Here is a 57,671-nt window from a genome sequence, read left to right as displayed (position 1 = left end):
CCTTGTGAGCTGTATTGTTGTGATCCTATTTCCACATCAGCTACATCTTTAAGTCTTAAAAATGATCCATCATTATTTGTTCTTAAAATAATGTTTTCAAATTCACTAGGATTTTGTAGTCTTCCTTGCATAGTGATTGAATAAACATAAGGGGATTTTTGGGTTACAGGTTCTTCGCCAATTTTACCAGTTGCGTATTGGGCATTTTGGTCATTAACCGCAGAAATTACATCAGTAGCTGTGATTCCAAATTTATTTAATAAATCAGGCTTGAGCCAAATTCTTAAAGAATAATTACGATTTCCTATAGCGTTTGCATCTCCAACTCCTGGAACCCTTTTTAACTCATCTAAAACATTTAAAGTGATATAGTTATATACATCTACTGCACTCATTGAGCCATCACTTGAATACATAGAAATTGCAGCAAGTGTTGTTGAGGAAGTTTTTCTAACTGTTACTCCAAGTTTTTTAACTGCATCTGGCATTTTTGCAGTTGCGGCTGAAATTCTATTATTAACATCTATGGTGGCTTGATCAGGATCTGTACCGATATCAAAATAAACAGTCAAACTCATAGTTCCTGAAGAACTTGAAGTTGAATCCATGTAAATCATATTATCTGCGCCATTGATTGCATCTTCGATAGGACTTGCAACTGTTGAAGCAATGGTTTGTGCATCAGCTCCTGTGTAAGTTGCACTTACTTTAACTGTAGGAGGGGTTAAAGAAGGATATTGTTCTATAGGTAAATTTGTAAGACCTATAGCTCCAGCTAAAGAAATGATAATTGCAACAACTGAAGCAAAAACAGGTCTTTCGATAAAAAATTTAGAAAACATTATTGTGCTCCAATTTCTTTAACTTCGCTACCAACTTGAATTTTTTTAAAGTTATCTAAAATGATTTTATCGCCATTTTGTAATCCTTTGTCAATAATGGCATATTCATTGTTTTGGTAGCTTATATGTACAGAAGATTTTTCTACTTTTCCATTTTTCACAAGAAGAACATAAACATCATTTTGATTTTGTTTAACAGCTATTTGAGGCACTTTAAAGCCATTTTTTTGTATAAAACCTTCTGAAGTAATTGTTGCAAAAGCACCTGGTAAAAGTGTTGAGTTGTTGTTGTCAAATATAGCTTTGGCTTTTACTGTTCCACTATTAGCATCTATAACAGAATCAATAAAATAAAGTTTGCCTTGAACGGTTTCTCCATTAAGATTTAAATTTGCATGAATGCTGTCTAAATCCCATTTTCCACTTTGAGTATTGCGGACTAAATTTAGTTTATCTGTATCTGAAATAAAGAAATCTGCGTAAATAGGATTTAAATTTGTAACTCTAACTAGTTCAGTTGTTGAAGCACTTACATAATCTCCTATATTAACTAAAGCATCTCCTATAGTACCATCAAAAGGAGCTTTTATTTCGGTATGATCTAGATCAATTCTTGCATTTGCAAGCTGTGCTCTAGCACTTGCTAGGCTAGCTTTTGAATTGTTAAATGTAGCAAGAGAAGAGTCGTATTCCTTTTGAGAGATTGCACTTTTACTAAAAAGAGCTTTAGAACGATTAAAATCCTTGCTTGCATTTTCGAAAGTTGCCTTAGCCATCAAAGCTTGTCCGTAAGCCGAATCAACACTAGCTTTAAATTTATCTTGTTCTATAATAAATAATGTTTGTCCTTTTTTTACTTTATCTCCAGCTTTAAAAAGTTTATTTTCTATTACGCCACTAACTTGAGGTTTTATAATGACATCATAATCACTGACAAGTTTAGCAGGGTAAGTAAAACTAAGTGGTAAATCTTCAGATTTAGCACTCATGGTTGTTACAGGCTGAGGCGGCATTTGTATTTTTGGTGCTTCTTCTTTGCTGCAAGCAGTGAGTAAAAGCACAACACCTAAAGCTAAAATAGTATTTTTTTGAAATAATTTCATGGTTTTGCCTTGAAAAATTAAATTAAAAATTGTAATTTTTATTACAAAAATTTTTGGCTAATTATATCTTAATTTTGGTTAATAAAATTATTTTTTAAGCTTTGGAGCTATTGATTCCATTTAGAAAAACATTTACAACAAATTCAACATGTTCTTTTTGTTCTTTTTTATTTTTCAAAGGAGCGTTAATTAAAACATTAAGATGATGATAAGGTTCTTTTAACATAGTGCAAAAAAGAACAGCAAGTTTTTCTGCATTTTTTTTCATATAAGAATTATTTTGTTGTTTGAAAAAACCCATAAGTATGTTATAGGAAAAATTTTGTTGATTATTTTCTATCCAATTGGCAAGATGTCTATCTTTGTCATAAACTTGAGAATAGATAATTTTACCAAAAGCTACAGCTTCTGGTTGATTGAAAATTTCTATAAAAGCTAAACCAAAAGAAGTTAAAATTTCTTTTAAAGTGCCATTTTCAATTTCTTGTGTTTTGGAATAAATAAGATGAAAGTGTTTTTTACATATGTCATCTAAAATTTCAAAGAATAGCCCTTCTTTACTTTTAAAACCATCATAAATATTAGAATAAGATCCTCCAGATAATTTAATAATATCACTCAAACTTGTTTCTTGGTATCCTTTTGTTAAAAAAAGCTCTAAGGCCACTGCTTTGATTTTTTCTTGTCTGGCTAAAACTTTTTGTGATGGTGTTCTATTTGAGTTCATTTTTATCCTTTATAAGAGTGCTTTTAGGGTATACAAATATACTTTTTCTAAAAACCGAAATTTTTTCATTATCCTTTGCGTAAGCTTTTATATGTAAAGGAAAGATTACGTCTTTTTTATCATTATTTGCTAAATTTTTTGTAGCCCTGATAACAACTATTTTTTTGACTTGTTCTCCTGCTTTTAATTTAAAAGGTTTGTTTGGTCTTATGATTTCAATTCCATCATTTATTCCTTCTAAATTTGCTGTAAAATAATATTCATGAGGTTTAGAATCTGTATTTTGAAACAAAAAGGTATAAGCATTTGAAATGACTAATTCACCTTTAACATTTGAAATATTATATAATTCACTACTACGATTGATATTTAAAAGCATGCTTTCTTTTTTGCTTCCCATGATGATTAAAGCCAGTAAAGCAATTAAAAGAACTATAAAATATGCTATCGTTCTAAATCTTAAATAATGAACTTTAGAACGCGTTTCAATAGCTTTTGCACTTGTCCAATTGATCAAACTTGGACGATTAAATTTGCTTTGCACCTTAGAGCAAGCATCGGCGCATTCAAGACAATTGATACATTCAAGTTGCATTCCTTTGCGTATGTCAATATGAGTTGGACAGATGCTAACACAGGCTTCGCAACCTATGCATTCTCCCTCAGGTGGTTTTTTATGAAGTTTGGTATGTCCATCATAGATCAAGCCCCCGCGTTTTTCATCGTAAATCACTTGCATTGTATCATGATCAAACATTACAGATTGTATTCTTGCATAAGGACAGACATAAACACAAAACTTTTCTTGTAAATAGGTAATATCTAAAGTAAAAAGTAAGCTAGCACAAAATAAAATTCCAAGTAAAAGTAGATGCTCGCCAGGGTTTTGAATATAATTGAAAAAATCTTCAGGAGGAATAAAGTACCAAAGTAAATTACTAACAGCAACTAAAGATATAAAATAAAAAATTATTACTCCAAGAAATTTTTTAAAATATTGTCTCTCATATTCTTTTTGTTTGTTATTGATATTTTTGCGAATTTTAAGAAATTTAGTTTGTATGATATCTCTATATATAACTCTAAAAATCGTTTGTGGACAACTCCAAGCACACCAAATTCTTCCACCTAAAGTTGTAATAAAAAAAATAAATAAAAAAAGAAATATAAGAACAAAAGGCATGAGATAAAATTCTTGTGTTGAGAAAGAAAGAAAAAATAGGTTTAATTTAGAGTGATCAAAACTTAAAAGAAAAAAATGGTTTTCATTAATTTTTATGAAAGGTAGGGCAAATATGATAATACTTGCAATTAAATATACAAAATATCGTTTTTTTGTATAGTTTGTAATGTGTCCTTGCATTTTTAGACCTTAATTATAATTTTTAGCACTTTATAATTAAGGATTATAACCGATAAAAACTAAAACAATTTTTAAATGCTTTCTAAGTTAGAATTAATAAGAAGTGTTTTATAATTATATTTCACAACAAAAATTTACACAGAAAGGTGGTGAGGACTGTGCCAGGAATCAAGGTGCATCCTAACGAGTCTTTTGATGAAGCGTATCGTAAATTCAAAAAACAAGTAGATAGAAATCTAGTTGTGACTGAAGTAAGAGCAAGAAGATTTTTTGAGCCTATGACTGAAATTCGCAAAAAACAAAAAATTTCAGCACGCAAAAAAATGCTTAAAAGACTTTATATGCTTAGACGCTACGAGTCAAGACTCTAACCCAAAAGCCCGAAAGGGCTTTTTTTATATCTACAAACTTCATTTGGTATTAAATTAAAAAGTATTTATTATTTTTTGTTAAAATTTCTAATTTAAATTTTCTGTTTTTAGGATAAACTTATGAAAAAAATCAAAAAAATCATTCAAATTGGTATGATAGGTGGTTTAGCAGCTGTTGCTGGAGGTGCTTTAGCAGGTTGCGGAAGTAATAATGACAATGCAGATACTTTAAATCAAGCAGCTAATGCTCAAGGAGCTTTTGTAATTATCGAAGAAACAGCTCCAGGGCAGTATAAAATCAAAGATCAATATCCAAGTAATGAAACAAGGGTAGTTTTAAAAGATCTTGATGGCACAGAAAGAATTTTATCTAAAGAAGAAATGGATGCTTTGATTAAAGAAGAAGCAGCTAAAATTGATAATGGAACTTCAAATTTAACTAAAGACAATGGACAAATTAGCAGTGGAGGATTGAGTTTAGGAGAAACTTTACTCGCAAGTGCTGCAGGTGCTATTTTAGGAAGTTGGATAGGTTCAAAACTTTTCAATAATCAAAATTTTGCTAACCAACAACGCGGTGCTTTTTCAAATCAAAGTGCTTATCAAAGGAGTGTTAATAGTTTTAATAAAGCAGGCACAACAAGCTCTGCTTCAAGTGCTAAAAAATCAGGTTTTTTTAGTGGAGGCTCTAAAGCTGCAAGTTCTAGTTCCTCTTTTGGCTCTTAAGGATAAATAATGCAATTACTACAAGTGGATAAACTTCAAAAAGATTATTTAGAGAATATAGGTTTTTCTTGGCATACAGATGAAGATGGAAGTGATTATATTAGTGATAAGTTAGTTTGTGTTAAAGAAAGTGAAGCTAATGCTTATTATGAAGCGGTGAATGAGCTTTATGATATGTTTATTGCTGCAGCGCAAGAAGTGATTGATAATAATCGTTTTGATGAGCTTGGAATTCCTTTTAATCTTATTGATGCGATTAAGATGAGTTGGGAAAATGAAGTGCATTGGCATTTATATGGGCGTTTTGATTTAGCGGGTGGGCTTGATGGCAAGCCTATAAAACTTATAGAATTTAATGCTGATACCCCTACTGCTCTTTTTGAAAGTGCGATTTTACAATGGGCGCTTTTAAAACAAAATGGAATGGATGAAAGTGCACAATTTAACAGTATTTATGAAAGTTTGATGGATAATTTTAAAAGACTTATTACTCTTGATGAAAGTGTTGAAGGGTTTGAAGAGCATTATCAAGGATGGAAAATTCTTTTTTCAAGTGTTGCAGGAAGTAAAGAAGAGGAAATCACTACAAAATTGCTTGCACATATTGCAAATGAAGCAGGTTTTCAAACTAATTTTTCCTTTGTAGATGAGGTAGAATTTAGCGAAGAAGGAATTTTTAAAGAGGGTGAAAATTATGAGTATTGGTTTAAGCTTATTCCTTGGGAAGATATAGCTATAGAAGAGGGTGAACTTGCTATGCTTTTAACTCAGATCATGCGTAATCAAAGAGCGATTATTTTAAATCCTGCTTATACGCTTTTATTTCAATCTAAGGGAATTTTAAAAATTTTATGGGAGCTTTATCCAAATCATCCATTACTTTTAGAAACAAAAGATACTCCTTTAGAGGGTAAAAACTATGTTAAAAAACCTGTTTTTGGTAGAGAAGGCGCAAATATAAGTATAATTAAAGATGGAAAAACTTTGCATGAAAATGTAGGCCCTTATGGGAATAATAAGGCTATTTATCAAGAGTATGTAGAGTTAAATTCGTATGAAAATGAATATTATCAAGCAGGTGTTTTCTTTGCCTATGAAGGGTGTGGTTTAGGATTTAGAAAAGGCGGTCTTGTGCTTGATAATTATTCTAAATTTGTCGGACATATTATAAAGGATTGAAAAATGAAAATTGTTTGTTTAGATGCGGCAACTTTAGGGGATTATGATTTAAGTGTTTTTGAAAAATTTGGTTCTTTGCAAATTTATACTACAACAAATAAAGAGCAAACCATAGAGCGTTTAAAAGATGCTAATGTCGCCATGACAAACAAGGTTGTAATCGATAAAGATGTGATTGATGCTTGTAAAAATTTAAAACTCATTTTAGAAACTGCTACAGGGGTTAATAATATCGATATTGAGTATGCTAAAGAAAAAGGTATTATTGTAAAAAATGCTGCTGGGTATTCTACCATGAGTGTTGTACAACATACTTTTGCGTTTATGTTTACTTTTTTAAATCAAGTGCTTTATTATGACAAATGGAGTAAAGAGGGTAAATGGTGTGAAAGTCCTATTTTTACAGATTATAGTAGAGTTTTAAATACCTTAAGTGGTAAAAAACATGGTATTATAGGCTTAGGAACTATAGGTAAAGAAGTGGCAAAAATTTCAAAGGCTTTTGGAGCTGAAATTTATTATTATTCTACGAGTGGAGCTAATAAAAACGCAGATTTTATACATTTGGAATTAAAAGATTTATTAAAAACTTGTGATATTATAAGTATCCACGCACCTTTAAATGAAAAAACTAAAAATTTACTCACCTCTGAAGAATTAAAGCTTTTAAAAGATAATGCGATTTTGATTAATGTAGGAAGAGGTGGGATTATCAATGAAAATGATTTAGCTAAAATCATAGATGAAAAAAATATTCGTGTAGGGCTTGATGTTTTAGAAATTGAACCTATGATGAAAAATCATCCACTTTTAAGCATTAAAAATAAAGAAAATCTTATTATCACTCCTCATGTTGCGTGGGCGAGCAAGGAGGCTTTAAATGCTTTAATGGATATAGTTTATAATAATTTAAAAGAATGGATAGAAAATGGCAAGTGAACATAGTTTTGATATTTCAGCAGCTTTAGATAAACAAGAGTTAAAAAATGCTTTTGAACAAGCTAAAAAAGAACTTGATAGTCGTTATGACTTAAAAGGAATTAAGTGTGAGATTGATTTAAGCGAAAAAGAGAGTATTTTTAAACTCAGTTCTTCTAGTGAAGGAAAACTTGATGTTTTAAAAGATATAGTGATTTCTAAACTTATCAAAAGAGGAATTAATCCTAATGCTATTAAAGAGCTTTCTCGTGAAAGTGGAGCAATGTTTCGTTTAAATTTGAAAGCAAACGATGCTATTGATAGTGAAAATGCTAAAAAAATCAATAAAGTTATTAAAGATAGCAAGCTTAAAGTTAATTCTTCGATTCGTGGTGAAGAAATTCGTGTTACAGCAAAACAAATCGATGATTTACAAGCTGTGATGAAGCTTGTAAAAGAGCTTGATTTAGAGTTAAATATTAGTTTTAAAAATCTCAAATAAGGTCAAATTTGAAACATTGTTTAGCTCTATGTTTTGTTTTTTTTCTTTGTGCTTGTAGTGTGAAAAATCAAAATTTTTCAAGTCAAAGCTTGATGGTTTTGATTGCTTCTCCTATGATAAAAATCAATGATACAGCTTTTTTAAAAAAAGAAAATAATGCTTTAAATTTAGAAGTTTATAAACTAGGGCAAGCTTTTTTTGAACTCAAAATCAAAGATAAAATTTGCATCAATGCAGTGTGTTATGATAAACAAGTGTTTAATCAAAAATTTTTTAAAAATGTATATTATGATGATATTTTAAGTGATATTTTAAAGGCAAATCCTTTATGGCAGGGTAAAAATTTAGAAAAAACTGATTGTGGTTTTGAACAAAATTTAAAAGCAAAAAATTATGAAATTTTTTATCAAGTTTGTGATAATAAAGTAAGTTTTTTTGATAAAATTTCACATACTAAAATTATCTTAACGCATATTCAAAATTGAAGGATAGAGTTTGAAATTTTTTTTACTGGTATTTTGCTTTGTAAATCTAGCTTTAGCGAAAGTTTATAAAGGTGAATTGCATTTTTATCATTTACAGGATAAAGAAATTTTTGCCATAGTTTATGATAATGCACCTATGACTCCACTTTTTGACAGGGATAAAGATCAAACAAGTTCTAGTTTTTTAATTGTTGATGATATAAATGGAAATTTAGAGATTCCACTCGTTAAGATAAATGATTTTTGGCAAGATGAGTGTAAAAAATATAAAATCAATTCTTCTAAAATGCTTACATATGATAATAAAAATTTTCAAGGAGAAAATTTAGGAACAACTACTTTAGAACTTGTCGAAACGCAAGATGGCATTCGTATAAAGCGTAGTCTTGATTTTATAGGTTTTAATGATGATTTTAAAGAATTTCATCCTGTTCATAAGGGTGTATTTAGTTTTGAACAAATTCGCCAAAAACCTATTTTTTTACAAGATGGAAAAATTAGTTTTGAAGAATGGTATTATTTTTATGAAGATGGTATGAGTCGTGCTATTTTAGAGTTGAATAATTTTGTTTATGATATTAATGCTCACGCGTTTGTAAAACTAAATGATTTATATAATACTGAAAATCAAAAATTTCAAAATCTTTTACATGAGAAGCTTAAAAATACATGTGATGAGTGTTTTGAAGATCTGCAAAATTTACAATTTAATAATAATTTTTTGCTTAATAATGGAAAACTAAAAATTTGTTATCTACCTTTTGAAGGTCATTTTTTAGATGAAAATATTTGCGTAGAATTTAATGAAGATGAGCTTAAGGAATTTAAAAAATAATGGAAAAATTAAAAAATTTTTTAAGTTTGAAAAATATAGAAGATACTCAAATTTATAAAGAGCTTAAGTGTGCTAAAAATGAGGCTTTGATTCTTAGGGAGCTTTGTAGAAATTATGTCGTTTCTATTTCTTCTATCAATGCCTTTACTTTATTATCGACAATTTTTGGAAATGATAAGTATCTTTATCTTGATGCTTTGGAGGATTTAAAAAAACTTATTGAAAGAGGTTTTGTAAATCAAAATTCGAGTTTTTTTAAAAGTTTAGAAAATAATAAAACTCAAACATTAACTCTTGCCTTATTGCAAAGCGAGCTTAGTCTAAGTGAATATTTTTTAGAATTTTTAGAAGCAAAACCTCGTTTAAACTTTGAGAAACAAGAGGCTTATGCAGATTATTTAGAATATTTAAAAGATGAATTTGCGCGTATTCAATTATATGAAAGATTAAGTTTTATACAAAAAAGTGCTTATAATAGTGAAGTAAAAAACCAAATTAAACTTTATGAAAGACATATCAAAGAAAGACTAAAAAAAAGTAAATTTTATAATGTATTGGCTGATATTTTTAAAGAATATAATCTTGAACATAAAGAACAAATTATTTTTCTAGCACTTTTAAAAGAGGAATATGCCTTAAGTAATGAAAGTTCGATTTCTAGAGAAATGAATTCTTTACTTTCTTTAATCAGTGAAAATGATTTAGAAAGACATAAAAACAAAAAATTATTACAAGAAAATGCTCCTCTTTTAAACTTAATCGAGTATGATGAATATTTAAATGCTTTTGGAGATATTTCTAAAAGTTTTTTTATTATTGATGAAATTTTACAAAGAATTATAAATTTTGAACCAAAACAAAGTAAAAAAATCAAAATTGAAAGTGTTTTAAAAGATCAAGATATTTTCGAGCTTATAGAACCAAGCGCTGACATCAATGATATTATTATGCCTGAAAATACAAAAGAGCTTTTAGAAAATATTTTAAAACAACAAGATAAAAAAGTCCTAGAAAGACTTCATTCTTGGGGTATAAAGAGTAATAAAAATATAGAAGCTAAAATTATTTTTTATGGTCCTGCTGGTACTGGAAAAACTATGTCAGCTTTAGCTATGGCTAAATCAATGAAAAAACCTGTTCTTAGTTTTGACTGTTCTAAAATTTTGAGCAAATGGGTTGGAGAGAGTGAGCAAAATGTAAGAAAAATTTTTGATACTTATAAAAATATCGTGCAAACTTGCAAACAAAGTCCTATTTTACTTCTCAATGAAGCTGATCAGTTTTTAAGTACGCGTGTAGATGGAAGTAGTGGTAGTGATAAAATGCATAATCAAATGCAAAATATATTCTTAGAGCAAATTGAGCGTTTTAGTGGTGTGATTATCGCTACGACAAATTTTTTAGAAAGCTTAGATAGTGCATTTTCAAGAAGATTTGATTATAAGATAGAATTTAAAAAACCTGATTTTAAAGATAGGCTTAAAATTTGGGAAAAATTTCTACCTAAAAAAGCATTATTTGAAAAAGATTTTAATATAAATATTTTATCAAATTATGAATTAAGCGGAGCACAAATTTTAATGGTGGTGAAGAATACAGCTTTGAAAGTAGCTGTATCACAAGATGGGGTTTTTAAAATGCAAGATTTTATAGAAAGTATACAAAAAGAATTAAATTCAAGTTTTGATAAAAGTAAGATTGTTGGATTTTAACTTTTTAATGTTTTTGTATAGCGAACTATAAAATAAAACAAAGCTATAATTAAAGCACTCCATTCCCAAAACATAGGAATTTTTGGGGTTAAAAAATAATGATAACTTGCCAAAATTAAGCATAAATATCCCAGTTTTCTGATTTTACTAAGTTTTTTAAAGATTTTAAAAGAACTTAAAAGCATTAAAAATATGATTAAAAATGCGATAAATCCACTTGCTTCTAATAAACGATGTGAAATATCATCAAAAAGCCTTAAAATTTGAGCATTTCTATCAAAAATAAAATAATTTAAAAAGTGCAAAATCGCCCAAAAAGCTGCAAAAATACCTAAAATTTTAGGATAATTTTTTGTTTTTTTAAATTTAAGTAAAGAAAATAAAAGACTTAAATTTAAAAAGATTAAAGCAAATATTCCAGTGTAAATATAGGCTTCTTTTATAAAATCAAAGGCTTTTATGATATGATAAAAGCCATAGATTAAACTTATGATAAAGCTAAAATAAGCAAGAAATTTAAAGTATTTTGTCTGCATTAAAAATTCACTTTCAAGTCCATGTTTTTATATAAACTTGCCACTTCTTTTTCATAACCATTAAACATTAAAGTAGGCTTGGTAAAGAAGTCTCCTAAAGCCCTTTCGTTAGCTTGAGACCATCTAGGATGAGAAACATTAGGATTGACATTGGCATAAAAACCATATTCACTTGGAGCGTAACTTTCCCAAGTGGATTTAGGCTGTTCTTTAGTAAATTCTATTTTAACTATAGATTTAATACTTTTAAAGCCATATTTCCAAGGAACAACAAGACGTATTGGAGCGCCATTTTGAGGCTTTAAGGCTTTTTTATACATTCCTACTGCAAGCAAGGTAAGAGGATGCATAGCTTCATCCATGCGAAGTCCTTCTACATAAGGATAGTCTATAGTTGGAAATAAAGCGTCTTGATCGGGAAATTGACTCTTATCTAAAAGAGTGGTGAATTTAACAAATTTTGCCTCGCTTGTAGGTTTTGCCATTTCAATCAAACGACGCAATTCAAAGCCTACCCAAGGTACCACCATAGACCAAGTTTCAACACAGCGAAAACGATAAATTCTTTCTTCTAGTGGAAATTTTAAAATATCTTGCATGCTTAAAGTTAAAGGTTTTTCTATTTCTCCACTGATATTGATTTTCCAATTTTGAGTATTGAAATTTTGTGCCAATGATACAGCCTTTCTTTTATCTGTTGAAAATTCATAAAAATTGACATAATTTGTAGCCAGTTCTTCATCGCTGATTTCAAGTTTGTTTGGATTAGTATCGCTTGTGAAATTTAAAGCAGATAGTTTAGAAGCAAGCATGCTTGAACTTATTAAAGCACCCGCTCCAAGTTTTAAAAAATTTCTCCTTTGTTTATAAAGTTTTTCAGGGGTTATAAGCATAATTTTTCCTTATTAAAAATTTTTATTATTAAACTATAACAATGTTAATACAGGATTAATTTTGTGTGATTTTTTCAAGTTCTATATTGTAGAATATTTCTTCGCAAAATTCTTTATAATGATTAAGTAGTTTAATTTTTGAAGTTTCTTGCATTAGAATTTTAAATTCTAATTTTTTTAATTTTCTAAGTTCATCCTTGAGCTCTTTATCTTTTGAAAACAATAAAAAATATTCTTTAAAGATGAGCTCATAAATTTCAAAAGTTCCATCGACAAGATAATTAATCGCTTTATCAAGGTGCCGATTAGAGTCTTTAAAATTTAAAGGATTTAAAACCATGAAACAAAGATGAATCATGGCGAAGTGAAAATATTTAAGATGTTTTTCAGGTAAGGTGAACAAATCGCTTTTTTGAAAATTTTGAAGATTGTTAAAGTCAGAATTCAAGAAATGATAGCCAAAACAGTCATTGATATTTGAAATCAAATTTTTAATTTTTTGTTCTTCATCAAGTTTTTTTCTAAAGGCTACAAAATAAGCGAGAGCCTTGTAAAATATTTGAAAAAATTCAATATGTTTATTTTCTCTTAGACAAATAAGACTTAAATCTTTTGGAGAAGTGGAGTGCTCTTGCATATAATTATAAACTTTCAGGGAAATTTTATTTCTTACCTCAAGCAAGTAGCTCAAGTCTTTTTGTTTTAAAATTTGATAATAAAAAAATATAAAATCTTTAATTAAACCTTTATGATCTTTTTCAAATAATGAAATTTGAAAATCCACGCTAAGAAACTGATTGTAAAGATTAAAGTAATCGCATTCTAATTGTTGATAATTCAATATTTTATCCCACACTTAGCATAAAATTCTTTTAAAGCATGTTCTTTATCAGGCTGAGTTTTAATCCATTCTTCAAAGTGATTACACATATCCCATTCTTTTTGCTGAATTGCTTCATAATTTTGCTCTATATCGTTTTCGCTTATATTTTTTCTGTGTATTTTGTTTAAAATTTTTTCACATACAGCCCTAGGATTTTCATTTTTATATATAGGCCTTCCCACAACGATATAATCACTCAAATTTTCTCTAGCCATTGCAAGATTAGCAACACGTTTTTGATCATCACTTGTTTCTCCAAAAGGACGAATTCCAGGAGTAAGGGTTAAGAAATTTGAACTTGTGTGCTCTTTAATTTTTTTGCTTTCAAAAACAGAGCATACCATACCATCAAGTCCATTTTCATAGGATATTTTTGAAAAATTAATTACAGCTTCTTCAATTTTTTGTCTATAAATACTAAAGAAATTTTCTTCATCAAAACTCGTAAGAGCAGAAACTGCTAAAACTAAAGGTCTTTTTGAAAATTTGCTAAGCCGTGTCATAACTTCTTGTATGGCTATTTTTCCAGCACTTGCGTGGATATTGATCATATCAACACCAAGTTTTGATACTTCTTCGCAAGCATCTGCCATAGTGTTGGGAATATCATGAATTTTAAGATCAAGAAATATTTTAAAATCATCAACTTTTTTAAGTTCTTCTATGAATTTAAAACCATCTCTTAAATATGCTCTTAAACCTACTTTTAACCATATGTCTAAATTTTTTAATTCTTTGGCAAGTTGTAAGCATTCTTCTTTTGTAGAAAGATCAAGTGCGACACAAAGCTTCATTTTTTAGCCTTTATTAAGGCATCTAAAACTCCATTTATAAATTTTGGAGAATTGTCATTAGCAAGTTCTTTAGCAAGTTCTATAGCCTCATTGATGACAATGGCGCTAGGAGTATCGGTAAAAAGTAACTCATAAGCTCCAAGTCTTAGTATAGCTCTTTCTACATGTCCTAAAGCTGTAATTTGATTATCATTTAGAAATGAATTTAAGGTTTCATCAATATTGTTTAAATTATCTAAAATTCCATTATATAAATTTAAAGTAAAATTTTTTTGTTCATTGCGTATTTTTTTTTCATCTAAAATTTCATCTACAAAAACGTTGTTTTGAGAATTTAATTCAAAAGCATAAAGTAAGGAGATGACGCTTTGGCGAACTTGATGACGCGTTGCCATTAAAGCTCCTTGCTTAAATTTAACATCTCGATTACAGTTGTCATAGCTTCAAAGCCTTTATTGCCTGCCTTGCTTCCAGCTCTTTCTATGGCTTGTTCTATTGTGTCTGTAGTTAAAACACCAAAGCTTACAGGGATATTATGATTTAAACTCACATTGGCTATGCCTTTGGTGGTTTCTGCTGAAACATAGTCAAAATGCGGAGTTGAGCCACGAATTACTGCACCTACGCAACAAATTGCATCAAATTTTTTGCTTTCTATAGCTTTTTTTAACGCATACGGAAGTTCAAAAGCACCAGGAACAAGTATAAGGCTTAGATTTTCCTCTTTGCCTCCGTGTCTTAAAAAAGCATCTTTTGCTCCTTCTACAAGGCGATCTGTGATGATATGATTAAATCTTGCATTAATGATAGCAATTTTTGTATTTGAGTCTAAATTTAATTTTCCTTCAATAATATTCATTTGTTTTCCTTTATGATATTTTGTATTTCTAGTAATGTATTAACGCAATTTTTAAGGCGTGTAAGATTAAGCATATTGGGTCCATCGCATAAAGCCTCGCAAGGATTAATATGTGTTTCAAAGAAAAAGCCATCTATCCCTACGGCTGCTGCCGCTCTTGCTAAAGGTTCTACAAATTCGCTTTTCCCTCCGCTACTTCCACCTGCAGCCCCTGGCATTTGTACGCTATGGGTAGCATCAAAAATAACTGGAGCAAATTCACGCATGATAACTAAAGAACGCATATCTACTACTAAATTTCCATAGCCAAAGCTAGCTCCTCTTTCAGCTACAAAAACACCATTTTTTTGAGCAGCTTCATAGCCTTCATCTTCTATACCACGGGTTTGTAGAACTTTTTTAACGCTGTATTTGATATCGCTTGGGTTTAAAAATTGTCCTTTTTTGATATTAACTTTTGCCTTAGTTTTTGCTGCAGCTACAAGTAAATCGGTTTGACGACATAAAAAAGCAGGAATTTGCAAGACATCAGCTACTTCACTTACAGGGTTTGCTTGATTGCTTTCGTGTATATCGGTTAAGATTTTCATACCAAATTCATCTTTTACGCTTTGTAAAATTTTTAATCCTTCTTCAAGACCAGGACCTCGAAAAGAATTAATACTTGTGCGATTGGCCTTATCAAAACTTGATTTGAAATAAAATTCTATATTTGGATTTTCATTAAAATTTTTTAACTGTTCAGCAACTTTAAAAATCAAATCTTTGCTTTCTATCACGCAAGGACCAGCAATGAGTATCATTTTTTTCATTTTTTTCCTTTGTTCTTAACTAAAATTAATCCACCAAAAATAATGCCTATTATACCTAAAAAAACCATAGTACTTGGTAAATTATCTCCTAAAATTATCCCAACTATCATACTAAATACTACATCAAGATAACTAACTCCGGCAACCACTCCTGCTTGTTTAGCGATACCATAAGCTTTGGTGACATGAATTTGATAAATGGTACCTAAAGTTCCCATAATGGCAATGATAAGCCAAGCTGTAAGACTTGGCATCACAAAAGGCGCTAGAATGAAATCTAAATGTAAAGAATCAAGATGCTGTGGTTCAAAAAATTCAGCACTGATCATAGAAATTAAAGGCATTAAGGTTCCTAAAAGGATAAAAGAAAAGGCAATTTGTTCTGTAGTGTAGGATTTTCTAAGTTCTCTTACACTTGTAAGAGCTAAAGCGGCTAAAAATCCACTCGTGATACCTATAACTGAATTTTTTAAATCAAAGCCTGAATGATTTAAATTATGAGCCCAAGGCTGAGCGATTAAAAGCACTCCACCAAATGCTATTAAAATTCCTATCCAGCCTTTGATGCCAATATTTTCTTTAAAAACAACAAAAGCTATTAAAGTAATAAAAATAGGAGCAGTTTTTTGAAAAGCAAAAGCTCCGCCTAGTGTAATATTTGAAACATTATAGAAAAACATATATAGTGAAAGCGTGCCTACTACTCCACGAAATACCAAGAGCCAAAAATGTCCCCCTTCTTTATGCGCCTTAGATCGTTTTAAAAGATAGACTATGAAAAAAATTCCTATGATATTTCTAAAAAACATAATTTCTATAGAACTCATTTCCTTGCTAAGAATTTTTGCACAAGCTCCCATAAGTGCAAAATCCAAACATGCTAAAATCATGAAATAAATTCCTAAATTATGCTTGATTACTTTTAGCATTTTTTTCCTTGACTAAAATCTGGGTTAATTCTAGTCTTTTTTGCTTAATATTAAGCCAAATTTTATATAATTTTAAAAATATAATTTTCTAGGAAAAAAATGCAAAGCATCATACTTATAGGCAAGCCAAATGTTGGTAAATCAAGTCTTTTTAATAGAATGGCAAGACAAAGAATAGCTATTACAAGCGATATTTCGGGTACAACTAGAGATACAAATAAAACAGAAATTCATATTAATTCAAAAAAAGCCATGCTTATTGATAGTGGAGGGCTTGATGAAAGTGATGAACTTTTTAAAAATGTGAAAAAAAACACTTTAAAAGTAGCCAAAGAAAGCGATATCATACTTTATCTAGTTGATGGAAAATTAGCGCCTGATGATGAGGATAGACAGTTTTTTTATTCTTTAAAAAAACTTGGAAAACCTATAGCCTTAGTGATTAATAAAGTAGATAATAAAAAAGATGAAGAAAGGGCTTGGGAGTTTGCAAATTTTGGCGTAAAGGAAATTTTTAATCTTTCAGTAACCCATAATGTAGGCTTAGATGAACTTTATGAATGGCTTGAAAAATTCTTATATGAAGAGTTTTTAATCCCTGATGAAGAAGAAAATTTAGAAGATTTTTTAGAGCATTATGAAGAAGGAAAAGAATTTCAATTTAAAGAAGTCGATCAAAATCATATAAGAGTGGGTATTGTAGGGCGTGTAAATGTTGGAAAATCAAGTCTTTTAAACGCTTTGGTTAAGCAAGAACGCAGTGTTGTAAGTTCTATCGCAGGAACTACTATAGATCCTGTTAATGAAAGTATAGTTTATAAAGATAAAGTGATAGAATTTGTTGATACTGCAGGTATTAGAAAAAGGGGTAAAATTCAAGGACTCGAACGCTTTGCTCTAAATCGCACGGAAAAAATTTTATCTCATTCTCAAATAGCACTTTTGGTTTTAGATGCGCATGAGGGCTTTAACGAGCTTGATGAACGCATTGCTGGGCTTGTGGCTAAGCATTATTTGGGTGTGATTATTGTTTTAAATAAATGGGATAAAAGTGAGATGGATTTTGATAAGACTGTAAAAGAATTGCGTCTTGATCGTTTTAAATTTCTAGCTTACACACCCGTGATTAGTGTATCAGCTTTAAGTGGAAAAAGGGTGCATGTTTTACTCGATAAAATTTTGCAAATTTTTGAGAATTTCACTCAAAAAATCCAAACTTCTAAGCTTAATACTTTGATAGAAAATGCCACAAGAGCACATCCTTTGCCGCATGATTATGGGAAGTTGGTTAAAATTTATTATGCAGTACAATATGATTTAGCACCGCCAAAAATTGCACTTATTATGAATCGTCCTAAGGCCTTGCATTTTAGCTATAAGCGTTATTTGCAAAATCAAATCAGAAAAGAATTTAATTTCGAAGGTGTGCCTTTAGTGATTGCTTCGCGTAAAAAGGGCAGTAAAGAAAATGATGAAAGTTAAAAATATCGTTTTTATAGGATTTATGGGTTCTGGAAAAAGCACTTTGGCAAGAGCTTTAGCTAAGGATTTAGATCTTGTTTTTTTAGATAGTGATTTTTTAATAGAACAAAAATTTAATCAAAAAGTTAGTGAAATTTTTGAACAAAAAGGGGAGAATTTTTTTAGAGAACAAGAGCAAAAAATGTCTGATTTTTTTAGTTCTTGTGAGAAAGCTTGTATTGCTACGGGTGGAGGGTTTGTTAATGTTTCAAATTTAGAAAAAGTAGGTTTTTGTATTTATTTAAAAGCAGATTTTGAATATTTAAAAAAGCGTTTAGATGAAAATGAAATTTCTAAAAGACCTTTGTTTTATGATGAAATTAAAGCAAAAAAATTATATAATGAGCGTTTAAGCAAGTATGAACAAAAGGCAAATTTTGTTTTAAATATAGAAAATAAAAATATAGACAAACTTTTAAGCGAGATTAAAAAGGTGATAAAATGAGAGTATTAACAGGCCTTCAGCCAAGTGGCGATTTGCATATAGGTAATTATTTTGGTGCGATTAAGCAAATGGTAGATGCACAAGAAAAAAGCCAAATGTTTATGTTTATTGCTAATTATCATGCCATGACTTCTTCTCAAGATGGAGAAAAACTTAAACAAAATTCCTTAAAAGCTGCTGCGGCTTTTTTAAGCCTTGGTATAGATCCGCAAAAGAGCGTTTTTTGGTTGCAAAGTGATGTTAAGGAAGTTATGGAGCTTTATTGGATTTTATCGCAATTTACTCCTATGGGTTTATTAGAGCGTGCGCATAGTTACAAGGATAAAGTTGCTAAGGGGCTTAGTGCTTCACATGGGCTTTTTTCTTATCCTGTTTTAATGGCAGCTGATATTTTACTTTTTGATACACAAATTGTCCCTGTAGGAAAAGATCAAATCCAGCATGTTGAAATCGCACGCGATATTGCTTTAAAAGTTAATAATGAATGGGGTGAAATTTTTACCCTTCCAGAGGCTAAAGTTAATGAAGAAGTAGCTGTAGTTGTAGGCACTGATGGGGCAAAAATGAGTAAATCTTATCAAAATACTATAGATATTTTTAGCAGTGAAAAAATCTTAAAAAAACAAATTTCTTCCATAGTTACAGATAGTACCGCTTTAGAAGATCCAAAAGATCATGAAAACTGCAATATTTTTAAAATCGCAAAGCTTTTTTTAGATGAATCAGGGCAAAAAGAATTACAAATACGCTATGAAAAAGGTGGTGAGGGTTATGGACATTTTAAAATGTATTTAAACGAGCTCGTAAATGCTTATTTTAAAGAAGCAAGAGAAAAATATAATGAGCTTTTAGAAAAGCCTTCGCATTTGAAAGAAATTTTGGATTTTGGTGCGACAAAAGCAAGAAAAATCGCCCAAGAAAAAATGCAAAAAATTTATGAAAAAATCGGACTTTAAGGAGTAGAAAATGCTAGATTTAAAAAATTTGCAAAATAATTTTGATGAAGTGGCTAAAAAGTTAAAAAATAAAAAAGTTGATGAAAATATCTTAAAAAAACTTGCTGAACTTTTTGCAAGTTTAAAAAAAGAAAAAACAACTTTAGAAGAATTTCAAGCTTTTCAAAATAAATTCAGTAAAGAGCTTGCTACAGCCGAAGATAAAGAAAGTTTAAAAGAAAAATTAAGTGAAAATAAAAGCAAAATTAATGAGCAAAGCGCTAAAGTAAATGTTTTAGAAAATGAGCTTGAAGAAATCGCTCATGCCATCCCAAATATCCCTGATGAATGTGTGCCTGTGGGTGAAGATGAAGATGAAAATGTGGAGCTTAAAAAAGTATTAAATCCGCCTAGCTTTGATTTTACTCCAAAAGAACATTTTGAATTAGGTGAGAGTTTAAATTGGCTTGATTTTGTGCGCGGGGTAAAAATTTCACAAAGCCGTTTTTGTGTGCTTAAGAACGAAGGAGCTTTATTAAGTCGTGCTTTGGTAAATTATATGATAGATTTTAATAGAAGTCGTGGATTTGAATTTGTTAATGTACCTTTTTTGGTAAATGGTGCTACTATGTTTGGGACAGGTCAGTTGCCAAAATTTAAAGAAGATATGTATAAGGTAGATGATGAGGATTTGTATTTGATCTCAACTTCTGAAATTCCAGTAACCAATCTTTACAGCGGGGAAATTTTAGCTAGTGAAACTTTACCTATAAAAATGACTTGTTATAGCGCTTGTTTCAGAAAAGAAGCAGGCAGTGCAGGGCGTGATACAAGAGGTATTATAAGACAACACCAGTTTGAAAAAGTAGAGCTTGTAAGTATTGCTAAACCTGAGCAAAGTGATAGCGTGTTTAATGAAATGCTTGAGTGTGCAAGTGATTTACTGAGTTCTTTAGGTTTAGCGCATAGACATTTGATGCTTTGCACCGGAGATTTGGGTTTTAGTGCGGCAAAAACTGTAGATCTTGAAGTGTGGCTTCCAGGACAAAATAAATATCGTGAGATCAGCTCGGTTTCAAATTGTCGTGATTTTCAAGCAAGACGCGCTAAAATTCGCTATAAAAACAAACAAGGAAAAAATGAACTTGTTCACACTCTTAATGGCTCATCTTTGGCGGTAGGAAGAACTTTGGTAGCGATTATGGAAAATTATCAAGATAAAGAAGGAAAAATTCATATTCCTGATGTTTTGAAAAAATATTTTTAAAGAGTATAGATGGCTGAACAAGAAGATATAATACTAGAAAAACCCGAAGATGGCTTAAACCAACCAAGACTTGATGAGAGTTTAGAGGGATTTAAGGGGCAAGAGGGGCAAGCTCCAGAAGATGAAGAATTTGCATCATTGCCAGAAGAATTACCTCAAGAAAATAGTGACAGTGGTTTTAAATTTACAAGAGAAAGTGCGCCTGAAGATGTATCAACTTTTGAAGAAGTTGAAAGTCAAGAGCCTACACCTTGGTATAAAGATCGTAAGTTTATGTCTCTTGTGGGTTTATCTTTGGGGATCGTTTGTATTTTAGTTTTTACACTTTTTTATTTAACTTTTAGCGAAGGAAAAATTAAACCAGATATTATAGCTTCTAAGCCTTTAGAACAACCTGTTGTTATGCCTGATGAATCATATAAATACAATGATATGCAAAGAATTGATGGTATGATCCAAAAAGCAAATGCTTTATATTTAAAGGGTGAGGTTGAACAGGCTTTAAAAGTTTATGAGCAAGTTGCTGTATATAATGAATCTTTATCTAATTATAATTTAGGTGTTTCTCAAATGAATGAGAATAAATTCCAAGAAGCTTTTGAAAGTTTCAAGAAAGCTATAGCCAATGGAGAAAATCAATGTGTAGCTGCTATCAATGCTGCTGTTTGTGCTTTAAAGCTTAATGATAAGGAAAAATTTAGATATTATATTGATTTAGCTCAAGTGTATCTTCCAAAAGAAGGAAAATCAAAATTATATGATTATTATTTAAGCTTGATTAATTATTACAAAGGATATTACCCTGAGGCCTTGCAAATGTTGCAAAGAACAGATGTGGAGCCGTATTCTGATGTTGCAAAGTATTTGTCTGCTAAAATTTATGCAAAAATGGACTTTGATTCCAAGGCTATACAGCAATTAAATTCTCAAGGCAATTTTGAATCCAGTTTATCTTTAGGACTTTTATACGCTAGAATAGGAGAATATGCTAAAGCTAAAGTTGCTTTAAGTACAGCGATGAAAATTGAAAGAGATTTTAATCAGAGTTTGGCGGCTTTAACATTGGTTGATATTAAAACAGGAAATTATCAAGATATGTTAGCGCGCTTGCAAAATTCTTATGATAATGATCAAGATAGATACAAGATTTTAGATACTTATAAAATTCAAGTTCGTTTAAATAAGGATCTTTTTAATATAGCAGTTGCTCAAAATTCTTTTTCAAAAGATTTGTTAAAAAAACAAAAAGATCAATTTGATTTGCTTTTTTATTTTGCACCTTATCAAGTGTTTGATAGTAAGCAGGCTGCTTTATATATTAAAAAAGCTAATGTTACAGATTTCGTAGATGATAGTGCTGATGCGGGAGTTTATCTTAATACAAGTAAAGCTCTTTCATCTACCAATGTAAAAATTGCCAATATTATTAACTATGCATTAAATCAGAAGTTACGCCTTGCTAACCAAGAATTTCAAAAACTTATCAAGGATTATCCAGAACATAGTATTTTACATTATAATTTGGCTTTAACTTATGCCCAAATGCAAAATTATGAACTTGCTTATAAGCATTTTTCAAGTTCATATCATCTTAATCCTAAAAATTACTTAGCGGGTGCTTTTGCTATGTTTTGTGCAAAATTAATTGATATTGATACAACTAAACTTTACAATGAAATTCTTGATAATATAGCTGCTGATTCTAATTTTAAAGCTAATATGCAAAAAAGTATGTTATTTTTAGTTAATAATAATTATATTTCTATGCTTCCTTATTTAGATGAAACAAAAAAAGATACGCCTTTGAGTTTGATTTTTGAAGCTATTGTTGCTAAAAATAATAACCTTAATAATCAAGTAGATGTGAAAATTGCTAAATTGCGTTCAGAGTTGCCTGAAGATATTTTGGCAAATATTTTGTATTTTAATTCTTTAAATTCAAATTTAAATATTAAAGAATATGCTCAAAATGCTCAAATTCATTTTAAAAATTTAAAACTTGATTATCGTAGTGTTTTTGGTGGGCCAAGTATCGCTAGAGAATTTTATGTTAATTTAATGCATATTGCAGGGCTTTTGAATTTAGAAAGACAGAAATTTAAAGAGTTGATTAATGTTTCAGGAGTAAAAGATGAGGGTATTTTACAAACTTTAGCTTATTTGGATATTTTTGCACAGCAATACGAGGAGGCTTATGCGCTTTATAATTCTTTGATTGATGATTATGGAGCTAAAGATACTAAAACTTTATTTTTAGCAGCCGTAGCAGCCGTAGGTGCAAATAATCCAAATTCAGCTATAGCACTTTTGCAGCTTTCTAAACTTACAGATAAAAATAACAAAGAAAGTAAAGCAGCCCTTGGTATGTTGTATCAAGAAGTAAAGAACTATGAAGCTGCGATATCTCAGTATAAAACTTTACCTAATAATTTTAAGAGTGAATTTTTTACTTTTGATATTAATAACAACTAAAAATGCTTAGAAATTTCTAAGCATTTTTAGTTAAGCTTGAAGATCTAGAGTTTTTCCACCTAGTTCATCGATGCGATCGCTAACTTTTTTAAGTGCCGCATCTATTGTATCTTGACTGATTTGAGGAAGTTCTCCACCCCACATTTTTTCTGCTTGCTCAAATCCTTTTTTCATACCTTCAAGACCTTTTTTTAATTTTTCAACATCATCGCCACCGCCTTTAATAACAAAATCCGCGATGCGATTGGCTGTATTTTCCACTCCAAAAAAACCATCTTCACTTACAAGTTGTTGAAGTTCATCTGTATTCATATCAAGTGGATTTTTGCCACTGTAGCCTAAGGATGCAAAATCAATATTTGTAAGTATAGATTTTGCAGTATCTAAATTGGCACCATTTAAAAGACTACCTAGTCCAGTTTGGGCATTGCTCGAACCTATTACAGCATTCATTGTTTGCTGTTGAAACTGAACTAGGTAAATTTGTGTAATGCCCTTTCCACCAAGTGCATTTAATTTTTCAAGGGTATTTTTATCTACATCCTTGCTAGAATTAGCACTTTGAACATTTTTGTCTTTTGTGTTTTCCTTAGCATCATCTGCCTTCTTATTGCTAACTTGTGTTTGTGCCATGCTAGCGACATTTGAAAAAGTATTCACTTGCATATTTGCTCCTTTGTGTGAGGCTTTAATTTATATCGACTTTTGACTTAAAAAATTTATAAGGACATTAAATTCCTTATTTTCAAAGGAATTTAATGTTTTATTGTAGATAATAAGTAATTTGCTCTTTATTGAGAATGCGGATAAGATTGCTAGTACCTTCTACTCCTGTTGGAAAGCCTGCAGTTAGAAGATAGCATTTATCTTCATCCATAAAACCTTTTTCAACACTTGATCTTACAGAGTCTTTTAATAATTCTGTAAGTTTATTACTTTTGTTAACCAAGATCGCAGGATTAACTCCCCAAACTATACTTAAAGAGTTTAAGGTTTTTTCAGAATGCCCTACTGCTATGATTTCTATATTTGGACGATATCTTGCAATCTTAATAGCAGATTTTCCGCTACTTGTTAAAGAAAAAATAGCATCAGCGTTAAGATCTGTTGCAAGATGAGCTGAAGAACGCATGATTTTATCTGTATTGTCTAAATCATTAAAATCATTAAATTTGTTATATGGATAGCGTTTTTCTGTTTCTATTATAGTTTGGCACATTATATCAACAGCGTTTGCAGGATCTATACCAACGGCACTTTCTTCACTTAGCATTACTGCATCTGTTCCATCTAAAACAGCATTTGCAACATCTGAAATTTCAGCTCTTGTGGCGGTTTTGCTTTTGGCTAATGAAAAAAGCATCTGAGTCGCAGTAATAACAGGCTTAGAGGCATTGTTTGCCTTTTGTATAATTTCTTTTTGGATATTAGGAACTTTATAATAAGGTACCTCAATACCTAAGTCTCCTCTTGCAACCATTATACCATCGCTAGATTTAATAATCTCATCAATATTTTCTACTGCATCAAATTTTTCAATTTTTGCAAAAATAGATATTTTTGCGTTATTTTGTGCTAAAATTTCACGAACTTCATCAATATCGTGCGCATTTTGTACGAAAGATATTGCTAAAAAATCTACTTCATTTTTTATACCCCAAAGTAAATCATTTTTATCTTTTTGTGTAATAACATCAATATTGATTTTAGTATTCGGAAAATTAATACCTTTATTTGAGTTTAAAAAACCATCATTTTCTATAATGGTTTCAATTTTTTGATCATCTATGCTTACTACTTTAGCACGAATTGATCCATCATATAGATAAATATATTCATCAATTTTTAACATATCTAAAATGGATTTTTGATTAATACTGATTTTGTAATGATTTTGAGCAATCTTCTCCCCTAAAATTGTTTCACGATAAAAATCAAGTCTATCACCCTTTTTTAATTCAAATGGTTCTTTAAGTTCACCTGTACGAATTTTAGGACCACTAATGTCTTGTAAAATTCCAATACGAATATGCAATTCTTTAGCTACTTTTCTTATGCTATCTAAGTTTTTTTTATGATACTCATGTGTTCCATGGGAAAAGTTTAAACGGAAAACATTTACACCATTGATAATCATTTGGCGTAGAATTTCTTCCTTTTCACTTGCTGGACCTACTGTGGCTACAATTTTTGTTTTTTTAAGCATGGTAAACTCCTTTTGAAATTATTGTAGCTAAAAATAGAAACAAAATGATTACAATAATTCTGAAGAAAATTTATCTTCGTTAAATTCCATTCCTAGGTAATTGCATATAAGCTTTGCATCTCTTTCGGCATTTCCTAAACAACTCGTTGCCCCAGGACTTGGAGTCATATTGAAAATAATACCAGGGGTTTCTGTGATGCTTGCTTCACCTAGCATTAATTCTTCTTTAGTTTTATCAATAACTTGTGGTCTTACGCCTCCAAAACCTTTTGCATAATAAATATCGCTTGCTTTAAGACTTGGGACTATTTTTTTGGCATCTTTAACAAATAAGCTTTTATCAATAAAAGGTAGTTCAAAAAGATAATTATAAAAGATGTAATTTCTAATTGTTGCATCTTTAAACATATTAAAAGTTACTTTTAAAACAGTTTTATCAAGTTTTAGTGCTTCAAAAAATTCTGGAACTGATTTTAGACCATGATAACGTTCTAGTTTTGGAATAACAAGTGCAGTAGGTCCAAAGCGAGTGTTCATATCAGCAAGCAAATCAGGATCTCCATGAAGAGCTGCAAATGGAAGTTTAGGATTTTGCACCATATAAACCTTGCCATTTAAAAGTTTTTGTTTGGTTAAATAAAAACTTCCTGCAACAGGCCAACAAGACTTATCCATACCTAAGTTCATTTTATGTGCTAAATATAAAGAGTGCGCCCCAGCATTGACAACTACGCTTTTGGCATGGTATTCTTGATGATTTGAGGTTTTTAATATAAAAATATCATCTTTTTTTTCTATGTGAATAATTTCTTGATTAAAGGCAACGAAAGTATTTTTATTTTGTTTTTGTGCTTGTTCTATTAGATTTATACTCATTTTCCCAAAATCTACAGTTGTAAAAACCTCGCCACTTTCAACACCCATGGCGCAGATATTTTCAGGTCTATCTTGATTGCAATCTTCTCCTAAAACAACTTTAGGTTCAATTTGTTTGATTTTTGCTTTATCGAAAAATTTTATATAAGGATAAAGTTCTTTAAATTCTTCATAGCGTTTTTTCATATAATCACATTCTATATCTCCAACAGCTAGAGCCATTTTTTGATGAGAAAACATGAAATTATTTTGCGCATTTTGCATGAGTCCATATTTAACTATCATATCAGCTGTTCTTTTTACTTTTCGCGCTTTTTCTAAAGTATAATTGGTTTCAATATCTCCACAATGAATGGTTTGAGAATTACTCGTTCCCTTAGAATTTAATGTTGCAGCTGTATTATATTTTTCTATCAAAGCAATATTTTTAATATTTGTATATCTTGCAAGCTCGTAAAATAATGCTGCTCCTGAAATTCCAGCTCCGATGACAAGCACATCAAATTCTTGTTGGCTCATTGTTTTTCCTTTTTTTATTTTAATAAACTTTTTTCTAAATAGAAGTTTAATTGAATTTGTTTTACAAAAAGTTAAATTTCATTAAGGTTTGATAACAATGAGAATTTTTGTAACATTTTCAATAAAGTAAATTGGGATTTTCTTTTATAATCTTTTTCATTCCTCGAAAGATTAAAAGTTTATCATAAATTGCGTGATCGAAATAATTTGCTAAAAATTGCCCATCTCCACCAGTGAAATAAAGCTTTTTATTTTGAGCGGCATCTTTTATCAGTAGGTAAATTCCTTTAAAAACACCATAACTTAAAGCATCCATGGTTTTTTGCGGGAATGCATCAAGACTAACTTGAGTATTAAATTCACTTTTTAATCGCGGTGAAATATAGCTATAAATTTTTTTATAATTTGCAATACCTGGCAAGATAAAACCACCAAGATGTATAGAATTAGAAATAATATCAATTGTAATAGCACTACCTGCATCTACAACAACCCCATCTTCAATAGTATAACAAGCTGCTATGCGATCGATTCCTAATCCTTGATAAATTGTATCAAATAAAAAATAAGGTTCAAGATTGATAAAATTTTTTTGATTTTTTAAATGTTCTTTAAGATGTTCATTGACATTGATATAAAAAATTTTTTGTTCATTTTTAAATTCTAAAAACTGATCTATACTAAGAGTAAAATATTTGTTATCATCTAGGAAATTAGCATTTGAATTCCCAATATCACAGAGCAGCATAGATATTAAATCCTTTCATTTCTAGATGATTTTTTGCTTTAGAGCAAAGAGAAGTCATGCTAAAAAAATATTTGTTATTTATGTTAATTTGCTGTGCTAGATTTTCTAAAAATAAGGCATCTTTCATTAAAAATTTTGTTTTTCCTGTATACATAAAAAGAATGTTATTTTGATCTTTAGCGCAAATATAACTTTTTTTTCTAGTCAACATACTTAAGTCATAGGGCTTTAAATTTAATTTTAAAGACTTTATTATTTGTTCTAAAATTTTTATCATAGTAAATCTAAAATTTTATCTCCGTAGTAAAATTTACCATTCCCCATGAAAGAAATTTTATCAATAGCTTCTGAAAGTTTAAATACTTGCGCATCATCTAAATTTAGATTCATTTTGATAAGATAGCCTGTTTTTTCAAAAATATATAAATAATTATTGTATATATTACTTTTTACAAAAATAGCAAATTCAAATTTTTTTTCTGCAATTTTTCTTAAGTTATAATCAGTTTTAATAATAGTGCCATCTTTTTCTAGTATAAAAATACCATCATCGCTAAGTGCAACATCTTTTATGTCAGTGTCAAGATAAAGAGTTCTAGCAGGGCTTACAATAATGATTTTTTTAGCTGTTGCTGCTATAAGTTTATCTCCGATTACGCTTAGATGGATTACATTGTTGAAAAAATTTTCTGCCGAAATAACCACGTCTTTAATGACTTGAAGATTGTTTCTTGAAAGAATTAAAATTTTGCCATCTAGCGTTGGATATACGATGATATTGTCTAAAAATATAGGATTAGCGGTACGACTGTCTTGAGCTGGAGCTGAGGTTAGGGTTTGACTAAATTTAATACCCAAAGAACGATTTGCAAGAACTATAGTATTATTTGCAAGTACAAGGGCTAAATCATCTCCATTAGAAGCTACTCCTACAACACTAGCGTCAAATTGAAAATTATAAATTTCATTATAAGAATTGTCAAAAATTTTTAAATTTCCATTATTATCTGCGGTAAAATATTCCCCATCTTGATAAGCTAGAAGTATATAATTTTTAGGAAGTTTAAACTTGTCTATGGAAATATTATTTTTTAAGATAGCTGTATTATTGCTAAGTTTTGCAGAAACTAGATTCCAATCAACGATTTTACTTTTTAAATTGCTATTATGACTTAAATCTCCATCGGTTTGTTTTGGTTCAAAATATTGTCTTTTGGTGCCACAAGCACATAGAAATATTAAACAAAATAGTGTTAAAAATATTTTTTTCATTGTGTAATGCCTTGATAATGTTTGAGATTTTTAGCTATTTGATTTAAACTTGAATTTTCTTTTATCTGAGAAAGTAAAACATTAGCTTCTTCGATTTTATTTTGCTCTAAAAATTTGTAAGCTTCTAATAATTTATCATAATTTTTTAAAAATATCGATTTATCCCCTAAAGATAATGCGATAATATTTTTAAGTAAAGTGTTTGTTTGAGTATTACTGTAAATTTGTTTTAGTTCATTCTGGAGAGCTGTATTATTAAAATCATTAATATTTTCTTTTAGTAAAAAGATAGCGTAAAGATTGGTATTTTTATTTTTAAGTTGTTCTAAAAGATTTTTATTGCTAGGATCTTGTATTAGATTGGCATAAATTTCATTTGCTTCTTTTGTTTTATAATCGTTTATTTTTGAGATTATAAAATTTCCAGCAAACCAAGCAACTAAAATTATCACAACAGCAGATATATAAAATTTATACTTGCGTATAAACCTCTCTCCTTTGATAAAATTTTCTATAAATTGTTCTTCCGTGTTAAGTTCATTTTTAACAGCTTTTAAATTATCTTTTAGTCCCAAAATTTATCCTTGAAAAAATATTTTTATTTTTGTATAGAAAAATTATGATATTGTATCATATAAATTGCAAAATATCCTAAACAATTTAAAGCTTTTTATGATATAATTTTCAAAATTTTAACTTTTTTATTAAGGTTTAAGAAATGCAAATAGATGAGAAATTATTAAGCAAGCTTGAAAAATTAAGTGCTTTACAAATAACAAAAAACAGAAATGAAACCATTGCACAGTTAAGTGAAATTGTGAATTTTGTTGAAAAATTAAACGAACTTGATTTAGATTCCCAAGAGATTGCTGTGAGTACTATAAAAGGTGGCGCTCCTTTGAGGATTGATGAGATAAGAAATAGCAATGTTATTGATGAGGTTTTAGATTGTGCTCCAAAAAAACAAGAACATTTTTTTGTTGTTCCTAAAATCATAGAATGATTAACTTAGCATTTAGTGCTTATTTGTAGAATAAATTTAAAACAAAAAATCAGAGAGTGATTGAAATGAATTTTTATTGGTTTGATGCTTTTATTTTAGGATTTACCTTGCTTTTAGGGCTTAAGGGTATTATCAATGGTTTGATAAAAGAAATTTTTGGACTTTTGGGTATTATTGGCGGTGTTTTTATTGCTTCAAAATATGCAACTCAAGCAGCTGAATTTATACAAAGTACTTTTTATAAGATAGAAAATCAAAGCTTAGCTGGATTTGCTGGATTTTTAGCCATATTAATTATTTTTTGGATAGTTTGTTTATTGGTGGGTAATTTTCTTTCTAGGTTGATTAAATTAAGTGGTCTAGGTTTTTTAGATCGTATTGGTGGCTTTATATTTGGTGGAGCAAAAATCTTTTTAATTTTTGCAATTTTGGTTTTTTGTGTAGCAAGAATTGATTTTTTAAATGATAAATTAGATAATTTTGCTAAAAATAGCTATACTTTAAATTTACTTAAAGAAACGGGATCTTTTATTATGAATCAACCTTTAACAGAAAATAGTCTAGATCATGCTAGTGAAAAGTTGCAAGATATTGTAAGTGATTTAAACAATACTCAAAAAGGGGAGTGATATGCTGATAGAAAATGTGGAATATGATGTTTTACTTGAGAGATTTAAAAAAATATTAAGACAAGGTGGACTTAAATATACCAAGCAAAGAGAAGTACTTTTAAAAACTCTTTATCACAGTGATACTCATTACACACCCGAAAGTTTATATATGGAAATCAAACAAGCTGAACCTGATTTAAATGTAGGAATTGCAACTGTTTATCGTACTTTAAATTTACTTGAAGAAGCAGAAATGGTAACTTCCATTTCTTTTGGTTCAGCAGGTAAAAAATATGAGCTTGCTAATAAACCTCACCATGATCATATGATATGTAAAAATTGCGGAAAAATTATAGAGTTTGAAAATCCTATTATAGAAAGACAGCAAGCCTTGATTGCAAAAGAACATGGTTTTAAACTTACAGGGCATTTGATGCAGCTTTATGGTGTTTGTGGTGATTGTAATAATCAAAAAGCAAAGGTAAAAATATAAATGTTTGATAATATTTTAGAGCAACAAAGAATAGAAAAAGCTAAAGAGTTAAAAAATTTAGGGATTAATCCTTATCCTCATTTTTTAGAAAAGGAAATGTCTTTAAAGACTTTTAAGGATAAATTTTCTTATATTTTAGAGCAAGTTGAAAAAAGAGATGAAAGTGTCAATGCTGTTGTTGCAGGACGTTTGAAACTTTTGCGTATAGCTGGGAAATCAATTTTTGCAAACATTGAAGATGAGGATACAAATTTACAAATTTATTTTAGTAAAGATAGCGTAGGCGAAGAGCTTTATACGATTTTAAAAAAGAATTTAGAGGTGGGTGATATTGTTTTGGTTAAAGGTTTTCCTTTTGTAACTAAAACAGGTGAATTTAGTTTGCATGCAAGCGAAGTAAAACTCGCTACAAAAGCTATTGTTCCTTTACCTGAAAAATATCATGGATTAACAGATATTGAGCAAAGATATCGTAAACGTTATGTTGATATGATAATGAATGTCGAAGTTAGAAAAGATTTTTTAGTGCGTTCTAAAGTGGTGAGTTTAATCCGTCATTTTTTTGAAAATAAAGGTTTTTTAGAAGTAGAAACTCCTATGATGCATCCGATTGCAGGTGGAGCAAACGCTAAGCCTTTTGTAACTTTTCATAATTCTTTAGGCGTAGAAAGATTTTTAAGAATTGCTCCAGAACTTTATCTTAAAAGACTTATAGTAGGTGGTTTTGAGGCGGTTTTTGAAATCAATCGTTGTTTTAGAAACGAAGGTATGGATTTAACTCATAATCCCGAATTTACAACTATAGAATTTTATTGGGCCTATCATAATTATAAAGATTTAATGGATTTAACCGAAGAACTTTTTGCTTTACTTTTGGATAAACTTAATTTAGGAAAAACAATAGAATTTGATGGAAAAATGATAAATTTTTCTAAACCTTTTGAAAGAATAACCTATAAAGACGCACTTTGTAAGTATGGTGGTTTAGATAGGGATTTAATCGAAGATAAGGAAAAAATTCTTACTAAATTAAAAGCAGATGGTTTTGAAGCGAATGAAAAGCTTGAACTTGGACATTTGCAAGCTGAACTTTTTGACAATTATGTGGAAGAAAAATTGATCAATCCTACTTTTGTGATTGATTTTCCTATTTCCATAAGTCCTTTATCAAGACGTAGCGATGAGGATTCTCAGATTGCTGAGAGATTTGAGTTGTTTATTTGCGGAAGAGAATTGGCAAATGGTTTTAATGAGCTTAATGATCCTCTTGATCAATATGAGAGATTTTTAAAACAAATTGAAGCTAAAAATGCAGGCGATGAAGAGGCTTGTGAAATGGATGAAGATTTTGTAAATGCTTTGGGTTATGGAATGCCTCCAACGGCAGGGCAGGGCATAGGTATAGATAGACTTGTTATGCTTTTGACAAATAAAAAATCGATTCGTGATGTGATATTGTTTCCTGCAATGCGTCCATTAAAATCAGAACTAAAGGAGAAAGAATGAGTTTAGAAATGTTTGATAAAGAAATTTTTGATTTAACAAACAAAGAGTTAGAGCGTCAATGTGAAGGTCTTGAAATGATAGCGAGTGAAAATTTCACTTTACCTGAAGTAATGGAAGTTATGGGAAGTATCTTGACAAACAAATACGCAGAAGGTTATCCAGGTAAAAGATATTATGGTGGTTGTGAATTTGTTGATGAGATTGAAACTCTAGCCATTCAAAGATGTAAAAAACTTTTTAATTGTAAATTTGCTAATGTTCAGCCTAATTCAGGTTCTCAAGCTAATCAAGGTGTTTATGCGGCTTTGATTAATCCAGGTGATAAAATTTTAGGAATGGATTTAAGTCATGGTGGACATTTAACTCATGGTGCAAAAGTAAGTTCTTCGGGCAAAATGTATGAAAGCTGTTTTTACGGCGTAGAGCTTGATGGAAGAATTGATTATGAAAAAGTAAGAGAAATTGCTAAAAAAGAAAAACCAAAACTTATAGTTTGTGGAGCTAGTGCTTATGCAAGAGTGATTGATTTTGCTAAATTTAGAGAAATTGCTGATGAAATAGGTGCCTATCTTTTTGCTGATATAGCACATATTGCAGGTCTTGTTGTGGCAGGTGAGCATCCAAGTCCTTTTCCATACGCTCATGTAGTAAGCTCAACTACACATAAAACTTTGCGTGGCCCAAGGGGTGGTATTATTATGACAAATGATGAAGAGTTTGCTAAAAAAATTAATTCTGCGATTTTTCCAGGTATTCAGGGTGGTCCTTTGATGCATGTAATTGCTGCAAAAGCAGTAGGATTTAAATTTAATCTTAGCGATGAGTGGAAAATTTATGCAAAACAAGTAAGAACCAATGCTCAAGTTTTAGCTAATGTTTTAATGGATAGAAAATTTAAACTTGTTAGCGATGGAACGGATAATCACCTTGTTTTAATGAGTTTTTTAGATCGCGAATTTAGCGGAAAAGATGCAGATTTAGCTCTTGGAAATGCAGGTATTACTGCAAATAAAAATACTGTTCCAGGAGAGATTAGAAGTCCTTTTATCACAAGTGGATTAAGACTTGGAACTCCAGCCCTTACTGCCAGAGGTTTTAAGGAAAAAGAAATGGAAATTGTGTCAAATTATATTGCAGATATTTTAGATGATATTAATAATGAAAAATTACAAGAGAATATTAAACAAGAATTAAAAAAACTTGCAAGTAATTTTATTATTTATGAAAGGGCTATGTTTTGATTTCACCAATGGATATGTCGCTAATTAAAATAATTGGCGATCATTATTATATAAGACGCGATAAAATTGTAAATAAAATTACACATAGAGGTCGCTTATTTTTTGATAAATTTGAAAGAGTTGATGCTCCTTTAAATTTAAATGTCATGAGAGAACACGCTGCTAAAAAAATTGTTGTCGCTCATGATTTAATAACAAAAGATAATAAAGTAGAAAATATTGTCTTTGATTATAATGGTTTTAATGCTGAAAGATTTTATCACCGTGCACAACTTATTTTAAGAGAAGAAGGTTTTATAAATTTCACAGCTTATAAAACTAAAACTCCAGGACATTTACATCTTTATATTCATAAAGGACATACGGCGTTAAACGAAGGTTATTCTTTAGCGTCTAAACTTTCAATGATGTTTGCGAGTAAAATGCCAGTAGAATGGAAGGTGTTTCCTAGTATGGATGTACCTAGGGAATTTAATATTTTAATATTGCCTTATGAGGTTTATCAAAAAGAACGAGGAAGTTCTTGGTCTAAGCATATGTAAGAAAGGACAAATTATGGAAAATCAAAAAAATGAATTTGATGATATTATTTTAGAAAAAAGTAATAAAAGTGAAAAAGTAAAAAAAATTCTTTTACGAGTTATTGCTTTAGTTATTTTGTTTTTAGCTATCATGATAGTTATGAAGCTTATTAATGGTAGTGGTGATGAAAATACGCAAAATCAAAGTGTATTGCCAAGTGAACCTATAGCAACTCAAGACAATAACAATGATACTTCTTTTGAAAGTATGCCAATTACAGATAATACTTCAGCAGAAGATCAATTTGAGGCATTAAGAAAACAATTTCAAGATGAACAAAATACAACTCAAAATACAACAGCCTCTAGTTCAAATAACAATGATAGTACAAATTTTGCTATGCCTGATCAAGAAGTTCCAGCAGAACCAACAGCAGCTACTTCGGAAAATACCGCTCCGCAAGCAAGTGCTCCCAAACAAGAAGTAAAACAAACTGTAAAACCTAAGGAAGAAGCAAAAAAACAAACAGCTGTAAAAAAAGAAAAAGAAAGCACAAAACAAACCCCTAAAAAAGAACAAAATGCAAATGATTTATTTAAAAATGTTGATGCTAAACCTGTACATCCAAGTGGTTTAGCATCGGGTATTTATGTACAAATTTTCTCAGTAAGTAATTTGGATCAAAAATCAAAAGAACTTGCTTCTGTAAAACAAAAAGGTTATGATTATAAACTTTATAAAACTACAGTTGGAGGTAAAGAAATTACTAAGGTTTTAATAGGACCATTTGAAAAGGCAGATATTGCAGCAGAACTTGCTAAAATCCGTAAGGATATTGCAAAAGATGCTTTTTCTTTTACTTTAAAATGAAATTTTTAGCAGTTATAGGCGATCCTATTTCTCACTCTAAATCGCCTAGAATGCATAATAATGCTATCAAAGCCTTAGGGCTTGATAGCATTTATACACGCTATCATTTAAGAAATGCTAACTGTTTAAGAGAAGATTTTTTTAAGTTAGGACTTAGCGGAGCTAATATTACTTTGCCTTTTAAGGAAAAAGCTTTAGATATTGCTGATGTGAAGGATGATTTTGCTAGAAATATTGGCTCTGCAAATACTTTATGTTTAAAAGAAGATAAAATTTACGCTTATAATACCGATGCTTTAGGTTTTTTAGAAGTTATTAAGGATTTTGATAATATAAAAAAAGCTTTGATTTTGGGTGCTGGAGGTACAGCTTTGGCACTTGCTTATGTATTAAAACAAAAAGGTGTAGAAGTGCATATAGCTAATCGTAGCAAAGAAAGATTTAAAGATTTTTTAGCTTATCGAGCTTATCTTTATAAAGACTTGCAAGATTTTGATTTTGATTTGGTTGTAAATTCAACTTCTGCTGGATTAAAAGATGAAAATTTACCTTGTGATAGAGAGCTTTTAGATAGAATTTTACCTAAAGCTAAATTTGCTTTTGAGGTAATTTATGGCAGAGAAACGCCTTTTTATAGATTGTGTAAAGAATATCATTTAAAAATTAAAGATGGACTTGATATGCTTTTATGGCAGGGAGTTTTTGCTTTTGAGCTTTTTTTTGAAATACGAGATAAAAGAGAGATGATAAAAAATGCAATGCAACAGGCATTGATTTTAAAGTAGAATGATAGTTATTTTTTTGTATAAGAAAAACTTATTTTTTGTGTGAGAAAGTTTAATTTTCTCACAAGTTTTATCATTCAAATATTTCTACCCCATCTTGATTTTTGCTTTTATTATTTTGATTTATTGAAGATGGATTTGTAGGAATATTTTGTGTAGGTGTGTTTTCAATTGTATTATTTTGATTAGAATTTGTTTGAGGTAAGCTTTCTTCAAAGGTAGCATCGCCATCAAAACTATTAAAACCACTGTTTGTATTAGGTATAGTTTTGCCTATGTCTGTTGCTTTTGGAAGATTGTTATAAAGTGTATTTAATGTGTTTTTATAAAAAGCTAAAAAACTTTTATCAATTTCAAAAGCAGGTTGCTCTAAACCTTTATTGAGTTGAGTTGGTACGGTGGAGATAGTAGTTTTAAACATATTAACCCCATCATCATTTTTAATAGGATAGTTAAGCGCAACTAAAGAATCCAGTTTGGTGCTGCTTGAAAGATTGGTTGAATTTTGTGGATTGTGTGCATCTATAAAATCTATTTTACCTTTAAAATTTATACCTAAATTGGATTTTATATAATCTCCACTCATAAAATTGCTTGTTTTTTGTGCATTTTTTTCTTCTGTATAAATACTGATTGAATTTTTAAGAGTGTAGTCTGGATTAGCAGTAACTATTTTATAGCCTTTTAGTCGAGCGATGGTTTTGATCTGTTCTTCTAAATTTTGTTTTAAAAGATCAATTTCTTTTTCTATGCGAATTTTAAGCACTGAATTTTCAAAATAATCAGAATAATTATTATTTTGCTCTATATTAATAGGCTCAAGAGCAATGCTTACTCCAGAATCAATAGGTTCAACCTTTGTTGAAACTTGTGGTTTAAATTTTGGCATAGAAACATTGACAAAATTACTACTTGTGCCTCCACAAGCTGCTAAAATTAACATACTACTAGCAAGTAAAATATATTTTTTCATTTTTGACCTTTATTTAATGTGTTTGTGTTAATTATAGCAAGTTAAAGTTTTTTTGTTATATTTTTATAAAAGAAAATTAGGAAAGATATATGGAATTTTGGCAGCATATTTATTCAAATTTTAATGTTATAGCTTTTAGCATCTTTGGTTTAAAGGTGCATTGGTATGGCATTATGTATGTTATAGCTTTGCTTTTGGCTTTGCTTTTGGCTAAATTTTTTGTAAAAAAATTTCAACTAGACATTAATGAAAAACATTTAGATAGTTATTTTATATGGGTTGAAATAGGGGTTATTTTAGGTGCAAGACTTGGATATATTTTGATTTATGATGCAAATACTATGTATTATATTACTCATCCTTGGCAAATTTTTAATCCTTATATTAATGGCGAATTTGTAGGTATTCGAGGTATGAGTTATCATGGAGCAATTATAGGATTTTTGATAGCCACTTTATTGTTTTGTAAAAAATACAAAACAAATCCTTGGATTTTTCTTGATTTGGTTGCTTTAAGTGTTCCATTAGCTTATGTTTTTGGTCGTATAGGAAATTTTTTAAATCAAGAACTTTTTGGTCGCATTACAAATGTGCCTTGGGGAATTTATGTTGATGGAATATTGCGCCATCCATCGCAACTTTATGAAGCATTTTTAGAAGGTATTGTTGTTTTTATTATAGTTTATTTAGCAAGATTTAAGCAAAGTTTTCAAGGGGAATTGATTCTTGTTTATGCTGGTGCTTATTCATTAGCAAGATTTATATGTGAATTTTATCGCGAGCCTGATTTTGGCATAGGTTTTGTTTTATGGGGTATGAGTATGGGACAAATTTTAAGTTTTATAATGTTTATAACAGCTTTGTTAGTTTATATTTGTATAAAGTTTAAAAAAGTAAATATTTAATCTATCTTAAAGACTTTTGTAATATAATGAAATGGATTTTTTTTAATTTCTTTTTACAAAGGAGTAAAGATGCGTGAGCTTATCGAAGGTTATTTGGGTAAGAGCATTGAGGGCAAAAAAAGTAAAATGCCTGCGAAATTAGACTTTATCCAAAGTGCCTCAGGGCTTTTTTTAGGTCTTTTTATGTGGGTGCATATGCTTTTTGTTTCTACAATTTTAGTCAGTGAGGATTTTTTTAATTCTGTGGTACATTTTTTAGAATTAAAATTTGTTTACGATAATCCTGTTATGAGTTATCTTACTTCATTTTTAGCCGCCTGTGTTTTAGTGGTTTTTTTCGTTCATGCTTTACTTGCAATGAGAAAATTTCCTATTAATTACCGTCAATATCAAATACTAAGAACACACAGCAAAAAAATGAATCACAGCGATACTTCGTTATGGTGGGTTCAAGCTTTTACAGGTTTTATTATGTTTTTCTTGGGTTCTGCTCATCTTATTTTTATTGTAACCAATGCAGATAAAATCAGCGGCGATATGTCAGGAGATAGGGTTGTAAGTCATTTTATGTGGCTTTTTTATGCTGTTCTTTTAGTCTGTGTTGAACTTCATGGAAGTATAGGGCTTTATAGACTTTGTGTTAAATGGGGTTGGTTTGAAGGAAAAAATGTAAAAGAAAGTCGTAAAAAGCTTAAAACTGCTAAATGGATAATCAGTATTTTCTTCCTAGTGTTAGGTGTGTTAAGTCTTGTAGCATTTATAAAAATAGGTTATGAAAATTACCAAAATCAAACCCAAACTACTGCGATGATAAAAAACTACAATGGAGCAAATTATGAATATACAATATAGTGATGCTTTAGTAATAGGCGGAGGATTAGCAGGTCTTAGAGCGGCTATTGAAGTAGCAAAGAGTGGCCAAAGTGTAACACTTTTAAGTATTTGTCCAGTGAAGCGTTCTCACTCTGCAGCGGTGCAAGGAGGTATGCAGGCAAGTTTAGCAAATGGGGCAAAAGGTGAGGGTGATAATGAAGATCTTCACTTCGCAGATACAGTAAAAGGAAGTGATTGGGGCTGTGATCAAGAAGTAGCAAGAATGTTTGCTCAAACTGCGCCAAAAGCAGTGCGTGAACTTGCGGCTTGGGGTGTGCCTTGGACTAGAGTTACTAAAGGTCCAAGAACTGTTGTAATCAATGCGCAAAAAACTGTGATTGAAGAAAAAGAAGAAGCGCATGGACTTATTAATGCTAGAGATTTTGGCGGAACTAAAAAATGGAGAACTTGCTATATCGCAGATGCAACAGGGCATTGTATGCTTTATGGTGTAGCAAATGAAGCTATTAAACATCAAGTAAAAATTATTGATAGAATGGAAGCGGTAAGAATTATCCATGATGGTAAAAAATGCTTAGGTGTGATCGCTAGAGATTTAACCAATGGACAACTCATTGCTTATATTGCAAGAGGAACTATGATAGCAACAGGGGGCTATGGTAGAATTTATAAACAAACTACAAATGCGGTAATTTGCGAAGGAACAGGTGCGGCTATCGCTCTTGAAACGGGACTTTGTAGACTTTCTAATATGGAAGCAGTGCAATTTCACCCAACTCCTATTGTGCCAAGCGGTATTTTGCTTACTGAGGGTTGTCGTGGCGATGGCGGAATTTTACGTGACGTGGATGGATATCGTTTTATGCCTGATTATGAGCCAGAGAAAAAAGAACTTGCAAGCCGTGATGTGGTAAGTCGTAGAATGATGGAGCATATTCGTAAAGGTAAAGGTGTAAAAAGTCCTTATGGAGATCATTTATGGCTTGATATTTCTATACTAGGTCGTGCGCATGTGGAAAAAAATCTTCGCGATGTGCAAGATATTTGTAAAACTTTTAATGGTATTGATCCAGCAGATGAAGGTCCAAAAGGTTGGGCTCCAGTTCTTCCAATGCAGCATTATTCTATGGGTGGAATTAGAACTAAACCAACGGGTGAAAGTCAATGGTTAAACGGACTTTTTGCTTGTGGAGAAGCAGCTTGCTGGGATATGCACGGATTTAATCGTTTAGGTGGAAATTCATGTGCTGAAACTGTTGTAGCAGGTATGATAGTGGGAGATTATTTTGCAGATTATTGTAAAAATAATGGTGAAGTAATTGACACAAATGTAGTAAAAGACTTCTTAACTAAAGAGTATCAATATTTAAAATCTTTAGTAGATAAAGAGGGTAAACATAATGTTTTTGAAATCAAAAATAGAATGAAAGAAATCATGTGGGATAAGGTAGCCATCTTTAGAACAGGTGAAGGTTTGAAAGAAGCAGTAGATGAACTTGAAAAACTTTATAAAGATTCTCAAGATGTTAAAGTACATTGTAAAGAACTTGATTGTGCAAATCCAGAGCTTGAAGAAGCGTATAGAGTACCAAGAATGTTAAAAATAGCACTTTGTGTAGCTTATGGAGCGCTTTTAAGAACAGAAAGTCGTGGGGCGCATTATAGGGAAGATTATCCAAAAAGAGATGATTTAAATTGGATGAAAAGAACCAATACTTTTTGGGTAGAAGGCGAAACCTTACCACGCATAGAATACGAAGAGCTTGATATTATGAAAATGGAAATTCCACCAGCATTCCGTGGATACGGAGCCAAAGGAAATATTATAGAAAATCCTTTAAGTGAAAAACGCCAAGCTGAAGTGGATGCAATACGTGAAAAAATGGAAGCTGAAGGCAAAGGTCGTTATGAAATTCAAAACGCTTTAATGCCTTATGAATTACAAGCTAAATATAAAGCACCAAACCAAAGAATAGGAGTTGATTATGAGTAGTAGAAAATTGACAATAAAGGCATTTAAATATAATCCTTTAAGCAAAATTTCTAAACCACATTTTGTGACTTACGAGCTTGAAGAAACTCCTTTTATGACGGTTTTTGTATGTTTGACTTTGATTCGTGAAAAAATGGATGCGGATCTGAGTTTTGACTTTGTTTGTCGTGCAGGGATTTGTGGATCTTGTGCGATGATGATTAATGGAGTGCCAAAACTTGCTTGTAAAACTTTGACTAAAGATTATCCTGATGGAGTGATAGAGCTTATGCCTATGCCTGCATTTAGACATATTAAAGATTTAAGCGTGAATACAGGAGAGTGGTTTGAAGACATGTGTAAACGCGTTGAAAGCTGGGTGCATAACGAAAAAGAAACTGATATTTCTAAACTTGAAGAACGTATTGAGCCGGAGGTTGCGGATGAAACTTTTGAACTTGATCGTTGTATAGAGTGTGGAATTTGTGTAGCTTCTTGTGCAACTAAACTTATGCGTCCAAATTTCATAGCTGCTACAGGACTTTTAAGAACAGCTAGATATTTACAAGATCCGCATGACCATAGAAGTGTGGAAGATTTTTATGAATTAGTAGGCGATGATGATGGTGTTTTTGGTTGTATGTCATTGCTTGCTTGTGAAGATAATTGCCCTAAAGAATTACCTTTGCAAAGTAAAATCGCTTATATGAGAAGACAACTTGTCGCTCAAAGAAACAAATAAATCTTTCCCCTTTTTAAGGGGAAGATTATGAAAGAATTATTCCAAAAAATTTGGCAAAATGAACTTCAATTTTTAAATTTTGATGCTAAATTTCAAGATAAAAACAAACTTAATACGGCCGAGTGTGCGATTATTTTAAGTGTCAATAAAGACAATTATGAAAGATATTTTCTCTTAAAAGAATTTCAAGAGCTTTGCAAAAAAATTGATTTAAGAGTGGATATTTTTAGTATACAAAATGCTCAAATTTGTATTTTAAATTTTTTTAAATCAGGTTTTATTTCAAAGCAAGATTTGCTTAAGGCTCTAAAAATTTTAGAAAAAATTTCAAAAAATACTGAAATGCTTGATTTTATTTCACAAGAAAAAGTTCAAAGTATAGATCAAAAAGCTTTATTTCAAAATGATTTTAAAGAATTAAACACCATTAATTTAGAGCTTCAAAAGCTAAGTTTTGATGAAAATTTAAAATCAAGACTTCAAAAAACTTTGGAAAAATTTCAAAATTTAGAGTTTAATATAGCCATCACTGGCGTGATGAATGCAGGAAAATCAAGTCTTTTAAATGCTCTTTTAAAAGAAGATTTTTTAGGGGTTTCAAACATACCTGAAACAGCTAATTTAACAGTATTAAGCTATGGTAAGAGTGAAGAAGCAAAGATATATTTTTGGGATAAAAAAGAATGGCAAAATATACTTGAAAGTTCGCACTTTAATGCAGATTTAAAAGAATTTATTGACAAGCTGGATAAGAGTGTAAATATAGAGGATTTTATCAAGGATAAACCTTTAATACAAAATATCGCACTTTGTGAACTTAAAAATTTCAGTTCAGCTAAAAATAAAATTTCAGCTTTAATTAGAAAAATAGAAATTAAAAGTCATTTAGATTTTTTAAAAAATAATATTTCCATAGTTGATACTCCAGGGCTTGATGATGTTGTAGTTCAAAGAGAAATTGTTACAAATGAGTATCTTAGAGAAAGTGATTTTTTAATTCATTTAATGAATGCTTCTCAAAGCTTGACTCAAAAAGATGCAGACTTTTTGGTGCATTGTCTTTTAAATTCAAGGCTGAGTAAGTTTTTAATTGTTTTAACTAAAGCGGATTTGTTAAGCAAAAAGGATTTAGAAGAAGTCATTGTTTATACCAAGGAAAGCTTAAAATCAAGACTTGTGGATTTAGATGAAAATTTAGTGGAAAAGATTGATTTTTTATGTGTGAGTGCTAAAATGGCAAGTGATTTTTATAAGGGTTTAGCACCTAAGGAAAGTTTGCAAAAAAGTGGTATGCAAGAATTTGAAAACTATCTTTTTAACGAGCTTTATGCAGGAGAAAAAAGCAAGATTGCCTTAAGAGCTTACAAAAAAGAATTACATTTGGAACTTAAAAATATTCTAAGCGAATATGAAATGCAAAATCGTCTTATTAAGGAGAATAAACAAGGTGTAAGTGAAGAAAATCAAAAGCTTTTACTTGAACTTCAAAAGCAAAATATCTTATTAAAAGAAGCACAAGATGAAATTTCAAATTCCGTTGCAAAACTTAAAAATATAGATAGTGGCATAGATAATCTTGTTTTACTTTTGGCTAAAAAATTAAAAGAACGCTTGATAGATGAGTTTAAATATTTGAAAAATAATGCACAAAAGCTTAATCTTTCTCGTATTTTAAATATAGTTGATATTACCACAAAAGATGGGATTAATGATATTTTAAGAGAAATTAAATTTGAAAATATTAAAAAAATCGAGGAGCTTAAAACAAATTTATCTTTAAAATATGATTTTTTAAAAGATGATTTTGATAATGGTTTTGAAGGTTTTAAAGATGGAATTTCAAAAAATATAGATAGTATTTTTCAAAGCGAAAAATTTGCACTTTTAAGATTGAAAATTGAAAAATTAAGCAATCTAAAATCAGATTTATATGAGCTTGAAACGAATTTAGATACGGTTATTTTTGATACTTTTAAAGAATTTAAAATGAGCGAAATTTTAAACTCTTTAAATATCAATGGAGCATTTTTTGAGTTTTTAAATGATAAATTAAAACATTATGAAAAAAATCAAAAATCAAAATTAGAAAGTCTTGAAAAAGTTTTACAGAGTCTGAAAAATCAAGATGCCAATATTTTAAATTCTTTTAAAGAAAATTTAGAAAAAATTGAAAAATTAAAACAACTTGAAATGGGGCTTTTAAATGCAGATTAATCTTTTAAATGATTTTATAAAAGCCTATGAAAATACTTATAGTGTGAGTTTTGATGATAGTTTTAAAGGGCGTATTCAAGAGCTTTGCAAGGAACTTAACGAGCCTTTTATGCACGCAAGTTATGCTTTAGAAAATGAATTAAAAGAGCTTGTGTTTTCTTTGGATAAGAATGTTAATATCGCTATTATAGGGCAGTTTTCAAGTGGTAAATCAAGTTTGCTAAATTTGATCTTAGGGCGTGATTGTTTGCCTACGGGTGTTGTTCCTGTTACTTTTAAACCTACTTTTTTACGCTATGCAAAAGAATATTTTTTAAGAGTAGAATTTGAAGATGGAAGTGATATTATCACAAATATAGAAAAATTAGCCTTTTATACGGATCAAAGAAATGAAGTAAAACAAGCAAAAAGTTTGCATATTTTTGCACCCATTCCTTTGCTTGAAAAAATCACTCTTGTAGATACTCCAGGTTTAAATGCAAATGAAAATGATACTTTAACAACTCTTGATGAGCTTAAAAATATTCATGGAGCGATTTGGTTAAGTTTGATTGATAATGCAGGTAAAAAAAGTGAAGAAGATGCCATAAAAGCAAATTTAGAACTTTTAGGAGAAAATAGCATTTGTGTATTAAATCAAAAAGATAAATTAAGCACAGAAGAGCTAGATAATGTTTTAAATTATGCAAAAAGTGTGTTTTTAAAATATTTTAATGAGCTTATTGCCATTTCTTGCAAAGAGGCTAAAGATGAGCAAAGCTATGAAAAATCTAATTTTCAATCTTTGCTTGATTTTTTAACTCAGCTAGATACAACAGTTTTAAAAGAAAAATTTGTTAAAAGAAAAATTTTAAATTTATGCGAAATTTTAGAAGATGAAAACCAACTTTTTGTAGGTATTTTTGATCGTTTATTAAATCAATTTCAAAGTTATGAAAAGCATTTACTTTTAGCGTATGAATTTTTTTTAAAAGAGATTGAAATTTTAAATCATCAGATTTTAGAACAGCTTAAAAGCATTAGCGAAAGAATTTCTAGTGAAATTTTTGCAAGTGTTAAGGAAAAAGATGCTTATTTTTACAAAGAAAGCAAAGGATTTTTAAAGAAAGATTTATACACAAGATATGATTATAAAGCGCCTTATATTTCAAGCGACGATGCTTTTTTGGCGATGTTTTACAATAGTGATGTAATGAGTAAAGAGTTTAAAAAAATCAAAAATGAACTTTATAAATCTTTTGAAGAAATCAAGATGAAATTAAAAGATTTTATAAACATACTTGAAAGAGAAATTTTGCTTTTTAAAGCAGAATTTTCAAACATACAAAAAGATCACATTTTCCAAAGTGATAAAAATTTTAGTGAATTAAGAGCTTTTTGCAATGCAAGTGATGAGTACTTTTTGAAAGATTTTAAGGAGCTTTTATTTAAAAGTATTTTAGAACTTGATTTATTTTTTGAAAAATTAAATCTTAAGGCTTTTACAAATTATGAAAATGCTACGAAACTAAGCCTCGCATTTTTTAGTCGCAAAATCAATGAAAGCCGTGTTCTTTATGAGCTTGATAGTTCTGAATTTGTACTTTTTTATCCTAAAAAAAGTGAAATTTATGAAAGAGTTTTAAATGAATTAAATGTTTATGAGTTTGAAGCTTTGCTTATTAATAAACCTATTTTGACAAAAATTGCAAAAAATTTTTTAGAACAAAGTCAAATTTTAATCCAAGAAAAAAGTAAATTTTTAGATCTTAAAAAAGCAGAACTTCGAAAAAGAAGAGTACAGATTTTAAATGTTAGAGAAAGTATAAAGGAAGATTGATGAGAATATTTTTAGCTTTATTTTTATTTTTTAATTCATTACTTGCATTAAGTGAACTAGAAGAGGGTTTAAAACTTTACGAGGCAAATAAATTTGATAAAGCTTATGAAATTTTTAAAAGTCTTTGTGAAAAAGATATTTCTAAAGCTTGTTTTTCTTTAGCTTTTATGCATGAAAGTGCTAGGGGTGTGAGTAAGGATTTAAATCAAGCTTATAAATTTTATGATAAAGCTTGTAAATTGGGTTTAGCAAATGCGTGTTCTAATATGGCTTTGCTTTTGCAAAATCAAGGTTATGAAAATGAAGCTCTTTTGGCTTTTAATAAAGCTTGCACTTTAGGAGAATCATTAAGTTGTAATAATATAGCTTTATTTTATGAAAAAGAAAAAGATGGACAAATGGCCTCAAGTTTTTATAAAAGATCTTGTGATTTAAAAAATGCAAGAGCTTGTTATCAGTTAGGATCTTTATATGATAAAGGAGAGCTTGTTAAAGCAAGTGTAAAATCTGCTCTTGCTTTTTATTCTAAATCTTGCACTTTAGGTTTTGGTGAGGCTTGTTATTTGCTAGGACGCTATAATCAACTAGAAAAACAAGATCTAACAAAGGCAAAAAGATATTTTGGTATGGCTTGTGATCAAAAACATCAAGAAGCTTGTGCAGCTTATAAAGAACTTAATTCTAAAGATATAGAGCTTTATTAAAAGTTCTATTTTCATTACTTTCAAAGATATACTTAAATAAAATTAAGAATAACACAAAATTTATCGCTTTTTAAAGTTAAATTTATATTAATAGGACTAATATAGTCTTGTTTAAATTATTATCAAGGAGAAGTAATGCAAGACAATATTATTGATCGCAGAAGCTTTTTTAAACTAGGGCTTTTAGGTGGTTCTGTAGTAGCAGCTAGTACTATAGGTGGCGGTGCTGTTTTAAAGGCAGCAGAACTTACGCATTCGCATCAAGCTTCACAAGGAAAATCAAATAAAGTTAGAGGTAGAATGTTTTTTCAAACTCAAACTGAATTTGATACCTTAAGTGCAGCCTGTGAAAGAATTTATCCTAAAGATGAGCAAGGAGAAGGAGCTATAGGTTTAGGCGTGCCTTATTTTATCGATAATCAGCTAGCTAGTGCTTATGGTTATAATGATAGAGAATATATGCAAGGACCTTTCATTGAGGGTAAAGCTGAACAAGGCTATCAAACTCCTATGCAACGCAAAGATATTTTTTTAGAAGGTGTGCATGCTCTTGAAGAAAATGCTCAAAAGCGTTATAAAAAATCTTTTTCTCTGCTTAAAGGTGGAGATCAGGATAAAATTTTAAGCGATTTTGAAAAAGGAAAAATTCAAACTACGGGTTTTAAATCTTCTTATTTTTTCACTCTTTTAAGAGATATGACAGTAGCTGGAGTTTTAGCTGATCCAATTTATGGCGGAAATGATAATAAAAATGGTTGGAGAATGATGCAATATCCAGGCGCACAAATGAGCTATGTGGATAAAATTGCAAGTGATGAATTTTTTAACATTGAACCTATGAGTTTAGCAGATATGGAGAGTTAAAATGGCTGAAGTATTAAAAAAAGTAGATGTGGTAACAGTTGGAGCAGGATGGACTGGAGGTATAGTGGCTGCAGAGCTTACTAAAGCAGGTTTGAATGTACTTAGTTTAGAACGCGGACATATGCAAAGTACTGAAAATTTTAATTTTATCCATGATGAGTGGAGATATGGGATTAATTATGGTTTGATGCAAGATTGCTCAAAAGACACTGTGACTTTTCGCCATGATCCTAGTGGTTTAGCCTTACCTTATCGTAAAATGGGTTCGTTTTTATTGGGTAATAATGTTGGCGGTGCAGGGGTGCATTGGAATGGTTGGACTTTTAGGTTTATGCCTTATGACTTTGAAATTCAAACCCTAAGCAAACAAAGATATGGTAATAAATTAGGTAATGATTATACCTTGCAAGATTGGGGTGTGACTTATAAGGATATGGAGCCTTATTATGATAGATTTGAAAAAACCTGTGGGGTATCAGGTGAGCCAAATCCTTTAGCAGAAAAAATGGGGGCTTTTAGATCTAGTCCTTATCCACAAGAACCTCTTGAAAATACTAAAATGCTTAAACGATTTGAAAGTGCAGCAAAAAGTTCAAATTTACACACTTATCGTTTGCCAGCTTCAAATTCTAAAGGTGGCTATACAAACCCTGATGGTCAAGATTTAGCTCCTTGTCAATACTGTGCGTATTGTGAGCGTTTTGGTTGTGAGTATGGCGCAAAAGCAAGTCCTTTAAACACAGTAATTCCAAAGGCTATGAGCACAGGTAAATACACTATACGCACTTATAGCAATGTAACGCAAATTCTTAAAAAAGACGGAAAAGTAACAGGGGTAAAATTTGTCGATACTAGAACGATGAAAGAGTATATCCAGCCCGCTGATATAGTTGTACTTACAAGTTATATGTTTAACAATGCTAAGCTTTTAATGGTAAGTAACATAGGTGAGCAATACGATCCAAAAACAGGTAAAGGAACTTTAGGTAGAAATTATTGTTATCAAATGAACATGGGCACAACAGCTTTCTTTGATGAGCAATTTAATACCTTCATGGGTTCAGGTGCTTTAGGAACTACGAGTGATGATTTTAACGGAGATAATTTTGATCATTCTAAGGAAAAATTCCTTCATGGAGCTATGATTTATAGCGTTCAGCTTGGAACTCGCCCTATACAATCAGCCCCACTTCCAGCAGGAGCTCCAACTTGGGGTGCCGAATTTAAAAAAGCATTAAATTATAATTTCACAAGAGCTATTACAGTAGGAGGGCAAGGTGCTTCTTTGCCTCATAAGAATAATTATTTAAGTCTTGATCCAACTTATAAAGATGCTTTTGGTATGCCACTTTTACGCTTAACTTATAATTTCACCGATCAAGATAGAGCTTTGCATAAATTTATCACAGATAAAACAGCTGAGGTAGCAAAAAGAATGCAAGGAGTAAAATCAATCAAAAAAGGTGCTTATCTTAAGGATTATAGCGTTGTGCCTTATCAATCTACTCATAACACAGGTGGAACAACAATGGGCGCAGATAGAGAAACTAGTGTGGTTAATACTTATTTACAACACTGGGATGCGGATAATCTTTTTGTTGTAGGAGCAGGAAATTTCCAACACAATAGTGGATATAATCCAACTGATACTGTGGGAGCTTTGGCTTATCGCTGTGCTGAAGGTATTTTAAAATATCATAAAAGTGGAAAAAGCTTAGCTTGATAATAACTTGAGAGTTTTTGAAAACTCTCAAGATTATAAATTTTTAATTTTCTGCCGATATAGTATAATATCAAGGAAGGCAAAAATGATTAATGGTATAAATTCTTATTTAAACTACAATTATACAAAAGGGCAAATGGAGTCTGCTCTTTGAGGTTGGAATCCAAGATTATTTTAATAAAATATCATAAAAAAAGGGTTTTCTATGGTAAATTTTGATACTCAATATACAAATATTAATTATCTAAGCAATAACACGAACAATAAAAAATCTGTGCTTAAAAACGATGATGATTATTTTAATTCCGTGATAAAAAAATTTAATTTCTCTGAAAAAACCAAAGAGGAACAAGGATATAATGGATCTCCTGATGTAAAAGAAGTAGAAAACTCTTTATAGATATATGGAAGATAGACTAAGCAAGGATGAAATAAAAATACTTAATAAATTTGGCACAGACTATCTTACAGAAGGCGTAGATTTGTCCGCACTTCATAAACGAAAAGTTGATCTTTTAAAAACTCTTACAAGTATGAATGAATTTGAGAAAATATGGGGTGCTGAAAGGGCACAAAGAGAAAAACAATTTTTTAATGAACTTGGTAAGCCACTTACTCAAGAAGATATAGATAGGTTCTTAACTAATAAAAACAATCAAAAAGAAGACAAGGAAACTTTCAAACCTATACAAGCAGAAAGTAAAAACAAAGAAACTTACAAAGATGATAGCACAAGAAACGAGCTTGTAAAAAAACTATTAGAAGGTAAATTTAACACTAGTAAAGAATTAGAAATTCTTTTTGGTATGAAATTTAGTGATGATAACACAGGAGAATTTAACAAAATCCTTTCTTTAAATTCTGCACCAAAAAGTATAGATATTAAGGCTTGAAAATGCAAAAATTTAAATTATAAAAAAGAAAAAATATTAAATATCTTAACATACAAATTCAAGTCATCGTTTTTATAAGGAAATTTTTTATTTAAATTAAGAATTTTAAGATGCGATGCTGAATTTAATGTCGTTATTTTGTAAGTTTTGTTGATAAGTTCTAGCGACAAAATTTTTAAAGTCTTTATCAAAATTTGAATTTTTGTCGTTGTTTTTTGAATCTTTATCTGTTTTTTCTAAGCTATTTTCTGAATTTTTGTCATCTTTTTCTTTATTTTCTTCTTCTTTTTCTTTGGCTTCTTCGGCTTTAAGCTTCATTGCTTCAGCTCTTGCTTCAAATTCCATTTTTGCAGCATTTGCTGCAACTTTATAGTCTTGTGGGCTAGGATCAGCAGGAGCCATAGCTGCCGCTGCGATTTGTCTTGCATTGGCTATAGTTTCTTCTGGTGTGTTTCCTTTTTGCATGCTGATAGGAACTTCGCCCGCTGTAGCATACATTTGATTATCAGGGCCTCTTGTGTAAGTAAAACTTGCAGCACCTGCTAAGCCGCCGCCCGCTGCTTGATGTGCAGCTTCATGAGCCTTTACATTTCTATCGATACTTTGGAGTTCGCGAACTTGAGCTACTTCTTTTTGGCTTAGCTCTACGCCATTAACCATTTGGGTTTGTTCGCCATTTTTTTCTTTATCATCTTTATTTTCGCTAAGATTTTTTTCATCTTTTTGAGTGGAATCAGATTGATTTGTTTTATCAAAAGAAGGTTTGCTAGAGTAGTAATCATAAGAGTTATAACTTGAACTAATTTGCATTTATCCTCCTTTTTGTTTTTTAAATTTTAGGAATTTTAACGCATTTTGACTTAAAAATTTGATAAATTTTGTAAAATAATCATAAATACAATTTCAAAGGAATGTAATGATTTATGAAAATGATTTGATTTATATAGAGAAAGAGGAGGCTCAAGTGCCTTGGCTTAAAATTTTTACTAAAGAAATTTATAAAGAATTTAGCGATTGTCCTTTAGAGTTGCAAAAGGAACTTTTTGAAAAAATTTTACTTTGTGAAAAGGCTATGATAGAATTTTACAAACCTGAAAAAATCAATATCGCCTCTTTTGCAAATTATGTGCCAAGGGTGCATTTTCATGTTATGGCAAGATTTAAAGAAGATGCGTTTTTTCCAGAGTGTATGTGGGGAAAACAGCAAAGAGAAGCAATAAAGCTTGATTTGCCTAAATTTGAAGAATTTGTAAAATTTTTAAATAGTAAAATTTTTTAATTTTTATTAATGATTTGTTATGTTTTATCTAATAAAATTTTTATATTGAAAATTACTATAAAAAAGGAAAAAAATGAAAAAAGTTGTATTGAGTTCATTGGTTGCGGTGTCTTTGTTAAGCACAGGTTTGTTTGCTAAAGAATATACTTTAGATAAAGCACATACAGATGTAGGTTTTAAAATCAAACATTTACAAATTAGCAATGTAAAAGGAAATTTCAAGGATTATTCTGCGGTGATTGATTTTGATCCTGCGAGTGCTGAATTTAAAAAGCTTGATGCAACGATAAAAATCGCATCTGTAAATACAGAAAATCAAACAAGAGATAATCACTTACAACAAGATGATTTTTTCAAAGCAAAAAAATATCCTGATATGACTTTTACAATGAAAAAATATGAAAAAATCGATAATGAAAAAGGCAAAATGACAGGAACTTTAACTATAGCTGGAGTTTCTAAAGATATCGTTTTAGATGCTGAAATCGGCGGTGTAGCTAAAGGCAAAGATGGAAAAGAAAAAATAGGATTTTCTTTAAATGGAAAAATCAAACGCTCTGATTTTAAATTTGCAACAAGTACTTCAACTATTACTTTAAGTGATGATATTAATTTAAATATCGAAGTTGAAGCGAACGAAAAATAATTTTTTAGTCTAAGAGTCTCTTGCTCTTAGACTTTGTAAATTTTTATCCAAATTTTCTTCACTTTCTTGCCAAATCAATTTAAAATCCGGTTTAAAATTTTCATTTTCTAAATTAAATTCCGTGTTTTTCAAGGTGGATTCTAAAAAAGCAAGATGATTTAAAGCTTGATTTTTATCATTAAAAATTAAAATAAAATCATTTTCTACGATAAAAATTTTTGCTCTAAAGCGTTTTAAAATTTTTGCAATTTGTTTTAAAATGAGTTTGGTATAGCTTTCTTTGGTATCTTTTAGTTCATTAAAATGAAGCAAGGCAATGATATAGTTGTTTTTTCCTTTTGTAAAGCGTATAAGGCTTTTTTCATTGGGTAGCTTTGTTAAGGTGTCGAAAAAAGCTAACCTATAAGCGTGATTTAAAAGATAAAAACAAAAAACCAAACTTGCAAATTCAAAATATCTTATTCCTGCTCCTTCTTGGAATAAAAACTGAAAATATGCAGCAAAAAATGCGATAAGAAGATAATATTCTTTAGTTTTAAAAGTTTTGATAAAAATGAGTATTAAGCCGACTAAAAAAAATAAAAATCCTAATTCACTCACAGGCTTAAAAAAATTTAATGTAATAAAATGGAATTCTAAACCAGCGCTATTGAAAGTAGTATTTCTAGGTAAAATGATGCTTAAAACGCCTATAAAAATAAGGGTTGTAATTGAGGTGATATTTTTTTTACTTAAAATTAAAGCATGGTGTTTTCCAAGGCAAAATAGAGTAAAAATCATAGGTAAAAACAAAGCCACAAATAAATTAGTTTGAAAAAAACTTGTATAAAAATAAGGTAACTTAGCTCCTAATAGCACTAAAGTTAAAAAGAAAATTCTTGAATTTTTAAAGTAAAAGGATAGCACAAGTGCTGAAATTTCAAAAATAAAACTCAATGATATTAAAAAATCTAATAAAAACATTTCAAATCCTTGATTTTAATAAAAGTGATAATTGTATAGAAAAAAGCTTAAAAGCGGGTTTTATTTATTTTAATTATGAAATTTTAGACTATCAATCTCAATTATTTTCAAGTCTTTTTTTGATACAATTTCTTAAAAATTTTCATAAGTAAAAAATTTAAGGAAAATCATGGTTGAAGTAAAAAATCTTACTATGCGTTTTGCAAATCAGCTTTTATTTGAAAATGTTAATTTAAAGCTTATTCGAGGACAAAGATATGGACTTATCGGTGCTAATGGTGCGGGAAAATCGACTTTTTTAAAAATTCTTTCAGGAGAAATTGAGTCAAGTAGTGGTGAAATAGTATTTGATGAAGGTTTAAAAATTGCAGTTTTAGGACAAGATCAATTTGCCTTTGAAAACTACACTATCAAAGATGCGGTGATGTGTGCAAATAAGCGTTTGTATGAGGCTTTAAAAGAAAAAGAAAAGCTTTATATGAGCGAGAAATTTACAGATGAAATCAATGAGCGTTTAGGTGAGCTTGAGATAATAACGGCCGAAGAAGATCCAAATTATGATTGTGAAACACGTTGTGAAAAAATTTTAAGTTCTTTAAAGATTAAAGATTTCGATGCTTTAATGAGCACCTTACAAAGTGCGGATAAATTTAAAGTTTTGTTAGCTCAAGTTTTGTTTTTAGGTGCCGATGTGCTTTTTTTAGATGAGCCTACAAATAACCTTGATTTAGAGGCGATTTCTTGGCTTGAAAGTGAACTTTTAAGACATGAAGGAACTTTGGTTGTCATCTCTCATGATAGGCATTTTTTAAATAAAATTTGCACAAGAATTTTAGATGTGGATTTTAAACAAATTCGTGATTTTGCGGGAAATTATGATGATTGGTATATGGCTTCAACGCTTTTGGCAAAACAAGCTGAGCTTAAACGCGATAAAACCTTAAAAGAAAGAGAAGAATTAGAAAATTTCATTCGCCGTTTTAGTGCAAATGCTTCTAAAGCAAAACAAGCCACAAGCCGTGCTAAGGCGCTTGAAAAACTAGAGCTTGAAGAGATTAAAATTTCAAGCCGTAGAGATCCTAGTATAGTATTTAGAACCAATCGTGAAATAGGTAATGAAGTTTTAGAAATTAAAGGTATAGGCAAGGCTTATGATAAACAATTGTTTTCAAATTTGGAGCTAAAAATAGAAAAAAATGATAAAATCGCTTTGATTGGGGCAAATGGTGTGGGTAAAAGTACTTTAGCAAAAATCATCGCCCATGCTATAAGTCCAGATAGTGGATCTATACATCTTGGGGCAACTATAGAACTTGGATATTTTCCTCAAGATACAAGTAATTTAATTTGTGAAAATTTGAAACTTTATGAATGGCTGATGAGTGAAAAATTTAAAGATCTAGATGAAATCCGCAAGTGTTTAGGTAGAATGCTTTTTAGTGGCAGCGATCAAGAAAAAATGGCAGCAAGTTTAAGTGGGGGTGAAAAACATCGTTTAATGCTTTCTCGTTTAATGCTAGAGCGTCCGAATTTCTTGCTTTTAGACGAACCTGATAACCATTTAGATCTTGAAAGTATTATTGCATTAGGTGAAGCTTTGTATAATTTCAAAGGTGTAGTGCTTTGTATCAGCCACGATAGGGAGTTAGTTTCTGCTTTTGCTAATAGAATTTGGCATTTAGAAAATGATAAGCTTACAGATTTTCGTGGAACTTATCAAGAATTTTTAGGAGAAAATGATGGCTAAATTTAGAATTCAATACAGCGCAGGTTTTGGGCATTATACACAAAATCACAAGGGTTTTGGGCCTACGATTTATATAGAAGAAGTCGTAGAGTTTGATAATGGCAAGGATTATTTTGACTATATAGATTTTTATAAAACTTATTCAAAGAGCGATGATACTTATTTTCATATCAGTTTTTTAGAAGATAGACCTCTAAGCGATAAAGAAATCACTATTCGCAATGAATACCGCAAAATGCGTGATGAAAACTGTAAAAAAGCCAAGGAAGAATTTATAGCCAATAATGAGCTTGATGTGGAGCATTTGCCTACTCACCATGATTAAAAAACATTGATTTTTACATAAAAAGGAACGCTTTTTGCTTGTATAGTTTTTGCATATTTTGAAAGGAGAAAACTATGCAGGTAAATTATAGAACGATTAGCTCGTATGAATACGATGCTATTAGTGGTCAGTATAAACAGGTGGATAAACAGATTGAAGATTATTCTTCATCTGGAGATTCTGATTTTATGGATATGTTAAATAAGGCGGATGAGAAGTCAAGCGGAGATGCTTTAAATTCTAGTAGTAGTTTTCAAAGTAATGCGCAAAACTCAAATTCAAATTTAAGTAATTATGCTCAAATGTCAAATGTTTACGCTTATCGTTTTAGACAAAATGAAGGCGAGTTGTCTATGAGAGCTCAAAGTGCTAGTGTTCATAATGATCTTACACAACAAGGTGTAAATGAACAAAGTAAGAATAATACTTTGTTAAATGATTTATTGAACGCAATTTAATCAAAAGCTCCATTTTGGAGCTTTTGTATTTACTTGCAAGAATTTATAATTTCTCTATTTCAAAAGGTGCAAAATTTTTACAAAAAATTTCAAATTCTTGCTCCTCTTTTTCATCTAATTTGATATGTAATATAGCTTTGCAATCCTTAAAATCTTTTGTGAAATTAAAAGAATAAGTTTTTAAAAAATGTTCAAAACGATTTAAATTTTTTAAATCAATAGCAATGGTTATATTTTTTTTCAATTCGAATGAAAGTAAAGAAGAATTATTTATCACAGCGTTTGCTGCATCGCTATAAGCTCTTACAAGTCCCCCTGTGCCAAGTTTTATACCGCCAAAATATCTTACAGTGATTAAAGCCGCATTGATAAGATCATAGCCCCTTAGAACATTTAAAGTTGGCATTCCAGAAGTTCCTTTAGGCTCTCCATCATCACTTTTATCTTCTGCAATTTGATTAAAATCATTTAAAACACGATAAGCATAGACAAAATGAACGGCTTTTGGATGTTCTTTTTTTAGTGTTTCTATTAAAAATTTAAAATCTTCAAAAGGGCAAAGAAAAGATAAGAAAGTAGATTTTTTAATATCGATTTGTGTTTGAAAAATTTGATCAATAGTTTGCATTTTTGCCTTCTTTTATTTAAAATTATACTTATAAAAACTAAAATCAATTTGATGTTAATTTTTAAGATATTTGATATTTGTATGATTTGCATTGATATTTTAAGTTTAATTTTGTAAAATTTTCATTATGGAAAAAATCAAAAATTATAAACTTATCATCATTTTACTTAGTCTTGATTTGTTGGCTTTGCTTTATGGAACTTCAACACTGAGTATTAGTGCTGATGAAGCTGATATTTATTTCGGCGAGCAGGGTAAATCGCTTATTTTTTCCTATAGTTTGCTTTATTATATATCTCATTTTGGAACTTTTATTTTTGGGCAAAATGATTTTGGTTTAAGGCTTCCTTTTTTATTTTTTCATTTTTTAAGTTGTTTGCTTTTGTACTTACTAGCTTTAAAATATACTAAAACTAAAATCGATGCTTTCTTTTCTTTATTGTTATTTGTTTTATTGCCGGGTACTGTTGCAAGTGCTTTACTGATTAATGCCGCATCTTTGGTGATTTTTTTAACCCTTGCTATATTATGTGCTTACGAATATGAAAAAAAATGGCTTTTTTATATATTATTGATTATGGTGTTATTTGTTGATAAATCTTTTAATATTTTATTTTTAACTTTTTTCTTTTTTGGGATTTATAAAAGAAATGCTATTTTATTTACCTTATCTCTTGTTTTGTTTGGAGTGAGTATCAGTTTTTATGGTTTTGATACAGGTGGTCGCCCAAGAGGTTATTTTTTAGATACTTTAGGAATTTTTGCTGCATGTTTTTCTCCTTTGGTTTTTGTGTATTTTTTTTATACTATTTATCGTTTGACTTTTCAGAAATATAAAAATTTATTATGGTTTTTAATGAGCGTAACATTTGTGTTTTGTTTGTTGCTTTCTTTAAGACAAAAACTTTTTTTAGATGATTTTTTGCCTTTTTGTGTTATTTGCACTCCTTTGCTTATAAAAACTTTAATGCAAAGTTATAGGGTGAGATTACCAGTTTTTCGATTAAGGTATAAAATCTTTATAGAATGTTCTATAATTTTTTTGATATTTTGTTACTTTTTAATCGTCGCTAATCAATTATTGTATTATTTTATAAACAATCCAAATCGTCATTTTGCCAATAATTATCATTTTGCTAAAGAATTGGCGCTAGAATTAAAAAAACAAGATGTTTTAGAGCTTGCAACAGCCCCAAGTTTGCAAAAAAGATTGCGATTTTATGGAATAAAAAATAGCAATAAGTTTTATTTAAAAGCTTTAAAACAAGCTGATAAGTATGATATGGATAAAAAAATTGTTAAAGTAAAACTTGGAAAATATGAAAAAGTATATCAGATTTTAAACTATGATTAAAGCTTTCAGTTTGTTAGAATTTGTGTTTATAATTCTTATTTTAGGTATAGTTTTTAATTTAGGTAGTCTTTACTTAAAAAAAGACAATTTACTAGAAGGCGCAATACAAATTCTTAATGATATCCAATACACCCAAAGTTTAGCCATGATGCAAGAAGGTATAAGAGTTGATGAGTTGGCTATCGCAAAAAGAGAGTGGTTTAAAAGTAGGTGGCAGATTTATTTTATAAAATCAGCTGCCACAGGTTATGATCAAACATATACTATTTTCTTGGATAAAAATGGCGATGGAAATGCTAATTTAGGTAAAACTGAAATCAATATAGATAGAGAAATTGCTGTTGATGTAATCAATCATAACAAATTAATGAATTCAGGTCAAAGTGGAGTTATTAGTAAAGATGATGAAAAAACTACACAAAGATTTAATCTTACAAAAAGATTCGGAATAGAAAAGGTTGAATTCAAAGGATCTTGTTCAAGATTTACTAGATTAGTATTTGATGAAATGGGCAGAGTATATTCTCCGTTAAAAAATGCCAATTATGCCTATGAAAAAACTTTAGCAAAGAATAATTCAGATTGCATTATACGTTTGTTATCAAAAAAGCATGCTCTTTGTATCGTTATAGATACGCTTAGTGGTTATGCTTATATTCCAGATTTTAAAACACTTAAAAGTCAATTTGTTAATATAAAAAATAAAAATTACGAGTGCTCTAAAATATAACCTCCCCCCCCCATTTTTAAACCCACCAAATACTTATATAAATACTTACACAAATATTTATACTATTTAATCCTTTGTTTAATCCCCTTTTAAGTTTAATTGGTTATACTTTCATTTCCTTTTTTTGAAAAAAGGAC

At 29.9% G+C, this 57,671-nt stretch carries 61 protein-coding genes and 1 pseudogene (1 of these 62 running past the window's edge); 39 read left to right on the top strand and 23 right to left on the bottom strand.

The window, feature by feature from the left end:
- The 4 genes from cmeB to ccoG all read right to left on the bottom strand — a co-directional run.
- On the bottom strand, positions 1–842 hold the beginning of the coding sequence (cmeB, locus tag BGS40_RS04665) for a multidrug efflux RND transporter permease subunit CmeB (RefSeq protein WP_096738446.1). 2,281 nt of this gene lie to the left of the window's left edge; the window shows 842 of its 3,123 coding nt (coding positions 1–842); its start codon is at positions 840–842; its stop codon lies off the left edge, out of view.
- On the bottom strand, positions 842–1,945 hold the full coding sequence (cmeA, locus tag BGS40_RS04660) for a multidrug efflux RND transporter periplasmic adaptor subunit CmeA (protein WP_002859458.1): 1,104 nt from the start codon (positions 1,943–1,945) through the stop codon (positions 842–844). The genes cmeB and cmeA overlap by 1 nt, the downstream gene beginning before the upstream one ends.
- Before the next feature lie 94 nt (positions 1,946–2,039).
- Entirely contained in the window at positions 2,040–2,672 is a 633-nt protein-coding gene (cmeR, locus tag BGS40_RS04655) for a multidrug efflux system transcriptional regulator CmeR (protein WP_002843095.1), read from the bottom strand.
- Positions 2,659–4,035 carry a cytochrome c oxidase accessory protein CcoG gene (gene ccoG / locus BGS40_RS04650; RefSeq protein WP_096738445.1) on the bottom strand — a complete coding sequence of 459 codons (1,377 nt, stop codon included), beginning with the start codon at positions 4,033–4,035 and terminating at the stop codon, positions 2,659–2,661. The genes cmeR and ccoG overlap by 14 nt, the downstream gene beginning before the upstream one ends.
- Before the next feature lie 158 nt (positions 4,036–4,193).
- Between ccoG and rpsU the strand changes: the two genes are divergently transcribed.
- The 8 genes from rpsU (at position 4,194) to BGS40_RS04605 (ending at position 10,763) form a co-directional block, all read left to right on the top strand.
- A complete protein-coding gene (gene rpsU, locus BGS40_RS04645) occupies positions 4,194–4,406 on the top strand; it encodes a 30S ribosomal protein S21 (protein ID WP_002780697.1) in 213 nt (70 codons plus the stop codon).
- 120 nt (positions 4,407–4,526) lie between these two features.
- On the top strand, positions 4,527–5,132 hold the full coding sequence (locus BGS40_RS04635; protein WP_096738444.1) for a UPF0323 family lipoprotein: 606 nt from the start codon (positions 4,527–4,529) through the stop codon (positions 5,130–5,132).
- Positions 5,133–5,141: 9 nt separating this feature from the next.
- Entirely contained in the window at positions 5,142–6,311 is a 1,170-nt protein-coding gene (locus BGS40_RS04630) for a glutathionylspermidine synthase family protein (RefSeq protein WP_096738443.1), read from the top strand.
- A gap of 3 nt (positions 6,312–6,314) precedes the next feature.
- A complete protein-coding gene (locus tag BGS40_RS04625) occupies positions 6,315–7,250 on the top strand; it encodes a D-2-hydroxyacid dehydrogenase (RefSeq protein WP_096738442.1) in 936 nt (311 codons plus the stop codon).
- A complete protein-coding gene (locus tag BGS40_RS04620; RefSeq protein ID WP_052782148.1) occupies positions 7,240–7,731 on the top strand; it encodes a YajQ family cyclic di-GMP-binding protein in 492 nt (163 codons plus the stop codon). The genes BGS40_RS04625 and BGS40_RS04620 overlap by 11 nt, the downstream gene beginning before the upstream one ends.
- Positions 7,732–7,739: 8 nt before the next feature.
- On the top strand, positions 7,740–8,216 hold the full coding sequence (locus BGS40_RS04615; RefSeq protein ID WP_002858715.1) for a lipoprotein: 477 nt from the start codon (positions 7,740–7,742) through the stop codon (positions 8,214–8,216).
- 10 nt (positions 8,217–8,226) lie between these two features.
- On the top strand, positions 8,227–9,051 hold the full coding sequence (locus BGS40_RS04610; RefSeq protein WP_038813475.1) for a hypothetical protein: 825 nt from the start codon (positions 8,227–8,229) through the stop codon (positions 9,049–9,051).
- Positions 9,051–10,763, top strand: coding sequence for an AAA family ATPase (locus BGS40_RS04605; protein ID WP_096738441.1), 1,713 nt, complete (start codon positions 9,051–9,053; stop codon positions 10,761–10,763). The genes BGS40_RS04610 and BGS40_RS04605 overlap by 1 nt, the downstream gene beginning before the upstream one ends.
- Here the strand turns inward: BGS40_RS04605 and BGS40_RS04600 are convergent.
- From BGS40_RS04600 to BGS40_RS04565, 8 genes are read right to left on the bottom strand one after another with little or no spacing between them, the layout of a single operon-like run.
- Positions 10,760–11,299 (bottom strand): sulfite oxidase heme-binding subunit YedZ, encoded by a 540-nt coding sequence (locus tag BGS40_RS04600; RefSeq protein ID WP_057031683.1) that lies wholly within the window; start codon positions 11,297–11,299, stop codon positions 10,760–10,762. The genes BGS40_RS04605 and BGS40_RS04600 overlap by 4 nt on opposite strands.
- Positions 11,299–12,192: a protein-methionine-sulfoxide reductase catalytic subunit MsrP gene (msrP, locus tag BGS40_RS04595; protein ID WP_096738440.1), complete on the bottom strand. Its 894-nt coding sequence runs from the start codon at positions 12,190–12,192 to the stop codon at positions 11,299–11,301. The genes BGS40_RS04600 and msrP overlap by 1 nt, the downstream gene beginning before the upstream one ends.
- Positions 12,193–12,247: 55 nt before the next feature.
- Positions 12,248–13,033 (bottom strand): hypothetical protein, encoded by a 786-nt coding sequence (locus tag BGS40_RS04590; RefSeq protein WP_052836243.1) that lies wholly within the window; start codon positions 13,031–13,033, stop codon positions 12,248–12,250.
- Positions 13,030–13,869 carry an orotidine-5'-phosphate decarboxylase gene (gene pyrF / locus BGS40_RS04585; RefSeq protein WP_002854427.1) on the bottom strand — a complete coding sequence of 280 codons (840 nt, stop codon included), beginning with the start codon at positions 13,867–13,869 and terminating at the stop codon, positions 13,030–13,032. The genes BGS40_RS04590 and pyrF overlap by 4 nt, the downstream gene beginning before the upstream one ends.
- On the bottom strand, positions 13,866–14,264 hold the full coding sequence (nusB, locus tag BGS40_RS04580; protein WP_002824771.1) for a transcription antitermination factor NusB: 399 nt from the start codon (positions 14,262–14,264) through the stop codon (positions 13,866–13,868). Before nusB ends, pyrF begins: the two co-directional genes overlap by 4 nt.
- Entirely contained in the window at positions 14,264–14,728 is a 465-nt protein-coding gene (ribH, locus tag BGS40_RS04575) for a 6,7-dimethyl-8-ribityllumazine synthase (protein WP_002854278.1), read from the bottom strand. Before ribH ends, nusB begins: the two co-directional genes overlap by 1 nt.
- On the bottom strand, positions 14,725–15,540 hold the full coding sequence (gene kdsA / locus BGS40_RS04570) for a 3-deoxy-8-phosphooctulonate synthase (protein ID WP_002854449.1): 816 nt from the start codon (positions 15,538–15,540) through the stop codon (positions 14,725–14,727). Before kdsA ends, ribH begins: the two co-directional genes overlap by 4 nt.
- Entirely contained in the window at positions 15,537–16,469 is a 933-nt protein-coding gene (locus BGS40_RS04565; RefSeq protein WP_002877515.1) for a DMT family transporter, read from the bottom strand. Before BGS40_RS04565 ends, kdsA begins: the two co-directional genes overlap by 4 nt.
- 99 nt (positions 16,470–16,568) lie before the next feature.
- Here BGS40_RS04565 and der point away from each other — a divergent pair, with 99 nt between their 5' ends.
- The 5 genes from der to pflB are packed head-to-tail and all read left to right on the top strand — an operon-like array spanning position 16,569 to position 23,109.
- Complete coding sequence (der, locus tag BGS40_RS04560) at positions 16,569–17,951, top strand: ribosome biogenesis GTPase Der (RefSeq protein WP_052946683.1); 1,383 nt, start codon at positions 16,569–16,571, stop codon at positions 17,949–17,951.
- A complete protein-coding gene (locus tag BGS40_RS04555) occupies positions 17,938–18,435 on the top strand; it encodes a shikimate kinase (protein ID WP_079460074.1) in 498 nt (165 codons plus the stop codon). The genes der and BGS40_RS04555 overlap by 14 nt, the downstream gene beginning before the upstream one ends.
- Positions 18,432–19,391 (top strand): tryptophan--tRNA ligase, encoded by a 960-nt coding sequence (gene trpS / locus BGS40_RS04550; protein WP_052782157.1) that lies wholly within the window; start codon positions 18,432–18,434, stop codon positions 19,389–19,391. Before BGS40_RS04555 ends, trpS begins: the two co-directional genes overlap by 4 nt.
- A gap of 10 nt (positions 19,392–19,401) precedes the next feature.
- Positions 19,402–20,637 carry a serine--tRNA ligase gene (gene serS / locus BGS40_RS04545; RefSeq protein ID WP_096738439.1) on the top strand — a complete coding sequence of 412 codons (1,236 nt, stop codon included), beginning with the start codon at positions 19,402–19,404 and terminating at the stop codon, positions 20,635–20,637.
- A 9-nt stretch (positions 20,638–20,646) separates the two neighbouring features.
- Positions 20,647–23,109 (top strand): motility protein PflB, encoded by a 2,463-nt coding sequence (pflB, locus tag BGS40_RS04540; RefSeq protein ID WP_087692107.1) that lies wholly within the window; start codon positions 20,647–20,649, stop codon positions 23,107–23,109.
- A gap of 30 nt (positions 23,110–23,139) precedes the next feature.
- Here the strand turns inward: pflB and BGS40_RS04535 are convergent, their stop codons facing one another.
- The 7 genes from BGS40_RS04535 to BGS40_RS04505 form a co-directional block, all read right to left on the bottom strand.
- Positions 23,140–23,775 carry a hypothetical protein gene (locus BGS40_RS04535; RefSeq protein ID WP_087695873.1) on the bottom strand — a complete coding sequence of 212 codons (636 nt, stop codon included), beginning with the start codon at positions 23,773–23,775 and terminating at the stop codon, positions 23,140–23,142.
- 97 nt (positions 23,776–23,872) lie between these two features.
- Entirely contained in the window at positions 23,873–25,315 is a 1,443-nt protein-coding gene (pyk, locus tag BGS40_RS04530; protein WP_096738438.1) for a pyruvate kinase, read from the bottom strand.
- A gap of 48 nt (positions 25,316–25,363) precedes the next feature.
- Positions 25,364–26,710 carry an FAD-dependent oxidoreductase gene (locus BGS40_RS04525; RefSeq protein ID WP_057095976.1) on the bottom strand — a complete coding sequence of 449 codons (1,347 nt, stop codon included), beginning with the start codon at positions 26,708–26,710 and terminating at the stop codon, positions 25,364–25,366.
- Positions 26,711–26,828: 118 nt separating this feature from the next.
- Entirely contained in the window at positions 26,829–27,458 is a 630-nt protein-coding gene (locus tag BGS40_RS04520; protein ID WP_087692110.1) for a type III pantothenate kinase, read from the bottom strand.
- Positions 27,445–27,735, bottom strand: a complete 291-nt coding sequence (locus BGS40_RS04515) for a tram-like protein (protein ID WP_087692111.1) — start codon at positions 27,733–27,735, stop codon at positions 27,445–27,447. Before BGS40_RS04515 ends, BGS40_RS04520 begins: the two co-directional genes overlap by 14 nt.
- The gene (locus BGS40_RS04510) at positions 27,732–28,730 is read right to left on the bottom strand and encodes a hypothetical protein (protein WP_052786763.1); all 999 of its coding nucleotides are present in this window, start codon (positions 28,728–28,730) and stop codon (positions 27,732–27,734) included. The genes BGS40_RS04515 and BGS40_RS04510 overlap by 4 nt, the downstream gene beginning before the upstream one ends.
- Entirely contained in the window at positions 28,727–29,305 is a 579-nt protein-coding gene (locus tag BGS40_RS04505) for a hypothetical protein (RefSeq protein WP_032580912.1), read from the bottom strand. The genes BGS40_RS04510 and BGS40_RS04505 overlap by 4 nt, the downstream gene beginning before the upstream one ends.
- Before the next feature lie 143 nt (positions 29,306–29,448).
- Here BGS40_RS04505 and gatC point away from each other — a divergent pair, with 143 nt between their 5' ends.
- From gatC to BGS40_RS04465, 8 genes are all read left to right on the top strand, one after another.
- Positions 29,449–29,733, top strand: a complete 285-nt coding sequence (gene gatC / locus BGS40_RS04500) for an Asp-tRNA(Asn)/Glu-tRNA(Gln) amidotransferase subunit GatC (RefSeq protein ID WP_057095973.1) — start codon at positions 29,449–29,451, stop codon at positions 29,731–29,733.
- Between the two features lie 65 nt (positions 29,734–29,798).
- The gene (locus BGS40_RS04495; protein ID WP_002869932.1) at positions 29,799–30,362 is read left to right on the top strand and encodes a CvpA family protein; all 564 of its coding nucleotides are present in this window, start codon (positions 29,799–29,801) and stop codon (positions 30,360–30,362) included.
- Position 30,363: 1 nt separating this feature from the next.
- Positions 30,364–30,837, top strand: coding sequence for a Fur family transcriptional regulator (locus BGS40_RS04490; RefSeq protein WP_002854230.1), 474 nt, complete (start codon positions 30,364–30,366; stop codon positions 30,835–30,837).
- Positions 30,838–32,343, top strand: a complete 1,506-nt coding sequence (lysS, locus tag BGS40_RS04485; protein WP_002858694.1) for a lysine--tRNA ligase — start codon at positions 30,838–30,840, stop codon at positions 32,341–32,343. It begins immediately after the preceding gene.
- Complete coding sequence (locus BGS40_RS04480) at positions 32,340–33,584, top strand: serine hydroxymethyltransferase (protein ID WP_009882139.1); 1,245 nt, start codon at positions 32,340–32,342, stop codon at positions 33,582–33,584. Before lysS ends, BGS40_RS04480 begins: the two co-directional genes overlap by 4 nt.
- Positions 33,581–34,126 carry a DUF1882 domain-containing protein gene (locus BGS40_RS04475; RefSeq protein ID WP_002859481.1) on the top strand — a complete coding sequence of 182 codons (546 nt, stop codon included), beginning with the start codon at positions 33,581–33,583 and terminating at the stop codon, positions 34,124–34,126. Before BGS40_RS04480 ends, BGS40_RS04475 begins: the two co-directional genes overlap by 4 nt.
- Positions 34,127–34,139: 13 nt before the next feature.
- Positions 34,140–34,976 carry an SPOR domain-containing protein gene (locus BGS40_RS04470; RefSeq protein WP_009882143.1) on the top strand — a complete coding sequence of 279 codons (837 nt, stop codon included), beginning with the start codon at positions 34,140–34,142 and terminating at the stop codon, positions 34,974–34,976.
- The gene (locus tag BGS40_RS04465; protein WP_009882145.1) at positions 34,973–35,761 is read left to right on the top strand and encodes a shikimate dehydrogenase; all 789 of its coding nucleotides are present in this window, start codon (positions 34,973–34,975) and stop codon (positions 35,759–35,761) included. The genes BGS40_RS04470 and BGS40_RS04465 overlap by 4 nt, the downstream gene beginning before the upstream one ends.
- Before the next feature lie 73 nt (positions 35,762–35,834).
- On the opposite strand, the gene BGS40_RS04460 is transcribed toward BGS40_RS04465, so the two are convergent.
- Positions 35,835–36,734 carry a membrane lipoprotein lipid attachment site-containing protein gene (locus tag BGS40_RS04460; protein ID WP_096738437.1) on the bottom strand — a complete coding sequence of 300 codons (900 nt, stop codon included), beginning with the start codon at positions 36,732–36,734 and terminating at the stop codon, positions 35,835–35,837.
- 89 nt (positions 36,735–36,823) lie between these two features.
- Between BGS40_RS04460 and lgt the strand changes: the two genes are divergently transcribed.
- From lgt to BGS40_RS09890, 11 genes and pseudogenes are all read left to right on the top strand, one after another.
- Positions 36,824–37,639 carry a prolipoprotein diacylglyceryl transferase gene (gene lgt / locus BGS40_RS04455; RefSeq protein WP_009882152.1) on the top strand — a complete coding sequence of 272 codons (816 nt, stop codon included), beginning with the start codon at positions 36,824–36,826 and terminating at the stop codon, positions 37,637–37,639.
- A gap of 69 nt (positions 37,640–37,708) precedes the next feature.
- The gene (locus BGS40_RS04450) at positions 37,709–38,491 is read left to right on the top strand and encodes a fumarate reductase cytochrome b subunit (RefSeq protein ID WP_002883473.1); all 783 of its coding nucleotides are present in this window, start codon (positions 37,709–37,711) and stop codon (positions 38,489–38,491) included.
- Entirely contained in the window at positions 38,475–40,466 is a 1,992-nt protein-coding gene (locus BGS40_RS04445; RefSeq protein ID WP_002854193.1) for a fumarate reductase flavoprotein subunit, read from the top strand. The genes BGS40_RS04450 and BGS40_RS04445 overlap by 17 nt, the downstream gene beginning before the upstream one ends.
- The gene (locus BGS40_RS04440; protein WP_057095971.1) at positions 40,459–41,187 is read left to right on the top strand and encodes a fumarate reductase iron-sulfur subunit; all 729 of its coding nucleotides are present in this window, start codon (positions 40,459–40,461) and stop codon (positions 41,185–41,187) included. Before BGS40_RS04445 ends, BGS40_RS04440 begins: the two co-directional genes overlap by 8 nt.
- A gap of 27 nt (positions 41,188–41,214) precedes the next feature.
- The gene (locus BGS40_RS04435) at positions 41,215–43,401 is read left to right on the top strand and encodes a dynamin family protein (RefSeq protein WP_002889034.1); all 2,187 of its coding nucleotides are present in this window, start codon (positions 41,215–41,217) and stop codon (positions 43,399–43,401) included.
- A complete protein-coding gene (locus BGS40_RS04430) occupies positions 43,391–45,220 on the top strand; it encodes a dynamin family protein (RefSeq protein ID WP_096738436.1) in 1,830 nt (609 codons plus the stop codon). Before BGS40_RS04435 ends, BGS40_RS04430 begins: the two co-directional genes overlap by 11 nt.
- On the top strand, positions 45,220–45,924 hold the full coding sequence (locus tag BGS40_RS04425) for a tetratricopeptide repeat protein (protein ID WP_039332114.1): 705 nt from the start codon (positions 45,220–45,222) through the stop codon (positions 45,922–45,924). The genes BGS40_RS04430 and BGS40_RS04425 overlap by 1 nt, the downstream gene beginning before the upstream one ends.
- Positions 45,925–46,059: 135 nt before the next feature.
- The gene (locus tag BGS40_RS04420) at positions 46,060–46,788 is read left to right on the top strand and encodes a gluconate 2-dehydrogenase subunit 3 family protein (protein WP_002855611.1); all 729 of its coding nucleotides are present in this window, start codon (positions 46,060–46,062) and stop codon (positions 46,786–46,788) included.
- Position 46,789: 1 nt separating this feature from the next.
- The gene (locus BGS40_RS04415; protein ID WP_002865876.1) at positions 46,790–48,511 is read left to right on the top strand and encodes a GMC family oxidoreductase; all 1,722 of its coding nucleotides are present in this window, start codon (positions 46,790–46,792) and stop codon (positions 48,509–48,511) included.
- Positions 48,512–48,716: 205 nt separating this feature from the next.
- The gene (locus BGS40_RS09895) at positions 48,717–48,911 is read left to right on the top strand and encodes a hypothetical protein (protein ID WP_308203030.1); all 195 of its coding nucleotides are present in this window, start codon (positions 48,717–48,719) and stop codon (positions 48,909–48,911) included.
- Positions 48,912–49,188: 277 nt separating this feature from the next.
- Positions 49,189–49,404 (top strand): annotated as a pseudogene (locus BGS40_RS09890) (hypothetical protein); the annotation flags it as partial.
- Between the two features lie 105 nt (positions 49,405–49,509).
- Here BGS40_RS09890 and BGS40_RS04405 read toward each other — a convergent pair.
- Positions 49,510–50,214: a putative metalloprotease CJM1_0395 family protein gene (locus BGS40_RS04405; protein WP_052781903.1), complete on the bottom strand. Its 705-nt coding sequence runs from the start codon at positions 50,212–50,214 to the stop codon at positions 49,510–49,512.
- A gap of 106 nt (positions 50,215–50,320) precedes the next feature.
- Here BGS40_RS04405 and BGS40_RS04400 point away from each other — a divergent pair, with 106 nt between their 5' ends.
- Complete coding sequence (locus BGS40_RS04400) at positions 50,321–50,683, top strand: HIT family protein (protein WP_002857306.1); 363 nt, start codon at positions 50,321–50,323, stop codon at positions 50,681–50,683.
- Between the two features lie 73 nt (positions 50,684–50,756).
- Positions 50,757–51,329, top strand: coding sequence for a YceI family protein (locus BGS40_RS04395; protein ID WP_052781904.1), 573 nt, complete (start codon positions 50,757–50,759; stop codon positions 51,327–51,329).
- Positions 51,330–51,338: 9 nt separating this feature from the next.
- Here the strand turns inward: BGS40_RS04395 and BGS40_RS04390 are convergent, their stop codons facing one another.
- Positions 51,339–52,292 carry a hypothetical protein gene (locus tag BGS40_RS04390; protein ID WP_096738435.1) on the bottom strand — a complete coding sequence of 318 codons (954 nt, stop codon included), beginning with the start codon at positions 52,290–52,292 and terminating at the stop codon, positions 51,339–51,341.
- 169 nt (positions 52,293–52,461) lie between these two features.
- On the opposite strand from BGS40_RS04390, the gene BGS40_RS04380 reads away from it, so the two are divergent.
- From BGS40_RS04380 to BGS40_RS04370, 3 genes are all read left to right on the top strand, one after another.
- A complete protein-coding gene (locus BGS40_RS04380) occupies positions 52,462–54,039 on the top strand; it encodes an ABC-F family ATP-binding cassette domain-containing protein (protein ID WP_057032447.1) in 1,578 nt (525 codons plus the stop codon).
- Positions 54,029–54,364 carry a hypothetical protein gene (locus tag BGS40_RS04375; RefSeq protein WP_002859498.1) on the top strand — a complete coding sequence of 112 codons (336 nt, stop codon included), beginning with the start codon at positions 54,029–54,031 and terminating at the stop codon, positions 54,362–54,364. The genes BGS40_RS04380 and BGS40_RS04375 overlap by 11 nt, the downstream gene beginning before the upstream one ends.
- 74 nt (positions 54,365–54,438) lie before the next feature.
- Positions 54,439–54,822 (top strand): hypothetical protein, encoded by a 384-nt coding sequence (locus BGS40_RS04370; protein WP_002855623.1) that lies wholly within the window; start codon positions 54,439–54,441, stop codon positions 54,820–54,822.
- 43 nt (positions 54,823–54,865) lie between these two features.
- On the opposite strand, the gene BGS40_RS04365 is transcribed toward BGS40_RS04370, so the two are convergent.
- Positions 54,866–55,450: an IMPACT family protein gene (locus BGS40_RS04365; protein WP_002855608.1), complete on the bottom strand. Its 585-nt coding sequence runs from the start codon at positions 55,448–55,450 to the stop codon at positions 54,866–54,868.
- Between the two features lie 127 nt (positions 55,451–55,577).
- Between BGS40_RS04365 and BGS40_RS04360 the strand changes: the two genes are divergently transcribed.
- Both BGS40_RS04360 and BGS40_RS04355 read left to right on the top strand, forming a co-directional pair.
- A complete protein-coding gene (locus BGS40_RS04360) occupies positions 55,578–56,804 on the top strand; it encodes a hypothetical protein (RefSeq protein ID WP_002855607.1) in 1,227 nt (408 codons plus the stop codon).
- On the top strand, positions 56,797–57,534 hold the full coding sequence (locus BGS40_RS04355) for an ATP-binding protein (RefSeq protein ID WP_096738433.1): 738 nt from the start codon (positions 56,797–56,799) through the stop codon (positions 57,532–57,534). The genes BGS40_RS04360 and BGS40_RS04355 overlap by 8 nt, the downstream gene beginning before the upstream one ends.
- Positions 57,535–57,671: the final 137 nt, after the last annotated feature.

It is taken from the genome of Campylobacter sp. 107, from assembly GCF_002383835.1.
Taxonomy (GTDB): Bacteria; Campylobacterota; Campylobacteria; order Campylobacterales; family Campylobacteraceae; genus Campylobacter_D; species Campylobacter_D jejuni.
The sequence above is the reverse complement of the archived record's forward strand: the minus strand, read 5'-3'. Positions and strand labels throughout refer to the sequence as shown.

Coding starts and splice junctions, on each gene's coding strand:
- ccoG (WP_096738445.1), bottom strand. CDS start 4,035: ATGCAAGGACACATTACAAACTATACAAAAAAACGATATTTTGTATAT.
- BGS40_RS04520 (WP_087692110.1), bottom strand. CDS start 27,458: ATGCTGCTCTGTGATATTGGGAATTCAAATGCTAATTTCCTAGATGAT.
- BGS40_RS04495 (WP_002869932.1), top strand. CDS start 29,799: ATGAATTTTTATTGGTTTGATGCTTTTATTTTAGGATTTACCTTGCTT.
- BGS40_RS04390 (WP_096738435.1), bottom strand. CDS start 52,292: ATGTTTTTATTAGATTTTTTAATATCATTGAGTTTTATTTTTGAAATT.
- serS (WP_096738439.1), top strand. CDS start 19,402: ATGCTAGATTTAAAAAATTTGCAAAATAATTTTGATGAAGTGGCTAAA.
- BGS40_RS04375 (WP_002859498.1), top strand. CDS start 54,029: ATGATGGCTAAATTTAGAATTCAATACAGCGCAGGTTTTGGGCATTAT.
- BGS40_RS04395 (WP_052781904.1), top strand. CDS start 50,757: ATGAAAAAAGTTGTATTGAGTTCATTGGTTGCGGTGTCTTTGTTAAGC.
- BGS40_RS04630 (WP_096738443.1), top strand. CDS start 5,142: ATGCAATTACTACAAGTGGATAAACTTCAAAAAGATTATTTAGAGAAT.
- BGS40_RS04620 (WP_052782148.1), top strand. CDS start 7,240: ATGGCAAGTGAACATAGTTTTGATATTTCAGCAGCTTTAGATAAACAA.
- BGS40_RS04430 (WP_096738436.1), top strand. CDS start 43,391: ATGCAGATTAATCTTTTAAATGATTTTATAAAAGCCTATGAAAATACT.
- BGS40_RS09895 (WP_308203030.1), top strand. CDS start 48,717: ATGGTAAATTTTGATACTCAATATACAAATATTAATTATCTAAGCAAT.
- BGS40_RS04470 (WP_009882143.1), top strand. CDS start 34,140: ATGGAAAATCAAAAAAATGAATTTGATGATATTATTTTAGAAAAAAGT.
- msrP (WP_096738440.1), bottom strand. CDS start 12,192: ATGCTTATAACCCCTGAAAAACTTTATAAACAAAGGAGAAATTTTTTA.
- BGS40_RS04450 (WP_002883473.1), top strand. CDS start 37,709: ATGCGTGAGCTTATCGAAGGTTATTTGGGTAAGAGCATTGAGGGCAAA.
- BGS40_RS04625 (WP_096738442.1), top strand. CDS start 6,315: ATGAAAATTGTTTGTTTAGATGCGGCAACTTTAGGGGATTATGATTTA.
- trpS (WP_052782157.1), top strand. CDS start 18,432: ATGAGAGTATTAACAGGCCTTCAGCCAAGTGGCGATTTGCATATAGGT.
- BGS40_RS04415 (WP_002865876.1), top strand. CDS start 46,790: ATGGCTGAAGTATTAAAAAAAGTAGATGTGGTAACAGTTGGAGCAGGA.
- kdsA (WP_002854449.1), bottom strand. CDS start 15,540: ATGAAAAAAATGATACTCATTGCTGGTCCTTGCGTGATAGAAAGCAAA.
- cmeA (WP_002859458.1), bottom strand. CDS start 1,945: ATGAAATTATTTCAAAAAAATACTATTTTAGCTTTAGGTGTTGTGCTT.
- BGS40_RS04370 (WP_002855623.1), top strand. CDS start 54,439: ATGCAGGTAAATTATAGAACGATTAGCTCGTATGAATACGATGCTATT.
- BGS40_RS04400 (WP_002857306.1), top strand. CDS start 50,321: ATGATTTATGAAAATGATTTGATTTATATAGAGAAAGAGGAGGCTCAA.
- BGS40_RS04555 (WP_079460074.1), top strand. CDS start 17,938: ATGATGAAAGTTAAAAATATCGTTTTTATAGGATTTATGGGTTCTGGA.
- BGS40_RS04365 (WP_002855608.1), bottom strand. CDS start 55,450: ATGCAAACTATTGATCAAATTTTTCAAACACAAATCGATATTAAAAAA.
- nusB (WP_002824771.1), bottom strand. CDS start 14,264: ATGGCAACGCGTCATCAAGTTCGCCAAAGCGTCATCTCCTTACTTTAT.
- BGS40_RS04510 (WP_052786763.1), bottom strand. CDS start 28,730: ATGAAAAAAATATTTTTAACACTATTTTGTTTAATATTTCTATGTGCT.
- BGS40_RS04355 (WP_096738433.1), top strand. CDS start 56,797: ATGATTAAAGCTTTCAGTTTGTTAGAATTTGTGTTTATAATTCTTATT.
- BGS40_RS04380 (WP_057032447.1), top strand. CDS start 52,462: ATGGTTGAAGTAAAAAATCTTACTATGCGTTTTGCAAATCAGCTTTTA.
- BGS40_RS04635 (WP_096738444.1), top strand. CDS start 4,527: ATGAAAAAAATCAAAAAAATCATTCAAATTGGTATGATAGGTGGTTTA.
- lysS (WP_002858694.1), top strand. CDS start 30,838: ATGTTTGATAATATTTTAGAGCAACAAAGAATAGAAAAAGCTAAAGAG.
- BGS40_RS04360 (WP_002855607.1), top strand. CDS start 55,578: ATGGAAAAAATCAAAAATTATAAACTTATCATCATTTTACTTAGTCTT.
- BGS40_RS04525 (WP_057095976.1), bottom strand. CDS start 26,710: ATGAGCCAACAAGAATTTGATGTGCTTGTCATCGGAGCTGGAATTTCA.
- BGS40_RS04535 (WP_087695873.1), bottom strand. CDS start 23,775: ATGCAAGTGAATACTTTTTCAAATGTCGCTAGCATGGCACAAACACAA.
- gatC (WP_057095973.1), top strand. CDS start 29,449: ATGCAAATAGATGAGAAATTATTAAGCAAGCTTGAAAAATTAAGTGCT.
- BGS40_RS04515 (WP_087692111.1), bottom strand. CDS start 27,735: ATGATAAAAATTTTAGAACAAATAATAAAGTCTTTAAAATTAAATTTA.
- BGS40_RS04480 (WP_009882139.1), top strand. CDS start 32,340: ATGAGTTTAGAAATGTTTGATAAAGAAATTTTTGATTTAACAAACAAA.
- cmeR (WP_002843095.1), bottom strand. CDS start 2,672: ATGAACTCAAATAGAACACCATCACAAAAAGTTTTAGCCAGACAAGAA.
- BGS40_RS04460 (WP_096738437.1), bottom strand. CDS start 36,734: ATGAAAAAATATATTTTACTTGCTAGTAGTATGTTAATTTTAGCAGCT.
- BGS40_RS04600 (WP_057031683.1), bottom strand. CDS start 11,299: ATGCAGACAAAATACTTTAAATTTCTTGCTTATTTTAGCTTTATCATA.
- BGS40_RS04425 (WP_039332114.1), top strand. CDS start 45,220: ATGAGAATATTTTTAGCTTTATTTTTATTTTTTAATTCATTACTTGCA.
- BGS40_RS04435 (WP_002889034.1), top strand. CDS start 41,215: ATGAAAGAATTATTCCAAAAAATTTGGCAAAATGAACTTCAATTTTTA.
- BGS40_RS04465 (WP_009882145.1), top strand. CDS start 34,973: ATGAAATTTTTAGCAGTTATAGGCGATCCTATTTCTCACTCTAAATCG.
- pyrF (WP_002854427.1), bottom strand. CDS start 13,869: ATGAAGCTTTGTGTCGCACTTGATCTTTCTACAAAAGAAGAATGCTTA.
- BGS40_RS04565 (WP_002877515.1), bottom strand. CDS start 16,469: ATGCTAAAAGTAATCAAGCATAATTTAGGAATTTATTTCATGATTTTA.
- BGS40_RS04605 (WP_096738441.1), top strand. CDS start 9,051: ATGGAAAAATTAAAAAATTTTTTAAGTTTGAAAAATATAGAAGATACT.
- BGS40_RS04405 (WP_052781903.1), bottom strand. CDS start 50,214: ATGCAAATTAGTTCAAGTTATAACTCTTATGATTACTACTCTAGCAAA.
- BGS40_RS04440 (WP_057095971.1), top strand. CDS start 40,459: ATGAGTAGTAGAAAATTGACAATAAAGGCATTTAAATATAATCCTTTA.
- der (WP_052946683.1), top strand. CDS start 16,569: ATGCAAAGCATCATACTTATAGGCAAGCCAAATGTTGGTAAATCAAGT.
- ribH (WP_002854278.1), bottom strand. CDS start 14,728: ATGAATATTATTGAAGGAAAATTAAATTTAGACTCAAATACAAAAATT.
- BGS40_RS04490 (WP_002854230.1), top strand. CDS start 30,364: ATGCTGATAGAAAATGTGGAATATGATGTTTTACTTGAGAGATTTAAA.
- BGS40_RS04420 (WP_002855611.1), top strand. CDS start 46,060: ATGCAAGACAATATTATTGATCGCAGAAGCTTTTTTAAACTAGGGCTT.
- pflB (WP_087692107.1), top strand. CDS start 20,647: ATGGCTGAACAAGAAGATATAATACTAGAAAAACCCGAAGATGGCTTA.
- BGS40_RS04445 (WP_002854193.1), top strand. CDS start 38,475: ATGAATATACAATATAGTGATGCTTTAGTAATAGGCGGAGGATTAGCA.
- lgt (WP_009882152.1), top strand. CDS start 36,824: ATGGAATTTTGGCAGCATATTTATTCAAATTTTAATGTTATAGCTTTT.
- pyk (WP_096738438.1), bottom strand. CDS start 25,315: ATGCTTAAAAAAACAAAAATTGTAGCCACAGTAGGTCCAGCAAGTGAA.